The organism is Vulcanisaeta distributa JCM 11217 (assembly GCF_001316005.1).
GTDB classification, from domain to species: Archaea; Thermoproteota; Thermoprotei; order Thermoproteales; family Thermocladiaceae; genus Vulcanisaeta; species Vulcanisaeta distributa_B.
The window spans coordinates 1-57,237 of record NZ_BBBJ01000005.1 but is presented as its reverse complement, the minus strand read 5'-3'; the positions used below and the strand labels follow the sequence as shown (position 1 = coordinate 57,237).

Below are 57,237 nucleotides of genomic sequence, written 5' to 3'. Positions count from 1 at the left end.
CTTAACCCCCCCCAGCTTCTCAATGACCTCAGGTTCGAAGTCATCCATCCTAGCACTGGTCGTTGGTCCCATACTCACTATCCTCCAGGTATTGCCCTGCTTAAGGGCCACGGGCCCCCCCGCGTGGTAAATAACGCCGCCCCTGAGATCCACAGGTAATTTCTCGCCCCCCCTATGTAGTAACTCGACCATTCTCACGTGAGCCGCATCCCTAGCACTAACAAGGACACCGCTTACGTATATAGTGTCGCCAACCCTTAATTTAGTAATGTCATCGTCTGATATCGGTGTTTTGAGGTAGTACGTACCCATACCTACCAATTAAGTCAACCAGGTTGGGGGGGTATAATTAAGTATTCCCCTAAGTATTTTCCGTAAGCAAACATAGGATTAAAGCTTTAATACAAGTAAAGCGGTGCCCACTTATGCCGAGTCTCGAGGACGTGGTTAAGGAGACGGCTAAGACAATAGTAAAGATGGCTAGCGTATCCCCCGCCGAAGACGTTGTTAATGCATTAAAGAATGCACTTAAGGTTGAAATTCATGAACCGAGTAAGGTCCAGTTAAATGCCATATTAACAAATATTGAGTTAGCTCAGAAGTACACGGCCGCGGTGTGCCAGGACACTGGCGTCCCAACATTCTTCATAAGACTTGGCGATGGCTTCCCCATTAGAAGTAAATTATTCTCAATACTCACAGAGGCCGTTAGGGAAGTCACTAAGGAATTACCGCTCAGGTCTAACTCCGTAGACCCACTAACTGAGAAGAACCCAGGAGATAATACCGGGATTGGAATACCAGTCTTTGACGTTGAGCTATTCGATGGAGATTACCTAGAGATGATCTACACGCCAAAGGGCGGCGGCACAGAATTACCCAGCAAGGCGTTTGTCGTGCCACCAGGTAATGCCTGGGAGAGACTACCTGAGTTGGTGCTTAATGCCGTTATAGACGCCGGCCCAATGCCATGCCCACCGGTCATCGTTGGGATAGGCATAGGCCCTAACCTAGACGTTGCCGCAAAACTCGCAAAGAAGGCGGCAGTGCTTAGACCCGTTGGCTCAAGGAATAGTAACCCCCCCGACATTGCTAAGATAGAGGATGCACTACTGAACGCCATTAACAAACTCGGCATTGGAGCCCATGGAACTGGCGGTAGGGTAACAGCGCTTGATGTACATATTGAGTACGCCTATAGGCACCCAGCGACCTTCGCAATAGGCATAGTCTTCTCCTGCTGGGCAACTAGGAGGGCCCGGGCAATTGTTTACCCCAATGGTAAGTACGAGGTTAAACCATTGTGATGCAGCTTAGCCTCGTTGTATTTTTAACTAAAAATGAAATAGGGTGAGATATCCAAAGAAGACTTCCAGAACACTATATTAAACTCACGGTCGCCGTAATCACAGTAATGATGGGCATTTACGCCATACTGCATGTGTCAAGAATTTGAAAACCACCGCATACTGCTTTAAATTAAGGTTTATTGAGAATAACGTAATGCGTGCTGTGATCTTCGACAAGCCAGGTATGGAGAATGTACGTGTGATGGATGTCGAGATACCAAGGCCTGGACCGAACGAGGTGTTAGTGCGTGTTAAATATGCAGGTGTTAATCCAGTGGATTACTTCACAATCAATAGGGGCGGTAAACCAATGCCACACATACCAGGTGCGGAGTTGCCGGCGTGATTGAGGAGGTTGACTCAAACGTTAAGGGTGTTAACATTGGCGATGAGGTCGTGATCTACAACAGGCTATTTGATGGTACCTGCAGGTATTGCTTAATTGGGCATGAAGAATTATGCGTGAATGGTGGTTTAATAGGCGTTGTGACTAATGGTGGGTTTGCGGAATACGCAGTTGTGCCCGCAATTAACGCAATAAAGGTACCAAAGAACGTCGGTCTTGACGAAGCAGCAACACTGCCCGTTGGCGCATTAACCGCCTGGCACATGGTCTTCGACAGGGCCGGCGTAAAGCCCGGTGAATTGGTCGTTATATTTGGGGGGGCCACGGGCAACGTGGGTAGTTATGCCGTTCAGTTCGCAAAACTAGCTGGTGCCACAGTCATAGCAGTAAGCCGTAAGGCAAGCAAGGTTAAGGATGCATTAATGGGGGCTAGGCGCCGATTACGTAGTAACGCCGGAGGAGGCTCAAGCGCTAGTGAACGAGTTAAGTAATGGGCTTGGCGCTGACTTAGTGGTTGACGCCGTTGGCCAAGCAACCTGGAACCTAAGCTTCCAATTGGTTACCCGTTACGGTAGGTGGGTGACGGCCGGCGCACTTACCGGTGGCGATGTTACGCTTAGTCTACCGTCACTATACTCAAGAGAGGTCACCGTAATAGGCTCGACAGGCGGTACCAGAGCCGAACTTATTAAACTACTTGACCTAATCAGTAAGCGCAGGATCAAGGCACCAATCCACTCAAAAATGGGTCTTGACAGTGTTAAGGAAGCATTCGACACTATGTTTAAGGCTGAGGATAGGGTAGGCAAGATATTACTTATGCCGTGAAAAGACCCAGCTATAATCAGGACCAGCATCGATAAATTTTCAATAATACTATCTTGAGACTTGGCAATAATTATTCATTATATTACTCATCATGTTTAATATAATTCTCAATTGCTGAATCTATTTAATTCTAGGTCCCTGGTCCCTAGATTTAATAAGGTCTAATAATTCCTTACTTGATCATCAAGTCTCAAATATACTAACAGGATAATACACCATACAAAGCTATTAAGCATGGGAGATAGGGGATATATGCGTTAAGTAAACACTTAAAAACCGCATTTGCAGCAAGCCACTGATGGTTGACGTTAAGAAATTGGCTGCTGAGGTGCTTGGTGTTGGTGAGTCGCGGGTTAGGATTAGCCCTGAGGCTCTTGATAGGCTTGAGGAGGTTACCACTAAGGCTGATGTTAGGGCTTTGATTAAGGAGGGCTTGATATACGCTGAGTATGCCAAGGGTGTTAGCAGGGGGGGGTAGGTGGCGTGAATTGCATGAGAAGAGGAGGAAGGGTAGGAGGAGGGGGGGCGTTGGTAGTAGGAAGGGTAGTAAGTACGCTAGGCTTGATCCTAAGGAGGCTTGGGTTAATAAGGTTAGGGCATTGAGGAGGTACCTAAACTCACTTAAGAGGAGGGGGGGCTTAATTGATGCGAAGACCTGGAGGGAGCTTTATCTTCAGGTTAAGGGTGGTAGGTTCGATAGTGTGGCGTCGCTTAGGGCATACCTAATTAGCAATAACCTCCTTAAGCAACAGCGGTAAAGACATTCCTCCACCCTAGAAATACTTATTAAGTGATTATCTTCTTGGGTTTACGAACATGGCAAGGACTGGGCGCTATAAAGTAAAATTCAGAAGAAGAAGGGAGGGCAAGACTAATTATTACAAGCGTAGGGAGATGATTAAAAGCGGTTTGCCTAGACTTGTTGTTAGGAGGACGAATAAGTACGTAATTGCCCAGGTCATTGTACCTAAGGTTATGGGTGATGAGGTTGTCGTGAGTGCCACGTCTAAGGAGTTGGTGGGTTTCGGTTGGAAGGGTGGTCTAAAGAGTACACCAAGTGCTTACCTCGTGGGTTTAATAATTGGGTATAAGGCGTTGCTTAAGGGCGTTAAGAGGGCAATACTTGACATTGGGCTTCATAGGCCGACTAAGGGTGCTCGCGTCTTTGCAGTCCTTAAGGGCGCACTTGATGCAGGTCTTGAGATACCTCATGGTGAGGATGTGCTCCCTGACGAGGATAGGATAAGCGGTAAGCACATTGCTGAGTATGCGGAGAAGCTTAAGGGTGAGAATGAGGCGTTGTATAAGGCTCGATTCTCGCAGTACCTGGCCAAGGGCCTGGACCCAGTTGACTTACCAAAGCATTTCGAGGAGGTTAGGGATAAGATAAGGAATTATTACATGGGTTGGTTTAAGAAGCTGAACATAGAAATACCCCAGGAGGCCGAGGAGGAATAGGGTAAGTTTAATTGTTTCTTTCTATTTCTCATAAATACCACCTCACAATACATTCTCACCAACTTAAGTAATTAGTACTCTCGAGTAATCTTTAAAAATAAACATGTTATTGATAAATAATAACAAAGTGATTGATATGAAGGCATCCGAGAACCTGAGATTATCGGGGATTCACTATGTTATGTTTGTGAGCTACTCACTCACGTTCTTAATATGGGGATTTGTGACCACGAGTGGTGTCATGTCAATTTACTACTTCTCTAAGTACATACCCAGGTTCTTAGTGCCCATCTCCGTAGCTCTCGGACCGATATCCCTAATGATTGGTAATGTGTTTATGGGTAGGTTGGCGGATATCGTTGGTAGGAGGGGGGGTATCTACGCCTATACAATGAGTCTATATACCATTGGGTTGATAGGCATGGGGTTGTCAATCCTTCTATCAAATGTAATACCGGCGTCTGAGGCCTTCATACCGTTCATTATATCGTACATATTAGCCGAGATAGGCGTTGGTGGTGAGGAACCGCCAGCACTTGCCGCGGCTACGGAGTTAATGCCGTATAATTACAGGGGGGGTTCCATGCTCGTCTTAATAACGAATTTCGATAATATAGGCGCGGCCATAGCATCGGCAATACTATTGCTGGCGTTGATGAGGGGCACCCAGTTATCCGCTACCTGGACCATGATTGGTTCCGCGATAATCGTCTTAATAGTAGCGGTAATCATTAGGTTAATAACGCCTGAATCAGTTAGATGGCTCGTCGTTAAGGGCAGAGTTAGTGAAGCTGAAAGGATAGCCAATGAGTATGGCCTATCATACACCCTCACTGAAGGCCCTAGGCAGAGCATTAGGTTTCCACCGTTGTGGTTTAGGACACTGGTACTATCTCTCCTCGGCATATCCCAGTTAGTGACCTATGGATTAATGGCCTTCTACATTGTTTACCTACCCTCACTGCCATTCTCTAGCAATGAGATGTTAGCTACTCAGGTGCTATTGTGGGCTAACGTGGGTGCTTCAATAGCTGGGTTAATTGGGTTAGTCATTGATAGGTTGAGTAGGAAGGTCTTCACCCTCATCTCATTCCTGGGTGGGTTATTGACCATGATACCCATATTCATGATATACGGCGTAATGAGCGGGAGTAGTTTGGCGTCATCTTTAGTCGTATTTTATGTATTATTATTCCTAAACATGGTATTTAGTGAGTTTGGTTGGGCTGTCAGGGTCCTCCTAGAACCCGAACTATATCCAACCAGGAATAGGGCTACCTGGGTTGGCGTTGTTAGATTCGTTGCGTGGGTAATGTACGTACTCCTAATCTACTACCTACTCGCCTCGGCAAATACCTACGTATACCTACTCTCAAACCTAATACTCTACGTAGTAGGTTTCCTAGCCGCATTGGCTTGGTTCATATTTGGTGTTGAGACTAGGGGGGGACTACCGGTACATGCGCTTGATAAGGCGGCGGACGGTAGGTAATGAACCAATGCATTCTTTAAAGACCCAGTCGTAGTCCATTATTAAATATTCTGGTGAAACCTCATGAAATAACTTAACGAAGCACTCACAGAATTCTAAGAAATTGATTTAGAAAGATTTTTAATTATCAAGTGCAGTAAAAGTTTCGCTCTCTTCCTTAAATCCCTAAACTCACGGTGAGTCCTATGGCTAAGCGGTACTTAGCATTGGCGATGCTCGCCTCGGCTCTGTGGGGGGAGTCTCATACCCAATGACTTACTTAGCATTGAGGCTATTCCATGTAAATGAACTAATTACCTTAAGTTACCTATTCTCCACGGTGGCGCTCCTCATAGTATCGCTATTTCATGGTTATGATGAGAAATCAATAATTGATGGCTTACTGTTGTCGCCAATAAATTACGTAATTGTTTACCTCTACACTGAGCTGTCAGGTGGTGTTGGTGGATTAACAGCCCTCATGAGCTCGAGCTATATAATACCATTAATAGTCCTTGACTATGTTAATAATAGGAATGTTAATGCGAGGTACCTAGTATCAGCGATCACCCTACTCGGAGCCCTATACCTATTGTTCCAGGGTTATAACGACTCAATATATGTGGCGTTACTCCTCATGGTTATGAACCTCGTATACACAATAGTCCTTGCAAGAGTTAATGATATTGATATCACAAACTTCGTATTCGGCCAATCACTAGGTACTCTCCTAATTTCATACTTAATGATACGGAATCCCTCAGCATTAACCCTCAGTCTTGATTACCTTTATTACCCATTAATACTGGCATTGGTTGGTAACGTAATACCCTACATATTATACGTGGAATCAATTAGGCAGATAGGCCCTGTCGAGACCTCGTTAACGTCTTCTATGGAGACCATTAGTTCATTAATAGCATCATTACCAATACAGCAATTACCAACAAACCCGGTGGCCTGGGTATTACTAGCCATTTCAATACTATCGCTCAATGTTGAATTGAGTAGAAGTAATGTATTGAGGAGACCGCAATTAATGAGCTATCGCCTACCTATACAGGTAAATGAGGGAAGTACCTCATCATTAAACATGGGGGGGTTTGGAAATCATGTAATATTAATCAATCCGCACCTAATAACTAGAATTATTGGGAAGAGGAAGGTGATATAGCTAAGGCTCAAGTCTGAACCTATCCCTTGGGTAAAGCACGACCTCACGAATGTTATCCCTCCTGAGCAATACCATTAGTAATCTGTAGAGTCCCATGCCCCAGCCAGCATGTGGTGGCATTCCATAGTCATAAATCATTAGGTGACTTTCGAAACTCTCAGGGTTAAGCCCCCCTCTTTCTTAGTGCCTCTATTAACTGTTCCTTAACGTGAATTCTACTACTACCTGACGCTATCTCTAGGCCGCCCATGACTAAGTCAAATGATTCACTGATTTTTGGATCCGAGTCGAGGGGGGGCTTTGTGTAGAATGCCCTTAAGTCCGTTGGGAAGTGTATTATGAAGAAGGGCTCGCCAAACTCCTCACTTAGGATCTCCAGGCCATTTTTAGGTACGTCATCGCCCCAATTAATCTTTAAACCCCCCCTCCTACCCAGTATGTCTAAGGCTTCGTCGTACGTAACTCTTCTAAATGGTTTCTTAGGAACCTTAATCTCTACGCCGTATTTAGCCAATTCATTACTAAACACCTTATTTACCCTATCATAGACGTTTATTATCACGTCCTCGAGAATGTCCATGACATCCACATAATTGGCAAAGGCCTCCTCAATATCCACTGATATAAACTCATTGAGGTGGTAATTCGTGTTATGCTTCTCAGCCCTATAGGCAGGGGGGGCTATCTCAAATACCCTCTCAAGGCTTGCCGTTAACTCCTCCTTATACAACTGCGGGCTCTGGGCCAGGTACGCAACCCTTTCGAAGTACTGCACGGCAAATAACTCGGCACCACCCTCCGTACTCGTAACAATTATCTTTGGTGTAAATACCTCGATGAATCCACGATTATAAAGCGCCTCACGAATTGCACGAACAACCTCACTCTCAACCCTAAATATTAATGAGTTGATTGGTCTCTTAAGATCGACCGATCTATACTTTAACCTCGTATCTAAGTCGGTCTCCACCGAGCCCCCCCATATATCTATTGGTAAAGCCTTTGACTTAGACACAACGTATACCTCGCTCGGGAAGACCTCAACCCCCCCAGCCCTGGCTATCTTACTCGCCTTGACAATCCCCCCCCTAACGACTATCGCATCCTCCCTACCCAACGACTGCGTTAACGATAAAACACTCTCCGGTGTAACGCCCTTCTTTATTGTTAATTGTATTATGCCCTCCCTATCCCTTAGTAGTATGAACTTTATATTGCCGAGATCCCTAATATCCCAAACCCAGCCCGCCAAAACCACCTCCTTACCGTCTAGTTCAGGAGTTACGTCTTTAGTCCAATGGGTCTTCCTTGGAAAACTCACGACCAACTTGTAGATTTTGGGGGGGATTTAAAAATTGTGATTACTTGGTAACCTCAACCCTAATGTTTGTACCGCTAATTTGACTAAGAACCTTAGCCAACTCACTTGGTCTGAACGGTAACCTCCTAAGTTCACTCTTTGTTATTCTGACTACGGTCTCCGTGGTGCCATCAGGAAGCCAGGACGTTGATACGGTGAGTATCCTGGCAGGAGAAGCCAATTGCGTGGCGAGCTCATTCACATTAACGCCCTTCTCAACAACCTTAACCCTCTTATTTAATGCCCTTTCGAGGTCATGCTCGATCTGCTGAACTATTGCCCGGGGGATTGCCTTTATGCCTTTAAGCACCACGATTATTAAATCACCAACCTCGTAAGACTTCACATACTCAACATTCTTCAGGATCTCTTCCATCTTTCCAGTGGCTATGTTCAGCAGTGCGTCACTAACATCGACATCAAGCATGGAGTACTCTCCACTATCGAGCAAAGACTGGCACTTCGCAGAACACCCTTGTCTTAACGCAGAAGGTGCAAAACGGTATTTTCATTCGACACTCATAAAAATGTCAGGCTTAATAAACCTTATGCCTTTGGACAGTGCATGTGATTAAAGCCTCATTAATGCGGTGATCGGCAAAACCTTATTACTCGGGTTGTTACATAGGGGGGGTTGTGTGAATGATGCAATAGTAGCCTCAAACCTTAGGAAGAGGTTCATTAGCTATGAACGTATTGGCTTTATAAGGAGGAGGAAGATCATAGTTGAGGCACTAAGGGGGGGTGTTTCCTTTAGGGTTAGGTGGGGGGGTGAGGTATATGGGTTGCTAGGTCCAAATGGCGCCGGCAAGACGACTACCGTTAAGATACTCGCCACCTTACTAATTCCCGATGATGGGTACGCCCTAATTGATGGGCATGACGTGGTTAAGGAAGCAAATGTTGTTAGGGGTATTATAGGGCTTGTTCTCTACCCAGATAAGGGATTTTACTCAAGGCTCAGTGGGTATGAAAACCTAGTCTACTTTGGCAGGCTCTATGGGTTGAGTAAGTCAATGGCAGAGGCGAGGGCTAGGGAGTTAATGAACCTCGTTGGGCTTGAGAATGCGATGAATAGACCCTATGAGGAGTACTCACTTGGTATGAGGGCTAGGCTTGCCATAGCCAGGGCGTTGATTCATGACCCACCTGTGCTGTTCCTTGATGAACCAACCATTGGTTTAGACCCAATCTCGGCGAGGGAGGTAAGGGAGTTGGTAAGGAGATTGAGAAAGGAGGGTAAGGCAATACTCTTTACCAGTCATAACCTTTGGGAGGTGGAGGAGGTCTGTGATAGGGTTGGTATAATAAATAATGGTAAGATGATTATCGAGGGTCCACCAAGAGACATAAAGGATATGCTTGGGTTGAAGTACGTAATTGAGGTTGAGGTTCAACTTAATGGTCGTGTGGAGACCATACGTGAGGAGACGGTTAATCCTGCTGAGACACTTCGTAGGGTAATAAGTGATGCTGAGGCAAGGGGTTTGAGGATAAGTAGGATTAGGATTAATGAACCCTCCCTGGAAGAGGCCTTTGTTAGGGTGATTGGTGATGAGGGTAAACAGGTTAGGTAAGGTTAATGCATTGCTTGCTGTGATGATGAATGAATTGAAGATAATAAGTAGGGAGCCGGGTGGCCTTGCGTTATTGATTATTCTTCCATACTTCATTGCTGGTGGTATGGCGTTCATAGCGTCATTCTTCGTTAGGGTAACCAGTGGGGGGGTATTCATTAGGCAGTTCATTGGGTTTGAGGTCTTGATGCTATCAATGATAATGATGCAGACAGGGGGGGCTAGGTTTCTATGGGAGGAGAGGAGGGGGGGTGGTAGGCTTGAGTTCCTGCTTGCATCGCCAACTAGCATGTACGTGATCCTATTCGGCACATCCCTCGTAATGATTGTGGTGAATATCGGCGCCTTTACGATAGCCTCCCTACCACTATTTTACGCTGAGTATGGGTTGATCGGAGCTGTGAGATTAGCCGTAGCCCTTCTATTACTCTTCATTGGGTTACTACCTCTCTATGGTATTGGATTATTAATAGCGGGTTTAGTCATGAGACTCAACGACGCGGACTCTGTGACTAACGTGCTAACACCAATACTAACAATATTGTCAGGGGCTACATACCCAATATACGTACTACCCTGGTGGATTAGGGAGCTCGTCTATGCATTACCCATGTACATAACCTTCTACTCCATGTACCTGGAGAGCATCGGTCATGAAAGCCTCACCCTAATTGCTTATCTAATCGCCGCAACGATAATTTACCTACTACTTGGGATGACCTCGTATGCGAGACTCGAAAGGGAATTCAAGAATAGGGGGGGCATTTAGGGGGGGGTTGGGTATTGAAGTTTGGAGGGGGGGCTTACGCTTACTGTTTTCTAAGCCATCATCAATAATGATAAACATAATAACGGCACCACTATGGCTCGCATTCTTCATACTAACACTCAGGGGGGGTTCGGCGTATTTACACTGGGCGAATTCACTCTTCAATTATTCCTTTGGGCTGCCTATGCCTTCGCACTATACTCAAGCTGGTTGTGGGGGGGCTTTGGTAATGGAATAATTGAGGAGGGTTATGAGGGCGTTCTCGAGAATGTGATGGCCACCACAAATAGCCTGCTAACTCATGTGGTTGGTTGGGGGGGCATCGCATACTCCATATACACATTACTTGACTTGGTGGCGCTCGTGATAAGCTTCTACATCGTGTTTGGCTTAGTCATAGATGTTAAGGACCCCCCCCTACTCCTCGCAATATCGGTAATACTTGCCTCACTACAACTCCTCTTCATATCAACGATATACGCAATGCTCGTGATTAGGCTCAGGTCCAACTGGGTTATCACAGACATAATGCAGTTCCTAATGCCAGCATTAGGCGGGTTAATACCCAGCGAGGCGAGTAAGTACATAATGATGATAAACGAGTGCTCACCAATAGCCTACCCATTCGTAATAATGCGTGAAGCTGCCCTGGGCTACCTAGAACTCCCCATACCAATTACTTACCAACTGCTTTACTCGGTGACCACGGTAATATCCCTATTCCTCATTACGGTAATACTCGTGAAGATATTTGACAGGCGTTTAAGGGAGGAGGGTAAGTTAGGCCTTACGTGACCCAGCCCTAACTATCCTATAAACAGCCACTATTATTAATGCGATTATCAGTATGAAAATAACGTATATAAGAATTTCATACCTCAGTATGAAATTTACGAGGCCTATCTTATTAACATCACCATTCATAATAGCCTGCACCAATAAATACCTTGATAGCTGGGCGAGCGAGTCGTAAGGCCTTGACGATTCCTGATACTCACTAACTATTTCATTGACTAAGCCCCCAATTACCACTCGTTATTGCACTGCCAATTGTGGTGTTTAGGAATTGCGGATTACCCGACTCCTCAAGTATCTCCTCCGCCTCGAAGTATGTTGGCGGTATTACGTAGCATTTAATGAGGACTCATTGGTGACGCCGAGGTAATTAATGCTTAATGTAATTGTGATGAGCCCAGCGTCTGTGGCGTAAATGTTGATGACCCATTAATGAGGACTGTAGACGGTACCTCAGAGCCATTTAGGAATGTGGCGTATGCCCTTATTGTCTCGTTGAGTATTAATGGATAACCATTGTAGTAACCAACTGTGTTGTTGATCCATAGGTTTAGGTAATCCCAATAACTGATGGCCTCGCTCGTTAATGCGTATGTTGATGCAGTGATAAGTAATGCGCATTCTCTATCAAATCCTAAACTTAGTGATGTGTTGGCCGTGACCGTCATGGTCTCGTTAATGCAGCCCTGAAGCGTTAAGTTAACGGGTAATTCAATCGGCGGGTAATCATTAAGCGTTATATTTACTGCCTCATCATGGCCTATGATCACCAATGGCTTGGCCTGCACGTTTAAACCATATAACTCCACATTAGCCACCGTGATGTTGTTTGATGACCATACTCCAAATTCCACATTAACTACGTATATGCTTGGCATCATAGGCTTAATCAATACATTAACGAGCGTTGACTTACCCGGTGGTAAATAAACGATTGTTGATGAGTACAATGAGCCGTTTAAGAACGTACTTAACACACCCTGATAAGTGAGTGTTGAGGGCATTGTGATATTAATGACCACGTTAATTACCTGCGGGTATATGGATATCGCCGGCGATTCCAGGACTATCGATGGTGTTGGTCTCTGAATGGTTATGTTGTTAAATCCGGTATTTATGGTTAATACGGTATTATTTATGGGTAGGGAGTACTTAACCTGCAGTGTTGAGTTACTTACCTCCTTACCAAGAACCACGTACTTATACGGGCCATATATGCTTAGGTTTGCGATTACATACTCGCCATTACCCGTCATATTCCATAGGTAATAAACCAAGTTGATTGATGGGAATACAATACCTATCCTCGTGGTGATTGTTGTATTTGTAATCGATAAAGTAATGTAATAACCTGTGTAGGTCACATTTATCACGTTCCATGCAACGCCCTCACCATTACATGGAATGAGTACGCCACCTATGTATGTATTGTTTACGTAGAATTCACCGTTATAAAACACCGAGAAGCTTGGGCAGGTTTTTGGTGCTAATAAGTTGATGGTCACGTTAACTAAGGCCCAATGCGGTGCCAATACGGTGATTCTGGGCAGAAGCTTTATTGCGGGGCTTGATATATTTATGTCAAGTGTTGTTATTACGTACGTGCTATAGTTAACATATACTGTCCCAGCGAGACCCTTCAACATTGACTGCGTAATTCCCACGTTATTGACATATACATTAACTACTGTGTAATTGCCGTTTATGTAATACGTGGCGTTCAGTACGCCCACCTGCGCAGGCACTACGTTGTATCCAACGGATATTGCCGTGCTTGGGCTATTGTATAGGTAGATATCCCCCTGACCACTTGACACGGTGGCGTTCGTGAAGAAGTAAACACTGATTACTGACTCGCCCGGGCTTAGGGTTAGGGTTTCATTAGTCTTAATTGTTCCAGTTGCTTTCTTCATTAGTAATTTATAGGTGAACCTATGGCAGTGATATATACTTTAACTAATATAATATTTGTTAAACTAATATAATATTTGTTACTTTTCGGTAATGTGGTAAATATTGCTGCTTACTCCCTAGGTGTTGAGGAACTTTGTTCAGAGCTCTCCGTTGGGGTTTTGGGCTTAATATTCGTTACCTTGGCTTTGGTGCGGCTTATCATGTATGTTGCGGGTTTTACCTTTATTTTGTCTCATCACTTGTTAGAATGTGCGTGACTTCGTACTTAAGCTTGGTTGTTCTCTTTTTCAATCGTCTGCTTAAGCCAATTCAGTACTAGTTCGGCAGTAACTTATTAGTCTTGCTGGGAATTAAATCCACAGATGTCTTTATGGCTCTTGAGGTTGTTAAACCAAAAATCTGCTGGGGGAGTCAAGGTAAAAGGCTCGAGAAGACTTAAGTGCGGTGAGCCAGTCGATGACCCAAGGGTCATTAAGGAGGTAATGAAGTTAATTAATGAGTTCCTAAACCGAGTAGAGAGGCACAAAAGCTTGTTGTTAAGTGATTCAGCGACGCCATTTGACGAGTCAATAAGGGCATTAAATAATTGGCTAACTAACGCCGTTGCCATGGTTAATGATAACGAAGTGATTGCAGAACTAATGCCTGCCGAGCAAAAGACTAGCAATGAGATGATTGAGCTATTAAGCCAAGTAAGGAAGAAATGGTTAAGCGCATACAAGCCAGAGCTTAGAGAACTGATCGAGAAGCTAAGGAAAGGAGAAGCTGAAATAATCATTAATGGAGAACCGTTTAACAGTAACAAATCATTCATAGCGTATTTATATACGGAGAACTTAGCTATTGAGGTTGATAAAGTCGCTAAGTCGGAAAGTATAACGATGATTATATCACTCACCGGCCTTAGTGGCGTTTATGTGACTACGCGAGATTATTCAGCGAGAACAAGCTGAGGGCTATGCAATACGGACTACTGTTGACGGATGGGGCAATCCACGAGGAGGGCTACCCAGAAATGAACACAAACCGGCTCTGGCAAGCCATCGTTTTCACGTTAATATTTCCAGGCAGGACTTACATGAACATAAATGGCATAAACATCAATAATGATGACATAAGCATTAAGTGGAATTTAAAGGCCATGGACTATAAGGATAAGTTTGAGGATAAGACCATAATCGCTGAGGAAGCGAGTAAGCTTAGCAATGAGGAGTTCCTGCCATTCATACTCTTCTTAATTCTAGGTGATGGTTACGTAACTAATAAGAACGCGATTGGACTTACCCTAGGTAACTCAAAACATGAGCTATGGAGTGGCATAATTAAGAGATTGGAGAACCTTAGGTTTAGGATGTATGATGAAAAGCATAAAATTGTGTATATGGTTATGTCCTCGAAGGCCATTGAGTTGGCGAAGAAGATGCTTAGTGATCCAACAATTAAGGCTTTGATTGAGAACTTGAGTAAGCTACCCGATGCAGATAAGCTTAGACGATTAATTAGATTAATTAACATAACGATTAAACCGAGGGATAGGTCTTCAGTCGAGATTGCCGGCATTAAAATGAGCGTTTTTGTGAATGATGATGGTTTCGTGGAGTTAAAAGTTGGCCGTAAGGAGTATGAGGAGGCCAGGACAATCTTAGAGAGGTTGAAGGGCGCTGGTTATGAGGAGGTTGAGCTGAGTAAGTGGATTGATAGGTACGTGGTCTATATGGGCATGAATGCAATCAGGAAGTACCCTGAGCTTGTTGCTAAGGTTTGCGAGATATTAAAAAGAATGCTTGAAGAAGCAATAAATGAAGGAAACGAAAGAAGGGCAAAGAAGATAACAAAGGCGATGACAAACCTAAACTGCCCCCCCGCTCAGATTTGCTAGGTCGTATATTAGGAAGTGCGTGCTATTCACAGCAGGTGTTAATGCCCTAGCATTGATTGATGTAAAGATTAGGATTATCAATATAGTGACTACGTATCTCCTAATTACCGAGAGCGCGCGTCCATTCCAACTACTATTCACACTCATATTTAGTAAATACATTAATATTAAAGTTATTAAAACCTTTCAATTCCATGATAAAAAAATAATACTTTTTAAATCGCAATATATTAACGAAATCAGTGCATGATATAAGGAGCAGCATTTTAGGAATTGCGGATGCGTTAAGGAACTCATTCAATGACGTACTCATAACAGGCTCTTACTTAATGAATAAGGTATTCACTATAAAAGTAGGTCCTGAGGGTACGATTAACGAGGCCGAGACTCTCTCGAGCATGTTTAAGGATGTCGCAGTACTAATTGACGACCTTGGTTTCCTAAATTCCCTAGGCTCACTAAGCATTGCCAGGATTAGGGGCTCACTCGTGGTGTTTGTTTACGATATTCACGACATAAGGCCATTCTGTGAATTAACGGGTTTACCATGCCTAGAACCCTGGGATCAGGAGAGCCTTGTTAAGGCCATTAAGGAGAGCCGAGATTACAGTGAGGCCTTTGAACTACCATACATAGTGAGGTTAGGACCTTGGCTGAGCGTGGGTGAGGGTCTCAGCGGCATTGGTGTTAAGCGTAGGGAGGCTACGTTTAATAAGAATTGGGGGGGCGAGCCCATGCGTTGGGGGGGTCTTAATCGATTGTTGAGTAATATCCGTAGGAGAATTCCTGAGGAGGTTGGGGGGGTTAGGTCTCGTGATAATATTACCGTCATTGGTAAGGGTGATGGAGTTCTTGTGTCAGGCCCTGCGTGGTCATTTATTAAGGAACGCCTTGATAAAGTCAGTAATTACTCAGTGGTTCTATCATTGTATATAAATCCATTACCCAGGGATTTTATTAATGTTAAGTACGTTGTTGATCCAGGGGGATTACCTAGTGAAGGAGGTTGGCGTTGATAGGCTTATGATTGATGATATCAATAAGTGGTATAACGACTTAATTAATAATGCAGTTCAACAGCTCTTTTTTCGAGGACCAGGAGACCCATTAATGCTCATTGAGTGGCTTTTTTCAAAGTATAGGAGGCAGGGTGAGGTACCAATAATTGTGATTGACCCATCATACATGCACATAATCGGTACTGAAGGCTGACGCCAAGCTATGACATGCTTCCAACATTCTTCGAACCGAGGAATTTTGATCAAGTAGTTGATTTTGTGACAAACCCATTAATGTCAATATTGGCATTTCTAAGAGCTGGTTATGATTACGGCAGGTTAATAGCAGTGGTTAATCCATGCTCATTATTGAACCAGGAGGATATAATCCGTGAGATTATTAATACCTATCACGGTAATTATCTCATGATAATTCCATTAATTAATGATGAATGTAACGAGGCTTTAAACGGTCTATCTAAAGTCAATGCTCAATATCAAGTCGTAAATTACGACCCAAGCAACCCCCCCCTGAGCTCACTACAGGATGTTTTGGGCATTGTCAATTCACGTGGTATAATTGTAATACGTATCTCGGCGCATTCCCTAGGTAAATACGCGTTTAGTATCGTTGATGAGTATTGCGATAATTGCGGTGATTGCTTAAGGATTAATTGCCCAGCCATTAAGTTAAGTAAGAAGCCCATTATTGACGCTAAGACATGCGTTGGCTGTGGTATTTGCCAATTAGTGTGCTTGAGGGGGGGTGCGATAACTAGGGTTAAGGTATCGTGAAAAATATTTAAATACACGTACTTAATTTTACGTGAATTATATAGTATATGTAGTAATTTTTCCACTACACTTGCTATATAGCAAGTGTACCCTTCACACCATAAAGGCATTTAAACCCTCCATAGCCCCCTGAAAAATGTATGATGGGAGTGAAATCAATAATTAGGAACATTAGGAACATAAGGATATTACCAATGCAATTAAGGAGAATGACAATAGGTAATAATTACTCAATAGATAATACGGAGATCAACGCAATTTCTAATCAATACGGTGGCAGGAATATGCCCATCTAATGATTGTGCCAACACCATACTCATTACCAATAATAGTACCCATATACGCCAATGAGAGAGTCGTTAGGGAATTAATTAAGGACCATTATTACGTACTACCATAGAAGCCACGGTACCTAAGTCTTTTAAGCCTAGACAACTGTTATTTTCGTGTGATGAAACGACGGTCTCTTGAACAAGTGATGAATGGGTAAAATAACTGAACCTTAACGTTCATAGACATTTTTAAATGCTGCACATACCCTACGGACAAAAGGGTGTTATAATTGCATGACGTAAGAAGGAACATTAAGTATTACGTAACAGGTAACGTGGGAATACTGTTACTTACCTGGTTCCTTTACGCAATCGGTAATGCCATGACGATGCCCTACTTCTCGATTTACCTAAAGATGCTTGGCGCCAACGCCGTAGACATAGGCCTAACTTACTCAATATCAATGATTGTGCAGTTAATTGCGATAATCCCAGGAGGGTACTTAACGGACACCTTAGGTCGCAGGTCATCGATTGTCATAGGGACTTGGTTAATAACGGTAATGTCATTCCTAATGGTCATAGCGCCCAATTGGCAATTACTTGCGATATTCTATGCATTAAACATGGCTGCATCCTTTTACCAACCTGCGCTGCTTGCGATTTTAATGGACTCCTTACCTCAGGAAAGATACGCCAGTGGGATTCTAATCACGTCAATACTACCCCAAATACCCTGGTTAGTTTTACCACCCGTCAGTGGCTTTTTAATTGATAAGTACGGTCTCTTCGGTATTAGACTTGCGTATTTAATCTCCTCGATTATCTCCGTAGTTGTTGCAATAATTAGGCAGTTTACAATTAAGGAGACCCTGGGGAATAGGATTGGCAGAATAACCTTTAGGGAAATCTTACGTTCATATAATCAATTAATTAGCATTGCTAATTTACCTGGTGATTTATTAATGATTTATGTATCGGCATTAATGATATCAATTGCCATAATGCCCATAAACACGTTATTACCAATATACGTAATCTACAAGTTAGGACTCAACACAGTCTATTGGGGTTACTTGGTATCAATTTCATACGCCGTCTACGTCATGATAGGGATATTCCTAACCTTCTACGTTGATAGGTATAGGAGTAAGTTGTTCGCCTTAGGTACGATGATTAGTGCGGTGGGTAGTGCAATGGGATTAATCGAAAACATCTATTCAGTCGTGGGTTACTTACTCATGCTTCAGGTTGGTGTTCAGCTAGTTATTACAGCGATACAGAGTGAATTGGGTGGTAGAATTGGAGTTAATAGAAGGGGGGGCTATGGAATGAGTCTACTAATAGTATTTCAGTTAATTGGACAAACAATTGGAAGCTACCTAACTGGTGAGTTTTACAGAATTAATACGGAGTCTCTATTTCTAATACCATTAATTCTTTCGTTAGGTTTAATGATAATTTATTTAAGTGCGATTCGCCATAATATTAGTAATGAGCGATGACACCGTTGATAGGTTGAGCCTGCTCATTAAGGGTGTTGATGCAATCATGACAGGCTTCATACTATACCTAGTGGTATTCATATTCTATGCGTTCTCCGTAATCGCGCTCATGGGAATACTAATTCATTTACCGCCAATATCCATGGATATGATCAATGCCCTAGTCCCAATTCTACTACTAGTCACATACGCAACCCTAGTGAGGAGGGGTTTCGACCTAATGGTTAAGGCATACCCTAAGGATTACGATGTTGGTAAGGTCGGTGTATTTATCGTCATATTTGCCTCCTTGCTATCCCTGGCTATGGACGTGATGGTCGTGATCAGGGTTAGCCCATTAATCATTAACTTAGTAAGTGTGGTTGTGGCTATTGAGAACTTCATTGGCCAATTCATGATAATGACCGCACTCTACAGGCTTGGTTACTACAGTAATACCCTTAAGTATTCATCAGTAATAATGATGATTAGTTACGTATTGGTATACCTAGGGCTGACCATAGTATTACTTCGCAATTACTTAATTGCTGGTGGATTATTCATTACTGGAGTATTTATACTAGTGCCCAGCTATGGCTCAGTGATTTATGGGCTTAATAATGCACATAGGACTATAACAAATTTAATCATTGAACTTAGTAAGCCAGGTAGTTCAAAGCTATTTAACGGAAGAATTTAATTTTCCCGAATTACCCATAAGTCCGTGGTTACTGTAAGGGCGCCCGGTAAGGTGATACTTTATGGGGGGGAACATGCAGTTGTTTACGGCGAACCAGCCTGGCAATGGCTATTAATAAGTACGTCTATGTCACGGCAAGGGCTAGGAGTGATGGTAAAATCAATATAAATGCGAGGGATTTAAGATTGGCAGGTATCTCTGTAACGATTAATGAGAACGGTGATATAATCGCTAAGACGGATTACGGTGCGGTAATATCTGCATTGAGCTATGTTAAGAGGGCCATTGAGTTAGCCATGGAATACGTCGATAAAAAGGCTGGTATTGACCTGGAGATACGGTCTGAGATGCCGGTTGGTGCTGGGTTGGGTACATCGGCTGCCGTGGCTGTCGCAACGATATACGCATACATAAGGGAGTTGGGCTATGACATTGATAAGCGCGAACTGGCGCGTCTTGCGTGGCAGGTTGAGAAGGACGTTCAGGGTTCCGCAAGTCCCACGGATACCACGATGGCTACGTTCGGCGGTATAATGTATGTAAGGCCTGAGGGCAATAACGCTGTGATGGAACCTGTAAGGCCTGGGTTAGTATTCCGTTAATTATTGGGTATGTGCCCAGGGTGAGTACGACTAAGGACCTAGTGGCTATGGTTAGGAGGAAGTATGAGACCATGAGAGACGTAATAGAGCCAATAATAAGATCGATAGGGCTAATTACTAGGAAGGGTAGGGAGGCCCTGGAGAAGGGTGACCTGGAGCTAATGGGTACTTTAATGAACATTAATCATGGATTGCTTGATGCCCTCGGCGTATCGACTCGGCAGTTGAATGAGATGGTTTACGCGGCTAGGAATGCCGGTGCTCTCGGCTCAAAGCTAACAGGTGCTGGTGGTGGAGGGTGCATGATAGCTTTATCTGATAGGGTCGAGGTTGAGAAGGCTATCGAGCTTACTGGCGGATCGGTGCTAAGGACTGTGCTGGATACTAATGGCGTTGTTGTCGTGAGTAATGACTAATTGGTTTACTATGAGTATATGAATAAAAGTGTTTATTAAGGGTACCTAATATCGATTACTTAGCGATAAGCGAAATGCAAGTAGGCAATATTTATGTACCTGATACGTCAGTGTTCTTGGATGGAAGCCTAAAGGAGGCAATATTGAGGGGGGGCAATATTAAGGGTAGGTTATTAATACATACAGAGATAATTAGGAAATTCGAGAGCGAAGCCAGGGCTGGCGGTGCATTGGGTTGGTTAGGTATTAGGGAGTTGAATTACATCATGGACTCAATAAACAAACTTGGCCTCGAGGATGTAAGGGTTGAGTACGTATCGACGCTCCCAAAGTCAATACCAAGACCTGACCAGCACTCAGTTGATGAGATTGTTAGAGAATTGGCCAGGGAATTAGGCGCAACATTGGTGACCAGTGATGAGATGAATTTTGAGATTTCACGGGCTATGGGTATTGAAACGCTATTCATTGGTCAGCATAAGGATAAGCTAGAGATTGAGAGGTTTTTCGATAACGACACAATGTCCGTCCATCTAAAGGAGGGTTCAATACCCTACGCTAAGAAGGGTAGGCCAGGAAACTGGCAATTGGTGCCTCTCGGTAATGAACCGCTCAGTAGGGAGTACCTGGAGAAGATGGTTAGGGAGTTAATATCTGCATCGTTAATGGCCAATAGTAATACTAGGGTTGAGATTAGGAGGGAGAATTCACTCATTATTCAGCATGGTGAGTATAGGATTGTTGTTGCATTACCTCCCGTGTCCGATGGAATCGAGATAACGGCCGTTAAACCACTAATTAAGAGGAGACTTGAGGAGTATTCACTTCATCCTAAGGTTCTTGATAGATTGAGTAGGCAGGCTGAGGGAATATTGATAGCCGGCCCACCGGGTGCTGGTAAGACGACCTTCGCCCAAGCATTGGCTGAGTACTACATGAGCCTTGGTAAGGTTGTTAAGACAGTGGAGTCTCCTAGGGATATGATACTACCCAATGAGATAACGCAGATATCAAAGACCTACGCATCATCTGAGGAAATACACGACTTATTACTGCTATCTAGGCCCGACTTCACGATATTCGATGAGATGAGGGATACCGCTGACTTTCAATTATACATAGACCTTAGGTTAGCCGGCGTCGGTATGGTCGGTGTTGTGCATGCGACAAGCCCTATAGACGCGATCCAGAGGTTTATAGGTAGGACTGAGCTCGGCATGCTACCATCAATAATAGATACAGTCCTCTTTATGAAGGATGGTGAGGTTCAGAAGGTGTATAGTCTTGAGCTTACCGTTAAGGTTCCCGAGGGTATGAGCGAGGAGGACTTGGCGAGGCCCGTGGTTATCGTTAAGGACTTCATAAACGATACCGTTGAGTATGAGATTTACGTATTTGGTGAGGAGATATTCGTAACGCCAATAGGCAGGTCACGTAAGGTAAGTCAGGCTGTTAGTGATAAGAGGTTGATTAGTAGGATTGTTAGGGTTTTGAGGAAGTACGTACCACCTGAGGAGATATCAATTGTTAGGGGGGGTGAGGATGGGTCGGTGGTGATTCAGGTACCGGATGCGTACATAGGCGCCGTTATTTCTAAGGGTTTACCTAAGCTTGAGAACATTAGAAAGAAGTTTAATGTTCAACTTAAGGTAAGGCCGAAGGAACATTAACGAAACGCAACATATATAAGTACTTCTATAGCTATTGTCAGGATAGTATGAATTCCATGAGGAGGCAAACAATTTCAGATTCGGATGCTTATTCGAATTATAATAATTACTATGGGAATTATCAAACGGGTAATTATTATAATGATACAATGACTTATTATCAATACCCATATAATACGCAGACGATTCAGTATCCGCAGGATCAATACCCATATTACTATTATTACTATGAGGATAAGGCATTAACCGGAATTAATTACCTGGACACGTACATACTCAGTGGCGGATTTAAGAGGGGGGGTGAGGTTTACCTAATAGCTGGTGAGGCTGGTACTGGGAAGACCATATTCAGCCTAACATTCCTTAGGACGGGTGCTGAGCTTGGCGAGGTGGGTATGTACGTGACCGTCGATGAGCCTTCTGAGGACGTTAAGAGGGGTGTTCGCGATGCGCTTGGTTGGGATCTCGATTCATACGAGAGAAGTGGTAAGTTAATAATGGCTGATTTCAGGACTTACTTCAGGATTTATGCGCGTGATGAGAAGATAACCCTTGATCCGAGGGATTTGGCTAAGATGATCATTGAGCAGGTTAAGAAGTACGATGTTAAGAGGCTCGTCATTGACCCAATTGCGCCATTAATAATAATGAGCCATCAAGACGTTATTTGGATTAGGGAGTACCTGAGGGAGTTGGTGTTCCAGCTTAAGAGGCTTAAGGATGTGACTACGATAATGACGTCGGAAATACCCACGGGTGAGGAGAATAAGCTTAGCAGGTTTGGAGTCGAGGAGTACCTCGCAAGTGGCGTGATTATGCTATCCCTCAGGGAAATATCAATGGCAAATAGCGATTTTGGGTGCTTGGCTAGGATAATGTTCATTAGGAAGATGAGGTGGATGCCCATTAGGCCAATAAAGCTCATATACGAGATAGGGCCTGGGGGCATTTACGTGATTGGTCCCCCCCTCAATGATGAGAACACACTTAATTATTATAGGAGTTATTACTGCGGGCAGCAGTATCCGCAGGGTTATTATTACTACCCGCAGCAGTACTACACGTCTCAGTATTACGAAACGCAGCAATTCCCGCAATAAATTATTTAAGGGATCAGGGAACGAATTAAACTGCAGTGGCGCCAAACCCATTAGTTGAGGCCTTCACGAACCTGGTCAATAGAATTAGGGGATTGAATTACATAGACGAGGCAACGCTCAAGGAGGTGCTAAGGGAGATTCAGAGAATATTGTTGAGGGCCGATGTTAGTGCTGATGTTGTCTTATCAATAACGAAGACAATCGAGGAAAGATTTAGGCAGGAGAAGCCTCCACAGGGCATCACAAGTAAGGAATTCTTACTATACCTCCTCTATCAGGAATTGGTTAAGGCACTCGGTGGTGAGGAGGCACCGAATGTAAACATTGGTAAGAGACCGTATAAACTAATGCTGATTGGCGTTGAGGGTAGTGGAAAGACAACATCAGCGGCTAAGTTGGCTAGGTTCTACATTAAGAGAAACCTGAGGGTTGGCCTTATTGAGACTGACACGTATAGGCCCGGTGCTTATCACCAGCTTAAACAATTGGCGGAGAGGGTTAATGCCCTGTTTTACGGTGAGGAGGATTCTAAAGACCCCCCCATAGCCATACTTAGGCACGGCCTCGAGTACATGCAGAGGAATAGGGTTGACTTGGTGATAATTGATACGGCGGGTAGGCATAGGAATGAAGAGGAGTTACTGAAGGAGGCTAAGGCTATTTACGATGAGGCTAAGCCTGATGAGGTCATGTTAGTGATTGATGCCACGGTCGGTAGGCAAGCCGCAGCCCAAACCGAGGCCTTCATGAAGTACGTACCAATAAATAGCGTTTTCCTGACTAAGATGGATAGTACCGCAAAGGCCGGCGGCGCATTAACCTCGGTTATAAAGAGTGGGGGGGCTAGGATTAAGTTTATTGGTGTTGGTGAGGATATTGATGAGATCGAGGTCTTCGATGCTAATAAGTACGTGTCGAGACTACTGGGCATGGGCGATCTTGAGGCGTTAGTCGAGAAGATAAGGGCTATTGAGGAGGAGAGTAAAATCATGGAGGAGATCGAGGAGGGCAAAATAAACCTGCTAACCATTAAGAAGCAGATTGACTCAATAATGAAGCTTGGGCCCCCCTTAGTAAGATCCTGGAGTTATTACCAAGTAGTATGTTGCCAATGCAGTATAGGGCTGTGATGCTTGATGAGGAGAAGGTGAGTAACGCCCAGGAGATGCTCAGGAGGTGGAGGCACATACTCGATTCAATGACCAAGGAAGAGCTGTTAAACCCGGATATTATTAATGCATCTAGAATACGTAGAATAGCCAGGGGCGCTGGGGTAACTCCTAAGGACGTTAAGGAGTTATTGAATTACTATCAATTAATGAAGAGGATGGTTAATCAGTTAAAGAAGTCACGTAGGAGACTGGGCAGGTTGGTTGGTGAGTAATTATAGCTGTATTAATGGTATGTACAATTCCCTCTCGGTTAAGCCTCCATGCTGACCCCTGAGAGTTAGTAATTCCTCATTGTCCGGCTTATACAGGTAGATAAAGGCTGAGCCACTATTGGGTATGAAGATTACATCACCAACCCTATCAATTACATCGCTTGAAACCTCACCAAACAGGCCCATGTTAATCGCCTCATCCCTACTTAGGAAGCGCCCGGCCACGTTATGCTTACTAAGTAATGCCGTTAATTCATCAATACTCGACTTATCACTAAGCTTGAGGTATACGGCCCTGGCATCACCGTAGGGTGGTACATGCAAGTACCTCATTAATCCCTGAACATCATTAGCCTTAACATTACTCTTGACCTCATCATGCCCGTGATCTGCCGTTATCAAGACCGTGGCATCAGCCATGTACTTCTTAGCCATCCTAATCACGGAGTCCACGGTCTCCCTAATCACGGCATTGCATTCCTCGGAGTCCGGCCCATACTTATGCGCTGCGGAGTCCACCGTGGTTATGTATATGTGTACAAAGCTAGTCCTATACTCACTCAAGAACTTTGATGCGTTTATTATTGCGTCATATGGCGTTACGTACTCCACAATCTCAGCGCCTGCGTAGGATATTCTCGATAAGCCTCCGGATAGGCCCTTAGGAACATACACCCTACTCCTTATACCCATGTTGCCCAACTCCTCAAATATTGTAGACTTTATTGGGAAGAGTTTCTTTAGGTCATAACCCATTTTATGTAGTCCATCCCTCTCACCAATTACGGGACCCATGGATAGGGTATTGACTATTGTTCCGATCTCCTTAATGTAGACATTAGGGCCGAAGACACCGTGCTGACCAGGACTTAGGCCTGTGAATAGTGTTGTTAATACCGTGGATGTGGTTGTTGGAAAAACCGAGGTTATTCTATACAGTCTACTTACGGGTAATGAATTGCCCATGGCATTTATTAAATCTAGGTAACTAAGGCCATCAATTAGTATTAGGACTACGCGATCGTTAATGTCAAGGTCAAGCCTTAACTTAGGACCTCTAGGTACTGCGCCGAAATGCGATAGTAATGTATTAGCTAAATTCTGGATGCTCAATCCTGAATAATCAGGTATTGATAGTTCACTCATCGCCCTTATTCATAGCAATTTTAATTTTTAATGATTCCTATGAGGTAATAGCTTAGATGCTGACCTTAATCCTGTACCTAGTCCTGCCCCCCCTAACCACCGTTAAATCAAATACCCTATTACCCTCAATGAATCTCCTGGCCAGGTGCACCTTCAGCTGAACAATGCTTGATAATTCCTCATCATCTATTGCCGTAATTACGTCACCCTGCCTAATACCTGCGTCATCAGCCGGCGAACCAGGCAAGACCCCCCCAACCACCAGCACCCCCCCCTTCTCCACAGGCAATCTGAAGTACTTGGCCATAGGCTTGCTGAGATCAACTCCATATATACCCAACCTAGGCCTAACAACCCTACCAAACTTTAGTATTTCATCTATTGTTAACTTAACCAGGTTTATTGGTACGGCAAACCCAATTCCCTGGGCGCCAGCTATTATTGCCGTATTCATACCAACAACCTCACCATCGAGGTTAAGCAACGGACCGCCTGAATTCCCCCCCGGGTTAATTGCGGCATCAGTCTGTATTAAGCCCTCAAGAACACCCACTGGCGTCCTTATGCTCCTACCAATTGCCGAAACAACCCCCCCTAGGGTGACTGTTGGCTCGCCGAGCAAGCCGAGTGGATAACCAATGGCTATGACCATTTGCCCCCCCACTTTAAGCTTGTCCGAGTCTCCAAGCCTAACAGACTTAACAGAGCGGGCGCCCTCAACCCTAATTAACGCGGCATCGAACTCAGGGTCCCTACCTAATAACTCACCTTCGTACTCATCACCCTCGGGTGTAACCACCACAAGCTCCGTTGCGTCCTGGACCACGTGGTTTGCGGTGACCACGTGCTTATTATCGATGAAGAAGCCCGTGCCAAGTCCCCCCCTAACTGGCGTTGCATTTAGCCACTCATCAACCATTAGTCTCGTCGTTATTATACTAACGACTGAGGACCTCATCTCATTAACTATATCTATAATCCTTGACTCCACGTCCTTACTCACAGGTAATTAATGCAACTAGATGTATTAAGTATTATGGTGATGGAAAGGATTTATTTAACCCGCCTTAATTCGTTAATGAGAAATGCGCAAGGTATGCGCATTATGCGGTAGGGAGACTGATATATTGATTGAAGGATTATGCCCAGACTGCTATAGGAAGACCCACCCACTCGCCAGGGTGAAGAGGGATGTAGTGGGTATTGTTAGGTGTCCAAGTTGCGGCGCAATACTCTACAGGGGGGGTAGGTGGGTGAGGGATCCAAGGGTTATTGAGAAGTTAATACTCGAGTCCATAGAGTACATGGGCAGGGTCACCAATGCATCCATCGAAACCCTGAGCTTAAAGCATGGATTAAATACGGCAGTGGTTAAGGTTAGGGGTTCAGTTCACGAACTCATTAGTGAGTATGAGGAGGAGATCCAAATCAGGGTAAGGTATAGCGAGGAGTTATGCCCTAGGTGTAGGGATATGATTAACGAGAGGGAGAGGGCTGTCGTCCAGGTTAGAAGTGTAATACCAATGAATGGTCAATTAAAGAGGTTAGTGATAGACATCGTTAGAAAGGAAACCATTAAAGATGAGAGGAGTGGTTTCCTAAGGATTGATGATGTTGGGGGGGATGGACTTGATATTAAGTTGTCAGACCAGGGTTTGGCTAGGACCATAGCCTATAAGATACATAAGGCAGTGCCGAGCAAGGTAACTGAGAGCCAAAGCGTGGTTAGGGGGGGACGCGGTGATAAGGTGGTTACTAAATTAAGCATTAGCGTTGTCTTGGTTCCCCTTAGTCGTGGCTCGGTAATAATTTACTCTAACAAGCCCTACTACGTGCTTTCCTACTCACAGGGAACATTCAGACTAATGGAGTTGGGCAGTAAGGAAGTCGTTAATATTAGGCTTGGCGATATCGTTAAGGGTGGCGTGTCTATGCCGAGTTATGAAGCTAGGTGCATTGAGGGTGGGGGTTCGAAGGCTCTTGAGATTGTAATCGGTAGTGATAGGTATGTGCTTAATGATATGTGCTGACAATGAAGGTTGGGTTTATAAAGGTATGAGATTCACTATCGTGGATGCCTAAGGAAAACCAGCAGGGAGGTAAGGTGCGACTACCTGGGGAGGGCGAAATGCTTGCTAAGGTTATTGAGCTCGTCGGCGATGACAGGGCTAAGGCCGTGTGCCAAGATGGCAAGATTAGGCTCGTGAGAATACCAGGTAAGTATAGGAAAAAGATGTGGCTTAGGGTTGGCGACTACATATTAGTTGCGCCCTGGGACTTTGAACCAAACAGGGCAGATTTAATATATAAGTACGAGAAGAACGAGGTCAATGAATTAAGACAAAGCGGTTATGCAGATGTTTTAAATCAATTAGATGAATTGGCAGGATAATCATTTAAGGCCAAGTCTCTTAATGAGTTCCCTAGCTATCTCCTCAGGGCTACCCTCAATGAATTGACGCAAGCGCTCACGAGGCCTTAACTCCTTCAACTCGGTAACTGCCGTCAATGAGCCCTTGAAGCCAACCTCATCCTCAGTAAGCCCAAGGTCCTTAATACCCCCCCATACAGTTGTCTTAAACTGGCTTTGGGCCCACTGCAACCTCTCAAAGTCTGGGAACCTGGGCGTATTCACGCCAAGCTCCACAGATATTACAGCCGGCATCCTAACCTTAACAACCTCATAACCTCCCTTAATGGTCCTCTTAACGATTATTGAATCCTCAGTCACATCAATGACTTGGGAAACATACGTCACCGCGGGAATCCCCCCCAGCCACTCAGCGATGCCAGGTGGTACCTGACCTGTTGAGCCATCCTCGCTCTCCTCGCCAGTAATGATGAGCGAGTAATCGCCAATCTTCTTAATGGCGGCTGCAAGTACCTTTGACGTTACAAAGGCGTCAGAGCCCCCCCCAAGGCTCTGTCGCTTATTAGTACCGCGTCATCGGCACCCATGGCTATGCCCATCTTTATGAATTGGTCCCAGAATGGTGGTCCCATGGACAGTATTATTACCCTACCGCCGTACTTCTCCTTAAGCTGTAATGCGAGTTCGAGGGCGTTCTTATCGGCTGGGTTTATCTCATTCGTAGCTTTCGATCTATCGACAGTCTTTGTGACCGGGTCAAACCTTATCTCCTCGGGCTTTGGCGTTATCTTCATCGTGACTATTATGTTCTTGAGGGAAGCCATCACTTACCACCCCCCCTTAACTCCTTTATCAATGCCTTAAGAATGTCGAATAAATCAGCCACAATGCAGTAATCACAATTCTCAAATATTGGCGCCTCCCTATCCGTATTAACCGCGACTATTGTGCCGCAGTCCCTAATTCCATAGACAAAGTGCGGAGCACCGCTGGCGCCAAACACGAACACTGTTTTAGCCCTCAATGAGACACCCGTGGTACCTATTTGGTAGTCCCTGGGCATTATACCCATGTCTGCGAGCGGTCTTGTAACGCCGACGGCAGCGCCTATTAGGTTTGCGAATTCCTTAATCAATTCCAAATCACCCCCCCAGTCCCAAGCCCCCCCGCCACAACGACCTTCTCAGCCCTTGATAAGTCAGGCATTGGTGAGGTCTTCTTCTCCACGAGTTCGATCCTACGCTTCCTTATTAGGTCCTCAGGTACGGACTCCATGATTATTGAAGCCTCCTTATCACTTGGTCTTGCCTCGTAAGTACCTGGGCTTACGGTAGCCATCTCAGGCTTACCTCCCGTGCAGACCACCGTGGCGACTATATTACCGCCAAAGCCCGGTACTGCTGTGACTAATTTCCTATCCTTCTCGTCAATATCAACCATGATTACATGCGCGCTAAGGCATGTCCTAAATCTCACGGCCAACCTGCCGGCTAAGTCCCTAGAATTCCTGGTGGCTGGTAGTAATAAGTACCTGGGCCTATACTTATTGATTAGGTATGCCATGACCTCAGTGTAGGCATCACTATTGTAGTGCCTCAGGTCTGGGTGATCAACCACTATGAGCTTATCAGCGCCATACCTAGAGGACTCCTTAACCAGGTTACCCACTTCATGACCTAGTAATATGCCGAGAACCTCCTCACCAAACTTCCTACCTAACTCGCCAGCCCTCGTTAAAATCTCAAGCGATGCCCTCTCTAGCTCGCCATTGTCCTGCTCAATAAACACGGATATACCCCCCCTCCACTCACTCATGTCAATCACCCATAACACTATCTAGGAATTCCACTAGATCCATAACCTTTAAGCTTGTTCTCATGACCTTATTCGCATCCTCAAGCATCCTGAAGCAGTACGTACATGCCGTGAGTACTACCGAGGCGCCTGTGTCGACGGCCTCCTTCAACCTGCGTTTCGATAATTCAGTGGATACCCTGGTCTCAAGGGCTATACCCCCCCCACCACCGGCACCGCAACACAGCGACTTCTCCCTTGAGTGAGCCATCTCAACGAGCCTAACACCTGGTATTGACGTGATTACCCTCCTAGGCTCCTCAATGATCCTTTGATGCTTAGATAGGTAACACGGGTCATGATAAGTCACGGTGATATCCACCTTCTTGTCAATCTTCAATTTACCACTGCGTATAAGCTCATCAAGTAACTCAACGTAGTGAACCACCCTAACACCCTTAAGATACTTCTTAAGCGCGTATTCGCAATGCGGCGATAACGTAACTATTATTGGAGCCTTAACACTACTCATTATTGAATCCCTTAGCTTTGCGGTGTATTCCTCATAGAATGCCTTATTGCCCGTGTGAAGTATTATGTCACCGCAGCAGGACAAGCCTGTGTACATACCCACCTTAAGGCCTGCCTTGGTCAATACCCTGATCAAAGCCTTAATATGTCTCTGAAGCCTCGGGTCGCCAACCGATAGGCAGCATGGGTATATTACAACGTCTGGATTCTCATTATTAATCAAACCACTGAATTGGGCTAGGAACCTCCTCTTGTCAGTGACGGTGTAACCCCCCCATGGATTCTGATTCTCGTATATCTTCCAGAGTATTTCGTTAATCTTTGTTGGGAAGACCTTGGACTTCATTGCCATGGTCCTAATGACCTCCACAAGATTAACGATCTCAACATTATTGGGGCACAGGGCTTGGCAGGTGCCGCAGGTTACGCAGTCCCAGATGACCTTAAAGTCCTTTGGATCAACAACACCAAGTTGAGCCTTCTTAACGATGAGCCTTATGTTGTAGGACTCGTCAGTTATTGGACAATAGGTGCTGCAGGTACCACATTGGTAGCAAAGGCTTAGGGTGGGTACTAACTTAAGTAATTCTTCCCTAAGCTCGAAGTTAACCGTTACCGGCATGCCCATCACCTCAACTGCTTGATTCTTTGTTTTGTCATTTCAATCTCCTCCTTGGTCACCGACTTAACGACTCTCTCAGCCTCCTTCATAGCCTCAACAAGGTCAACAACATCGGGCGCACCAAATAACCTCAGCTGGAACCTCTCATCTCTAACGCCTATGTTTTTTAGTCTCTTTTTCCAGTTTTCGAATCTTCTGACGGTGTTGTAATTCGCCGTTATGTAGTGGCAGTCACCAAGCTACAACCAGTCACGAAGACACCAGCAGCACCAAGCTCAAAAGCACGCTTAACGTGCTTCCAAGCCAACCTAGAACTACATTGAAGCCTAATGATCCTCGCGTAGGGCGGTACTGCATCTTAAATATGCCAGCGTTATCGGCAGCCCAATACGAACAATAAGCACACGTGAACATTATCACCTTCTTCTCAGGCTCCTCAGCCAAAGCAGCCTCAATCTGAGCCATAATGGCGTCGTCGCTCATAGCATCAAGTGTTATGGCATCCTGTGGACATTCAGCCACGCACGCACCACAGCCCTGGCAGGCAGCTGGTATGTGCTCAATCCACTTACCTGGCACACCCCCCTAATGGCACCGTATGGACAAGCCTTAATGCAGAGACCGCACTTAGTGCACTTGGACCAATCGAACTTTGGTATAAATGGTTCCTTGGTGACATAGCCCTGGGCAAGCATCATTAACGCCCTTGAGGCAGCCGCATAGCCCTCGGCGATGGCCTCGGCCACATTCTTCGGACCCCCCCTAGCTGCACCGGCTATGAATATTCCTGGGGGTCATCGTGTCCACGGGGCCGAGCTTCGGGTGGGCCTCCATCAGGAAGCCCTCCTGATCCTTAGAAAGTCTCAAAATCTTGGAAACCTCGTCTGTATCCTCACTGGGCATCAGACCTATGTTGAGGATTACGTTGTCAAATGGCACCTCAACATCATCTCCTAACTCGACGTCATGGACTATTAACTTATTGGTGTCCATTCTTATGGCCTCGGTTAACTCAGCCTTCCTGGGAATCCTAATGAAGAGCACGCCAGCATCCCTAGCCTTCTTATATAGGTCCTCGACCTCGGGATCCACGCCCATTATATCCCTGTAGATTAGGACTACGTTCTTACCCTGACTCCTCAACTCAATGGCCTTACTCAAGCCCACGGCACAGCAGTACCTTGAACACCCTCTACCACTGGTTCTAGAACCGACGCAGTTTATTATCGCCACATTCCTGCCATCAACAGTTTTCCCGTTCTCAAGGTCAAGCGTTGTCAATACCCTTGGGTCCTTACCGTAGTTAAACTCCGTCGGTGCGTAGGGCTTGGCCCCCGTGGCGACTATTATTGCGCCAACGTCGAGTTCAACGCCGTTGCTTAGGACTACGTGGAAGTTACCCGTGAAGCCAGACACATCCTTAATAGTTGTTCCAAGCATGAACTTAACACCAACCTCCCTAGCCTCCTCAACCATCCTATCAAGTAGTTTCCTGGCCTCAATACCCTCAGGCTCAAGCTATTTAAGCGCCTAAGCATGCCGCCGCACTCATCAGCCTTCTCAACGAGTATAGTCTCAATGCCGGCGCCGGCTAGCCCCCCCGTGGCTGCCGCGAGCCCTGCTGGTCCGCAGCCAATGACCAGCGCCCTCTTAATTACTGGTAGCTTTATTGTCTGTAGTGGCACCATATGGTGGACCTTCGCCACCGCCATTCTTATCATGTCTTTTGCCTTTTCTGTGGCTACCTTCCTGTCGTTGTGGACCCAGGTGTCCAGGTTCCTAATGTTCGTCATCTCCACGAGGTAGGGATTAAGACCAGCCCTCCTCGCAGCATCCTGGAAAAACCTCAAGTGTGTGACTGGCGAGCACGATGCAACGACAACCCTATTCAATTTCTTCTCCTTAATCACTTGAGTTATCCTATCTAGTGATGATTTCGCGCATGCGAACTGAAGGTCTTCAGCATGAACTACGTCGGGCATTTGCTTAGCAGCCTCCACTAATGCGGGCACGTCGGCGACACCAGCTATGTTAGTGCCGCAGTGGCACACGAAGACCCCCCCAACCCTAATTGGATATGGCTCTATGGTCTCCTCATACTTCTCCTCCTCAATTACTCCAGGGCTTGCATACCTAATTGCCTGTACCGCGGCGGCTAATCCGGTAACAACGGACTCCGAAATATCCTTAGGGCCACTTGCCGAGCCTGCTACGAAAATGCCGGGTCTCGTTGTTAATGTCGGGTTAGCTGGATCTGTCTTTACGAAACCAACCCTATTTAATGAAATATTCAGTATTTTGCTTAACTTATTCATATCGCTCACGGGCTTCACGGAGGGTGCTAAAACAACCATGTCATACTCATTTACAACAACTTTCTTATTCCTCGTGTCCTCGAACTTAACGATGATCTTACCATTTCTCTCACCAAGTATTTCAGGCCTACCCCCCCAGACAATGTTTATACCCTCCTTTAGAGCCCTGTCGAAGAAGCTCTCGAAGCCTTTACCATAGGTCCTAACATCGTTCATGTACATTATGGTTACGTTCTTAATACCGTGAAGCACCTTGGCATATATACCCTGCTTAAGCAAGTATGTGCAGCAGAACCCAGAACAATAATCATTATACTTATTATTTCTTGAACCAACACAGGACACAAGAAGTATATTCTCCGGCTCCTCACCTGTGCTCGGTTTAACGACAACACCACTTGATGGCCCCGATGCGTTAACCAGTCTCTCAAACTCGAGTGATGTAACTACGTCCATGTACTTACCGTAACCATACTCCCCAAGTATATCGCCCTTCTCTAAGTCGAAGCCTGTTGACACTATTACGGCAGCAACATCACGCTCTATGACCTTAGGCATCATCGTATATATTATGGCATTCCTATCGCACGCCTTAGCACACCTATCACATGGGAAGTAATTCGGTGGCTTGTTTAGGCAGTGATCAATATCGAGCATGTATATTCCTGGCTCTGCCTGTGGGAATGGCAGGTATATCGCCTTCCTAGCACCAATACCTGCCTCAAACTCACTGGGAACAATTACAGGGCACACATCCTCGCATTGGCCACACTTGGTGCAGTCCTCAGTTACGTATCTTGGCTTAACGAGTATCCTAGCCTTAAAATCGCCTGGCGAGCCCGTTAAATCAAGCAGTTCAGCAGGGGGGGCAAGCAATTCAATGTATGGGTGTCTCGCAACATCACTTATCAATGGTCCTTCTATGCATATGCTGCAGTCGAGTGTTGGGAATGTCTTGTCGAGTAACGCCATCTTACCGCCAATGGCCGGTGACTTCTCAACAAGTGTAACCCTATAGCCATGTTAGCCAGGGCGAGGGCAGCCTCAATACCAGCAATACCACCACCTAGAATAAGGATTCTATTTGTTGGCATTGAATCACCTCAATCCCTGTAAGTACTTCCTACCGTAATCAAGGCCTGCCTGGAACGCCTTTATGTTCATTTCCTGAATTGATGCGTCCAGCTTACCAGCCTCCTGGTCATATTCCTTATGGCATTAATTATGTGCTCCTCCCTTAGCAACGGCTCGAGGATGGCCGTTATAACACCGACTAGAACCACATTCATGGTTAGTCTCCTGCCCGTCACCTTCTCAGCAATTTCCGTTGCAGGTACGGGAATTATTACATAATCATTTGTATTTTGAATGGTTGGTTTATAGATAGTACTCTCATAAATGAATACACCACCCTTACGGAGACTCTTAAATTCTAGGTTGAACGCTTGCTGTGTGGTCGCGAGAAATATGTCGGCCTCATCAATGAGTGGATAATCAACCATCTCCTTAGCTATTATGAGGTCAGCCCTGGACCAACCACCCCTCTGCTCTGGGCTATACGTTATTGTTAATATTGAGTCAAGACCGCCCATTGCAGCTGCCATACCAAGGAGCCTACCAGCGAAGACTATGCCATGGCCGCCAAGCCCCATAAGCCTGATACGTATCTGATCGAGCTGTTGTTGCATATTTTTCTATTGATAAATAATTATGAAACCTTAATAAATTTTATTCTAATTTGACAAAAATTATTTTATATTATACGTAATTATGAGAAAAAAGTTTAAGATTTATGATCACTATCCATACGATACAGGTCTCTCTCTTTTCACAAAATTTCCCAGGATAATCTTCTTCATGCTGAAGTCAATGTCTAGATCGGCTAAGTTCGCATTATGATCAATCACGGGTCTCTCCTTTAATATCTTCATTAAATCAACGGCATCACCCATGGCATTCCTATCAGTGTAGATAATGCAGGGCGATAATACCTCGATAACGGCGAAGCCCTTAACCTTAAACATCTCTAGGAGGGATTGGTAAAGCTCATTTTGGTGAAGAACTGTCCACCTGGCCACGTATGAGGCCCCCCCGCGGCATACGCAAGTAATGGCACGTTAAATGGATTCTCGTAATGACCATATGGCGATGTCGTAGTCTTAGCGCCCTTGGGCGTGGTTGGGCTATATTGTCCGCCTGTCATTCCATAGATGAAATTATTTACTATTATTACGTTGATGTCGTCATTCCTTCTAGCGGCATGTATGAAGTGATTACCACCTATGGCAAGAATATCTCCATCACCGCCGACAACCGTTACCTCAAGCTCGGGATTAGCCATCTTTAAACCCACTGCAAATGGTATGGCCCTACCGTGGGTTACATGGTACGCATCCAATTTTAGATATCCACCGAGCCTACCCGTGCAGCCTATACCCGTGACTATCACGTGCTTCTCAATTGGTATTCCTGAATTCTTTATGGCCCTAGCCAATAACTTAAGCAGGATTCCCAAGCCACAGCCAGGGCACCAAATGTGCGGCAGTCTATCAATCCTTATCAAATCCTTAATATCCTCATACGACTTAGGCAGCTCCACCTTAATTCCAGTTGTTGTTACCTCAGCCTCCATGCTCATCCTTCGATCACCTTCCTCACGTTATTTATTACATAGTCAGGATCAGGAATATAACCAGGGGCATACGGTATGTGCTCCACGGGAACCCCCCCCTTAGAGAACTCCTTAACCACGTGGTACATCTTACCCATATTGACCTCCACAGTTATGAACTTCTGAACACCTCTCAGCGCTAGATTCTCCACGACCCAGCCTGGGAATGGCCACGCGGTCTTTGGCCTGAGCATGCCGACCCTATAGCCCTGCGCCCTCAACACCTTTATTGCCCTCCTCACGGAACCCGATGTTGAGCCATAGGACACAATTACGTATTCTGCGTCATCGAGCATGTACTCCTCCCACTCAGCTATCTCCTTCTCATTCTCCCTAATCTTACGGACAAGCCTCATTACTAACTTGAATGAGGCGTCCTTATCGGTTGTTGGGTACCCCTTATCGGTGTGCGTCAATGACTCATTGTTAACCCTATAACCAGTACCTGCTATTGCCATTGGCGGCACTAAGTACCTGCTATCATAGGGTAAGTACTGATCTGGGGGGGTACCGTGGGCTTCGGCCTCTCTACAATCTCAATCTCATCGAACTCAGGAACTCTAACCTTACCATACATATGCCCAACCAATTGGTCGGAGAGTACGATAGCAACAACCCTGTACTTCTCAGCCATGTTAAATGCCTTTATCGTGAAGTCAAAGGCCTCCTGGGGATTGCAGGTAGGTAAGCCACTATCTCGTAGTCACCGTGCGAACCATACTTAGCCTGCAGTATGTCTCCCTGCCCCCCCAGTAATGTTGGTATTCCCGTTGATGGACCAGCCCTCATTACATCGACTATTACCGCCGGTATTTCAAGCATTGAGCCAAGCCCAATCTCCTCCTGCATCAGTGAAAAGCCTGGACCCGATGTTGCTGTCATTGACTTAACTCCAGCGGCTGATGCTCCGAGCACAGCCATTATGCTGCCTATCTCGTCCTCCATCTGGATGAACTTACCACCAACCTGCGGTAGCCTGTAAGACATGTACTCCGCTATCTCATTTGACGGGGTTATTGGGTAACCAGCATAGAACCTACAACCAGCGGTTATTGCACCCTCAGCAACGGCCGTATTACCATCTAGAAAGTGAATTCCAGGCCTTAACAGTTTATCCAGGTCCTTCTTATAGAGCTCAGCACTGTGGGCATGCCTACTCACCCCCCCGTAGTACTTATCGTATGTTATGTACTCCTCAGAGACAACCGTAATCGCGAAGTCTGGGCAAACCTTCTCACACATTCTGCAGGCTACACAATCAAGCTCCTTACCTGGCTTAACAACTGGGTAATGATAGCCCTTGGAATTAACGTCCTTAGACTCCTCAAGGACACCATTAGGGCAAAACTCAATGCAGAACCTGCAATCCTTGCAAAGATCGATATTAACGATAATCTTACCAATTGGTCTCTTCATCTTATGGAGGTTAACGAGCCTACGCATGAACCAAGTCTCGTCCTGCTGAACTAAAGCCATATTTCCTAAATTATTTTTCATTAGAAATACTTTTAAATCTTTTTTCTTCTTCAATCGTACAATACCTATTAACTTTAGCCTTTTGCATACATTTTAATTCATTTTCATTTATTGAATTCATTAGAATATTTTCCATGAAAGTAAGCAAAACGAATTTTACGGACCAAACTGATATATAAAGTACTGCACTATTCATTACCTCAGTGGGTAGTCACGACGTTGACAGGATTATTCGGGAGAGAGTGGAGAGTAGGAGGTTTAGGATAAAGGATATTGATCAATTAAAGACCGTCGACGATGTATTTAATCAATACACAATAGATGCCCTGAGGGAGTTAATGAATAGGCGCGTTGTTGATGAGGTTTATGGGCCGTCGCACAGGGTAAGGAGGCCAAGGTAATATGGGCTAAGGCACCTGACGGTACTGACATAGCCCTAAAGATATTCTATACATCCACAGCCCAATTCATTAGGGGGGGTAGGTACAAGTACCTGCTCGGTGATCCGCGATTTACTGGCGTTAAGATTACGAATACTAGGAAACTCATTGAGTATTGGTGTAGGAAGGAGTTCAGTAACTTGAGTGATGCCTATAATGCGGGTGTCAGGGTGCCTAAGCCAATAACCTTTAACAGGAATATCCTGGTCATGGAATTCATAAGCTACAAGGGAGTTAATGGGGGGGTACCAGCACCGTTGATTAAGGATGCACCACCCGAGGATCCTGAGACTGCTACCTAACAATAATTAAGTACGTAGAGAGAGCATTTATTTTGGGTAAGATAATCCACGCAGACCTAAGCGAGTTCAACATCGTCAATACCGGCGATGAGTTGGTAATCATTGATTGGGGGGGTAGCGCCGTGAAGGCGAACCACCCAAATGCCATTGAATTCCTACTTAGGGATATCGAGAATATTAATAGGTACTTCAGTAAGGAGTTCCATGTTAAGACCCTCGATGGTAAGGCATTACTTAACGCCTTACTACGTAGATATGAGTATAAAGGCGATGTAAGGAGTGATGAGGATGGATGGTTATTAATAAATGGTAAGAAAATAATTGAGGACTTATGAACACCTTAACGGGTTTAAACGTAATACCTAGGCACTAGCTTAATATAATACTCACTTTTAATGTAATATGGTATTGATGACACTCCCTACACCACCTGAGCCTAGGGACATTAAGGATAGGATAGTGAAGAGAAGGAGCGTATGCACCGGGCCTGGTTGTGACTCCTTCTCCGTATGGTTTGGTAATGAAGTTGCGAGGTATTTATGGGATCATTGGGGGGGCAGGGAATTAAGTAGAATAGGCATTAATTGGCAGAAATTCCTCTCGATACTAAGTAACCATACCCAGGAACTAATTGATTGGGCGATTAGGAACACGCTTGCCTGGAATGACTTGGTAAGGATATTAATTAATGACTTATCACCTGGTACGGAGGTTACAACCACGGGTAGGAAGGGTGGAATACTTGATTACCTAGGTTGAACTGCTTGGTTTCTATTACTCTTTTCACCCTGCTTCATGAATGACTCATTAATTATGCGTATTAATTCACAAATCTCCTCACAAATGCTAGATGGCTTTATGTCCGTGTATACGTACTCAATTATCATTAGGGGCGTTGCGTATGTATTGACCCAGAACTCGGCAAAGAGTCTTTCACCCTTATCCACTAGGTGTACCTCCATGTTATGATTATCACTAAATCGAATCATGTACCTAGACCCATCAATAAATGATTGCCTCTCCACAGAACTCGCGTTGCAAGTCCTCATGAGTAAATCAGCCACCAAACCAGCAACACGCATACCGTTAATTCTCCACAACACCTATTTTTAAAATCATGCCATTTCGTAACCCACGTAATACCGACCTGATTTTTACTTAATAATAATTGTATCATCGTCATCATCCGAATGAGACTTAAACATCATGATAAAGAATTTATATAGTGATGACAACTTATTATTTAATAAATCCTCAACGAGCTGCCATGAAGTAGTTAACAAACCTGCATCATAAAGCGCAAGCCCAAAGCCGAGATAGTGATCGCCAACTAACTGTGGATCTGAGATCGTAAGCCCTAGACCCGCGTAGTGAATTATTGATATGTAGGTGAAGTATATCAACGCTATCATGAAGAACGCGATGTACGTAATCATGAGGGCCTTAGCCTTAGACGATAATCTACCGAAGCTACCCCCCCTTAATTGCTTAATCATAGTTATTGATGAGATAACAAGCATCGAAAGCATAAACATAAACACAGGTGTTATCACGAGTATTGTTAAGTCCGCAGAACCGTAAATCCACAACTCAGTGAGTACGTAATCCACAGCAATAGCCATGGCTAAGGCAGACACCAGTGACATTATGTATACGTATCGCACATAGTCCTGAATGCCTCCCGTATTAACCGACATACTACTCAAGCAATATCAATGTAATATCAATATTTAATACTAACAATTAAGATTGCGTATTGGCGACGAATATTTATTAAGGGGGGGTTTTAATTAATGTGATGAAGAATTAAATGGAGAAACAACCATTAGTAATATACCGAAGAGCATGCCCAAACTGTGGAGGAGACATAACATCGGATAGGCTAGCCTCCGGGTTACCATGCCATAGATGCTTACCAGACGTGCCAAGGAAGGTCGCAAGTACCATTGAGGTGCTAAACATGCTAGAAAAGCTTGGCACCATAAATAGGTTAAGGTCGTTGGCAAACCTGATTAATGAGTATAACGAGTTCGCCAACATGTTTAGGAAGATAATTGGAACTAATATGTGGGGCGCCCAAAGATTATGGGCTAGGAGGATCATTAAGGGTAAGAGCTTTGCGATAGTCGCGCCGACAGGAAGTGGTAAGACTACCTTCGGAATGATCGCATCATTATATATCGTTCTCAAGAGGAATGGAAAGGTATTAATCGTCGTCCCAACATCGACTCTAGCCTATGACGTTCATAGGAGATTAAGCGACTACGCAACTAAGGTTGGTGCGAACGTTAGGATTGTCATGGCATCCTCAATACTTTCCAAGCAGGAGTTGGCTGAGGCTATGAAGACAATTGAGATGGTAACTTCGACATATTAATAGTAACCAATGCCTTCCTGCCAAGACATATGGACCTACTTAGTAAGTATAGGTTTTCGTTGATTTTCGTTGATGATGTTGATAGTGTCCTGAAGGCATCAAGCAAGAATATTGATAGGTTATTACTACTGCTTGGTATTAATGAGGAGGCTCTCCGTAAGGCTCTAACGGTAGTTGATTTAATGAAGAAGCTTAGGAAGGCCATTAGATTTAGGGCGAGTGAGGAGGAGATTAATAAGCTTAGGGAGGATATTAAGAAGTTGAATGCTGAACTGACCAATTACGTAAAGAGCAATAACATTGGCATACTAATAGCCTCGGGTGCACTAACGAGGATGAGGAGGACGGCCAGGCTATTTCTATTCAGGGAGTTCCTTGGCTTCGAGACCGGTGGTAGGGCCGAGGGATTAAGAAACGTGGTTGATGTCTACGTAAGGCCCAGGGATTCCCTGGTAAGTACGGCGGTTGACATAGTAAAGAGGTTGGGCGGTGGTGGGATAATCTATGTACCGCCAGACCTTAAGGACATCGTTGATGAGTTGCTCGAGGCATTAAATAATAATGGCGTTAAGGCAGCATCTTACCTAAAGCCAAGTAAGTCGTTACTTAATGACTTTGTGGAGGGTAAGGTTGACGTATTAATTGGGCTTGCCACATCAAGGTCATCCCTTGTTAGGGGGGGTATCGACTTGCCGCAGAGGATTGCATACGTAGTCTTTGTGGGTGTTCCACGCATGAGGTTTAGGTTGAGGCTTGAGGAATTTACGCCAATAAGGTACTTAATGTTTTTGTTCACCATTAGGAATGTAGTACCTCAATACCTGAGGAATGACATTGATAGAGTCGTTGCAAGGCTCAGGAACTTAACGGCACTTAATCAGGAGCAAATCAATAATTTGTTGAGGGCTATTGAGGAGAATAAGGAATTGAGTGGATTTGATAAGTACGCAGCCGACGTAATTAAGGATGCCGTGGACTTAGTAAATAAGTTATTGAGTGATTCCAATGTTAGGAAGGCCATAGAGCAGTCTAATGAGGTTGGCCTTGAATATAGGGGGGGTGGTGAGCTTTATGTGATTATTCCCGATGTGACGACGTATATTCAGGGTAGTGGTAGAACATCGAGGCTCTATGTTGGTGGTGTATCCCAGGGCTTATCAGTACTGATAGTGGATAATGAAAAGGTGTTTAATGGCTTGGTTAGGAATCTGAGGTATAGGCTTGAGGATGTGAAGATACAGGATATCAACGAGGTTAATATTGATGATTTAATGAAAAGGATTAGAGATGAGAGGGAATTAATAAGGAATATAATGCTTGGGAAGATACCCAATCAATTCCTCGAGAAAGATCCATTGAGGACTGCGTTCGTAATCGTCGAATCACCGACGAAGGCTAGGACAATCGCAGGCTTCTTCGGCGTACCCACCAGGAGGGAGGTTGGTCCTTTAATAATCTATGAAGCTACCCTGGGCAACCTGTACCTATTAATAACGGCCACCAAGGGCCACATGTGGACTTAATACCGGCGGGCCCAGCCGATGTTAAGGAACTTGCACCTGCCTTAAAGGTGGGAAAGATCATTGATTACTATGGGATACTTAAAACCGGTAATAATTTCGTACCGATCTACGGAACAATAAAGAGATGCCCGGTTGGTGGGGGGGAAACGTATACTGAGGATGTCGATGTCTGTAAAATCCATGGCGTCAAGCTTATCGATGCCATGGATATAGTAAATGCAATAAGAGACATAGCTACTGAGGTTGACCAGGTGATGATTGGTACGGATCCGGATGCCGAGGGTGAGAAGATCGCTTGGGATGTTTACATGATGTTAAGGCCCTACGTTAGTAATATCGTTAGGATTGAGTTCCATGAGGTTACTAAGAAGGCCATCATTGACGCAATCACCAATCCGAGGGCGATAAGTCTCAGCATGGTTGGTGCTCAATTGGTGAGGAGGATTGAGGATAGGTGGATTGGGTTTGGGCTTAGTCAGATTGTTCAGGAGAAGTTTGGTAGGAAGACTCTATCGGCAGGCAGGGTTCAAACCCCCCCAGTCCTTGGTTGGATAATAGATAGGTATGACGAGAGTAGGAGGGATAAGGTATACTCAGTAACCATGACTTTAAGTAACGGTGTAAAGTTGAGGTTGAATATACCGCCGGATAAGGAGGAATTAATAAAGGCCCTTAAGGCAATGCATAGGAATAAGTCAACGGATGTTGAGGTTAAGGTTAAGGTAACTAGGGTGGGTGAGGAAGAGGAGGAGTTGAACCCAGCACCACCGTACACTACGGACGCCTTACTTAGGGACTCAGCAAACATACTTGGTCTAAGCGTTGAGCAGACAATGGCCATCGCCCAGGAATTGTTTGAGTCAGGGCTCATAACGTATCATAGGACGGATAGTACCAGGGTATCAACGGTGGGCATTGGCATTGCCAAGGAGTACATAAGTGAGAGGGTTGGAGCTGATTATTTTGTGGGTAGGGCCTGGGGGGGTGGCAAGGAGATTGGGGCTCATGAATGCATAAGGCCGACGAGACCCATCGATAGTGATGACTTAAGGAATCTGCTCAATACGGGCCTGCTTCAGCTGGCTATTAGGGTTACGGCAAATCATCTTAAAGTTTACGACTTAATATTTAGGAGATTCATGGCAAGCCAAATGAGGAGTGCCAGGGTTTTGAAGGAGAGGCTGAAGATAAGCGTTTACCTTAATGGTACGAGTGCCCACGAGGAGGAGGTGGAGAGGGTTTCCAAGATATTGGAGCCTGGATTCACAAAGGTTTGGGGCTACATTGAGGGTAGGGAGTACCAGGAGCTCGCACCTGGTGAGTATGATATAACTAGCATCGATTATATTAAGAAGGTGAGTAGGACACCACCGCTTAGGGAGGGCGATATAATCGCTATGATGAAGGAGAGGGGGCATTGGTAGGCCAAGTACTTATGCGAAGATCGTCGATGTGATACTGAAGAGGCGCTATGCCCTAGTTGTTGGTAGGAGGACTAGGTACGTAGTGCCCACGAACCTTGGCCGCCAGGTTTATAGGTTCCTAACTGAGGAGAATAAGGAGTTTAGTGACTTAGTTAGTGAGGAGAGGACTAGGATCGTTGAGAAGCACATGGATGATGTTGAGGTTGGTGAGAGGGATTACATGGATGTGCTTAATGAGTTATTTAATGAGGCGATAAGTAAGGGTATACTTAAGGAAAACGTTATTAGTTAAACTTAACCACATGAACCAGTCTTGCAGTATGGGTCATCAGTCTCCCCCCCAAGCTCCTCCTGCATCTCCTCCTCAATACTCTCACCACCATTGCCCTTAATCCTAACTAGCTTATCCTTAAGTGCTGACAATGATGTGTAGCTAGCCTTGGTTTCCACCTTGGGCTTGGTCTCAACCTTAACCTCCTTAACCTCAACGGTTGGCTTAACCTCAGCACCCTTAACGCCGGTGTATATTACCTGAACAGACTTACTCTTATCCCTATACACGGTTATTCCAAAGGCATTAAGCAACCAGGCCAGCCTATAGGCCTGCTCAACATCCTCCATGGGGGTATTGCTCGGCATGTTAATAGTCTTACTAACGCCTGAGTCATTCCACCTGGCCCAGGTCACCTGCATGTATACGTGCCACTTCCAGTGAATCTCATGAGCCGTCCTAAGCAGGTCAGCCAGTGGGTGATCCCTTGGCAGTATTCCGTACTCCTCGACAAACTTCCTCGTTGATTCATCCAGCGTCTTCGTCTGCATTAACAGCTTAAGTGCAGTGTAGTTATACTCAATGAGCCTCCCAATTGATAGGTTCCTGATGTAGGCAATCGCGAAGAGGGGGGGCTCAATGCTTGAGTTCACGCCGGCGATTAGGCTCCTGGAGCCCTCAGGCGCTATACTCATTATGGATCCATTCCTAATACCTATCGTACTAACATCTATCGACAAATCACTGTCTAATGCCCTATATCCCTTAAGTACCGTTGATGAGCCGTCAATAATAGCCTTAACCTTCGGATCGTTATAGCCCACATCAAGGGTCTTCATGTACTCATCAACGGCCTCCTTATCAATGGTGCTGGAGAACTTCTCAAGCCTCTCCCTGTGCTTTGTCCACGGTAATACGCCCTCAGCCCAATCACTATGCTTATATGCCGGGTAAACACCCTTCTCCTTAGCCAACTCAATACTAGCCCTAACAGCCATCCTAGCTATGAAACTAGCCAATTCATTAGAGACTGCCAATGCCTGCGGTGAGTCGTACCTAAGGCCAAGGGCTATTAGGGTATCGGCAAGGCCGTTGGCACCAAGCCCAATTCTCCTAGTCTCGAGCACCCTCTTCCTAAGCCTCTCATGTGGTAACTTATTAACATCAATGACATCATCAAGGAACCTAACCGCCAACTGAACATCCCTAGCTAAATCCTCCCACTCAATCTTACCATCCTTAACATACTTAACAAGATTAATACTACCTAGGTTACAACTCTCAAAATCGTAAAGACTCTCTTCACTGCATGGGTTAGTTGCGTTTATGACCTCGCCCGGTAATTTCTCATTATTTATGTAATTGGCTAAGTCTCTGTTCCATAGTCCTGGATCTCCGCTGTCCCATGCGGACTTGACTATCTTGTCCCAGAGTTCTTTTGCGTTTATTTTCCTCCAAATCCTTATCTTGCCGGCTTTTATGGCCTCGACACACCCCCCTCATAGCACTTAACGAACTCCTCACCCCCCCAGGTCTTGTATAGGCATGGGCACTCCCTCGGGTTTATCAGGTATATGTCCTCGCTCCTGAGTGCCCTCTGCATGAAGTAGTCGTCTATTGTGACGCTTATGTTGAAGTTCTGGAGCTGAATGTCCTTAAGCTCACCGCTCTTCGAGGTTATGAACTTCTCAATGTCTGGGTGCCACCAGAAGAGCATGCCCATCTGAGCGCCGCGCCTCTTACCGCCCTGCTTAATCGTGTCCACCAACGTATCAAAGAGCTTCATGAAGCTAAGCGGGCCAGAGGCTATCCCTGTCGTACTCCTGACGATGTCACCCTCAGGCCTTAACTTACCGAAGTTATAACCAACACCACCACCTGACTGGAATATTAATGCCGCGAGTCTCAGGGCATCCATTATGCCGAAGTTGCACTCGGGGGGGTCTTCCTTATTCGTGTCACTCTCCCTGGATAAGCAGTCATCAATGGGTACTACAAAGCACGCAGAGAGTTGTCCAAGCCTAGTCATAGCGTTATAAAGTGTTGGTGAGTTGGGCATGAACTTGAGTTGGCTCATCATGTCGTAGAACCTCCTGGCCCACGTTATTGGGTCACCACCGTACTTAAGCTCTGCGTAGGCAACGCCCATTGCAGTCCTCATCCACAGGTATTGAGGCGCCTCAAAGAATGTACCATCAAGCCTCTTCAGTAGATACCTACTCATTAATGTCCTAACGCCATTGTAAGTAAGCAGTAAGTCCCTGCTGGGGGGGTCGAGGTATCTAGCTAACTCATCGATGTATTGAGCATACCAAGCACTCATCTCTGAATCCCAAATCCTAAGCTCAAGCCCGGTCCTAAACCATGTCTTAAAGCCCTCCCTATACGCATCCTCAAACTTAGTCCTGCCCTCATTAATCGCCTTAACGACGTCCTTACCCCCCCAGACCTGCTTATACACGCTCCATATCAGGTAGTTCCTAGCCGCATCGTGCCACCTCAAGTCGTCAGTCACCATATTAAGCATGATTAATTGAATCCTATCCGATAACTCGCTACTTGGTACTGTGCCTTTAATGTCAAGGGCGTTAATTACTAAGTCAGGATCTGGAACGCCTGCGAGTTTTAGAGAGCGGACTAACTTATCCCTTGAGAAGTCCTCTGTATTTCCATTCCTCTTTAAGATCTTTATCCCAACCACCTTGCTTATTGCTTCAGTACTTAATTGCACACAGGAAATTTAAATTACTTTTATTAGGGGGCAGCGGACAAAATAAGTTAACACGAACTTAAGTGAAGAGAATATATATTGCTTTCACCCACCTCAGCTGTAAAATCCTAAAGCCCAAAAACAATTTATTCTTGCAATTCATGATGCAATTAATAGTATGTACCTAATCGTCGCATGCCCAAAATGTGGGAATTACTCCATAGCCCGTGACACGGTTAAGACACACCAATGCCCATACTGTGGTTACGTAATGCGCATTGAGGAGACGTCAATAATTGCGAGGGCCAAAAATGGTAAGGAAGCCAGGGAGATCATTTTAAGGTTAAAGACGCCCGGGGAATTAAGGAGAAGACTTTAACGTACTAGGTCTGGTGTAATGAACCAATTAATGACCCAATTACCTTCAGCCTTACTAAGCCTTAATACGCCAGAATACCTAAACTCAACGACCTTAATGTCGGGGGGTTACCTGTAATTAACAGCGAGACCAGACGGCTGAGGTGCGGTAGGTGACCCACGATCATTAAATCGTGGTCAAGCCCTGACAACCTTTCAAACCATATCCTAGGATCATCACTTGGATTTAAACCATCAACCTCCCTAACATTACTAACGCCCAGATATTTAGCGAAGATCTCCGCCGTCTGCCTAGCCCTAGCCTTACCACTATGAACGATCTCAGCAACGGTAACGCCAACACCGTTGAGGTACCTGGCGATCCTCTCCGTCTCGAAAACACCCTCTGGAGTTAATCTTCTCTCTGGATCAACCCTTTCATCGAAAGCCTTACCATGCTGAACAAGGTATAGACTAACCATATAGTAGGGTAAGCATAGCCCGGGCTTATAATCCTAAATGCTCATTCGGCATTAATTAATTTATTTATTAATAAATATTTATAAAGTTTAGTGGTGCGGCCGCCGGGATTCGAACCCGGGTTCTGCGGCTTTCTACGTTCATTGCTCGGAAGGCCGCCATCCTAGACCAGGCTAGACTACGGCCGCGGGTAAACAATGGTGATTGGAAATTTAAGTTTTTACTAACGGTAAGTATTATTGATTATCTTTGATCTCTGGTTGTTGGTCTTGGTGCTATTGGGTGTGGTAAATACTCAATGCCAGGTCTATTCGTTCTAGCTTGTGGGTATAGCGTCATTAATTCGTATATTTCAGGTGGTACGTCGGTTGATACTTTAAGCCCCCCCATTTCCCTTAATTGCTCTACGGTTATTGGATAGTCATGAGTGTAATAACCGCTCACAAGCCTATCAGCTATGTACCTAGCTCTTTCTTCACCAACTTTATCCTTAACTAACTCAATAACTAACTCCTTAACTTGATTAATGGCTTTTTCAGCCATGTCCGCAAGAATTAGCGTTTGATCATCGACTTTATCCTTACCTTTAATCTCAACTGCCCTTAGAATAGACGGTGCCGGTAAGTAAATTCCTCCAGGACCGCTCAGCTGGAGATCAAGAGGACCGAGTACGGCGTTTGGATCCATTATTATTTCATCGGCTGCCAATGCTATTAATGTACCCCCCCCGCTCATGGCATAGTGAGGTATCACTACGACCTTCCTAGCCGGGTGTGCCTTGAGTGCCTTAGCTATTTGTGAGGCAGCCAATACCAAACCTCCTGGTGTATGTAAAATAAGCATTATCGGCATATTAGGTGGTGTAGTCCTGATAGCCCTTATAATGGCCTCCGAATCCTCAATATCGATATACCTATATATAGGCACACCTAATAGCCCTATTTTCTCCTGCCTATGTATCATGGTTATGACCCTAGCACCATACTTACGCTCCATAAACGCAATAAGCCTTAATCGTGCATGCTGTAGTGACCTCATTGATAGCCATGGTGAAAGCATCGCTATGAAGAGAAGTATCCAGAAGAGATACCCTAGTACATCAGTATAGATATCAAGAAAAACATTGCTAATTCATTAATTAATTTATTTATAAGTATTATTTATTAACCATATTTACGAAAAGTTTTAAAGTAGAAATTATGACTTGCTATTTTAATGACTGTCCCTAGGGTTAGGACTTACGTGCCTGGACTTGATGAGATACTGTATGGTGGCATTCCAGAAAGGAGTGTGGTCTTAATTTCTGGTGGACCGGGCACTGGGAAGTCAATACTGGGTAAGCAATTCCTCTATAATGGGCTTGTGAGGGATGAGGCTGGAGTCTTCGTGGCACTCGAGGAACATCCAGTCGCTGTTAGGAGAAGTTTTAGGCACTTTAATTGGGATATAACGAAATTCGAGAAGGAGGGTAAGTTCGCAATTGTTGATGCGTTCACGGCGGGCATCGGCTCTGCTTCCCAGAGGGAGAAGTACGTTGTTAAGGATATTGATAATGTACATGAGCTTGTCGATGTACTTAGGCAGGCAATTAAGGATACCGGCGCTAGGAGGGTTACGATCGACTCCGTGAGTACGTTATACCTGACCAAGCCATCAATTGCCAGGTCAACGGTGATGCTCCTTAAGAGGGTGATTGCTGGCTTAGGCACAACGGCGCTCTTCATAAGCCAGGTATCAGTTGGCGAGCGAGGCTTTGGCGGGCCTGGTGTTGAGCATGCCGTCGATGGAATTATTAGGCTTGATCTTGATGAGATAGATGGTAAACTGTATAGGTCAATAATTGTCTGGAAGATGAGGGATACTAAGATCTCGATGGTTAGGCATCCAATGGATATAACGGATGAGGGAGTCGTTATTTACTGGGACAAGTACCTAAAGTTAACCGCGACCTCCGCATCAATACAACCATTGCCTAAGGAGGAGGTTGATGAGATGAGAAAGGCCGTCGAGGAAACGGAGAAGGCTGCTAAAGAAGTTAGGGCTACGGTCCGCGAAACTGAGGAGGAGGAAGAAGAGGAATAGAGAAATCCCATCATTAAACTTACCCAGCATAAATGCGATTTACAATCACGAACTCAACTCCCTCAGTGCATCATTAAGTAGTTTCTTAACTCTCTCTATCTTCTCCCTTAACTTACTCACGTCCTCCGTAGGTATGGCCCCCCCAGCCAATTCACTCGGCAATTCAATCTTGAAACCCTCCTTAGAAAGCCTCTCATAAGCCTTCAACACAAGTTGACCGGCCTTCGTCTCACCCCCCCTGAGGTGCTTACGTATCGTGGCTTCGGTAACCCCAATCTCATCAGCTATCTGTGAAATGGGCATTCCCGCCTTATCCCTGGCAAACGCTGCAGCCGCCGTGTATAGGCTATCGACCCAGGTAAGTCTTTCATGTGGATTCCTAAGCGCCTCCAGGGTTTCCTGTGAGAATAGGGACATGGCGAGTAAGGCGCTTTCGAGCTTTCTAATATCCTCCTTACCCAGAGGCTTAAGCGGTATCTCAGACATACAATACCTTAGTTTTGTGCGTAATTTTAAGTTTTCAGTTTAAATTGAATGTAAATAACTTAAGCCCTTTGAATAATTATCGCGTAGCCCTGCCCACCACCAACGCATGCAGTCGCAAGTCCATACTCCTTACCAGTCAACTGCAACTGCCTAGCCAAGGTACCAACTAATCTCGCTCCGGTCGCACCGAGTGGGTGGCCAATCGCTATGGCTCCTCCCTTAAGGTTTACCTTATTCTCATCAATACCTAATTCCTTAATTGCGTTTAAGGTAACTACGGCAAAGGCCTCATTAATCTCCCAAAGATCTATATCCTCAACCCTAAGCCCAGCCTTAGCCAACGCCTTCTTTGATGCTGGTACCGGGCCCTCGCCCATTATTGATGGATCAACGGCGGCCCAACCTAGCGACACAACCCTAGCCAGTGGCTTTAGGCCGAGTTCCTTAACCATCTTACCCGACATTAAGACTACTAACGATGCGCCTGAGTTAAGGGGGGGCGCGGAGTTACCCGCGGTTATTACACCACCTGGTTTGAAGGCAGGTGGTAACTTGGCTAAGGCTTCCAATGACGTGTTTGGCCTAACACTAAGATCTCTATCAACCACTATCTTCTGTCCATCTTTAACGACCTCTATCGGGAGTATCTCATCCTTGAAGTAACCCTCCTCGTAGGCCTTCGTGGCGAGCATGTGGCTTCTGTAAGACCACCTATCCATCTCCTCCCTACTTATCTTCTTGAGAGCCGCCAATTTCTCGGCGGTTAACCCCCCCATCACGTAACCAGTGGCCATGTCATACATCGCGTACTCGGGATTAGTCGCCAACTCAAGATGCGGGACTATATACGGATTGTTGTACATGGGAACCCTGGACATGTGCTCATAACCACCGGCAAAGACTATGTCGGCTTGCCCAGTCCATATCTCCATTGTGCCAATACCAATTGCGTCAAATGATGAGGCACACTGCATGTCAACAGCCATGGCGGGTATGGTAACCGGAAACTTTGCAAGAAACACCGGTATCCTACCACCCATACTCCAGTTATCACCACCCTGCAATGCATTACCGACTATCACGTGGTCAATCTGTTCAGGCTTTATACCAAGGTCCTGAACAGCCTTAACAAGCAATCTTGAGAATAGGGTTGGACCACTTATATCATAGAACACGTCGAACTTCGGATCCTCCCTCTTAACCCTTGAGAAGGCAGTCCTCTTGAAATAAACTACGTATACCTCCCTATCCTCACCCATTCCTGATCATGCTTTAAGCGCCCAACGAATTAATATTGCTTATTTGCATATAGATTATATAGTGAGAAAATACTGAGTACACCGCATCACGGCGTTTATGCTACCTTATCTTTTTGGGAATTCTTTAAGTACTCATCTATCGCTCTCATTATATCGCTTGGGTCGGCCTTACCCCTTAACTCCTTCATAAGCGCATTCATGAGCTTGTTCTTATCGTTTATGCCGAGCTTGGGCGCCCTCTCCATTACGTATTTCCTAACCTCTTCAGGATTCATCCTTCTCAACCCTAGTCTATTGATTACGTCGTCAATAGGTTTATCGGGTTCCTTACTCCATGCCGCTATTATGTCGGGTATTGCCTCCTTGGTTATTACGCCCTGGGCATACTCATTGAATATCGCCTTAAGGTGGTCCTCAGTTATCACAGACACATCAACACCATCCCTCTGGAGCGACTTCATGGTATTCACGACCGTGTTCGCTATTAACGTGGCTGGTACCCTACCCTGAAACTCACCTATTAAGTAATCAATTAGGTCATAGAACGGGGGGGACTTAATTACCTGCATCGCCAATTCCCTACTCATGCCGTAGCCGACATACCTACTCACCCTAGACTCGATAGGTTCTGGTATTAATGCCCTAGCCCTCGCTAACATTTCCTCGGTAATCCTTATGGGTCTAAGGTCAGTCTCTGGGTACATCCTCGCGGCGCCTGGCCTGGGCCTCATGAACCTCGTCGTGCCGTCAGGATTGGCCGCCCTGGTCTCCTCAGGAACGCCATGCAACGCCTCCCTGATCCTATCAATGATCACATCCACGGCATCCACCAAGTCCCTATCCGAAGTACCTGCCAGGAGTATGAATGAGTCCACGCCAAGCCTCGAGGACACCTTGGAAACCTCCTCAGCGGTTATTCCATAGCCGGGTAATTCATCGCTGTGAATTAGGCCTGACAAACTCGTCCAAACCTTAACCCTATCCGCCAACTCTGTGCCAAACCTCCTATTCGGCTGAACCTCCTTACCCAGTATGCCCTTTAGGCCAGGCGTCTTTATGGCCACCACCTTACCACCACCCTCAAGGACCTTCCTGATCAGGTTGGATTTGGTGGATGAGAATATGTCGGTGACGTCCACGAAGTCCTTAACAAACCAATCCTCCCTCACGCCCCCCCTCCTGATCAACTCGTCACGAATGGCCAATAGGTTTAATTGACGCTGAACCTCATACTCAATGACCTTAGGTATCAGGCTGAGGTCAGGCACGCCCTTAATCTCCGTCTTAGCGCCACCCTCGATAGATACGTTCACGTCCTGCCTAACCGTGCCAAGCCCCCTCTTGGCCTTACCAGTCATCTTAATGCTATGACCGATGTAATAAGCTACCTCCATGACCTCCTGAGGATTATAGGTGAGTATTCCCGTGGATATCTCAATAAGCGGTATACCGAGCCTATCAAGCCTATAAACAACGGTATCGCCCCCCCTCTCCTCAATTTTTCTAGCCGCATCCTCCTCAAGGGCTATCGTCTGTATTGGAACCTTATAATCAAAGAACTTGGCTAAACCATCATGAGCAATCAACATGGTCCTCTGGAAACCCGAGGTATTGGACCCGTCAATCACGGTCTTCCTCATCACGTAAACCTCATCAAATATCTTGGCATTAAACATCATAGCAACGGCCAACGCAACCTCGAGAGACTCAGGGTCCGGATCATGTGGTGGCTCCTCATCAAGTTCCACAAGGCATGTGGTGTCGTAATAACCCTCATAAACGAAGGTCCTATGCTTCCTAAACTCCCAAATGGCCGCCGGATCAACCTCGCCAAGCTCACTCATGCTGGGCCTCAACCTCCTAACGACCCTGAAGTGGGGGGGCTCATCATTCCTAACGATTGGCAGGCAATTACAGAACAGCTTCCTGCCAGTATTCAATTGAACATGTATCTCCAGGCCAACCTTAAGCCCAACAGCCCTATAATCAATAGGCATATATCCATGACTAAAGACCATACCTATTTAATTACTTAACGCTCCTAACATTATTCCTATGATTATAAACTCTAACGATCATTCTAAAGTCCAGGTCTAAGTTATGGGGGGCATTAATTACGTTGTTTTATACTATGTCAAATGTCAGCAAATTTTACTTAATTACCAATATGGCAGTATTATGGTCTTAATGTTCTTAAGATAATTTTTAACTTTTAATTGGGAATTAGCAAACAATTTTTAACTTGAGCTATGATTTATATTTATAATGAAGATTCATATTATTAAGGACCATACACTAAATACGTGCTATTAACCTAACTGGATATAGAGTGAAGTTTTATTAACCCAATTAATGATTATGACTTAATCATGGTACCACCACTGAAGAAAGTAAGCGATTATGTGTGGGAGATACCGAAGGGGGGGTATAAACCGTGCATGAAGGTGCCAGCTAGGATATTTGCTGATGAGACACTGCTTGAGAAGATGAAGACGGACATGACGTTGGAGCAGGCAGCCAACGTCGCGTGCTTGCCAGGCATTTACAAGTATAGCATTGCATTGCCAGATGCTCATCAGGGCTATGGATTCCCAGTGGGTGGTGTAGCGGCAATGGACATGGAACAAGGTGTAGTAAGCCCAGGAGGAATTGGTTATGACATTAATTGTGGTGTAAGACTTCTTAGGACAAATCTAACGGAGAAGGACGTTAGGCCTAAATTAAGGGAGCTCGTTGACACTATATTCAAGTTAGTCCCCGCTGGTGTTGGTGAGACTGGGCTTCTTAAGCTGTCCTTTGGTGACTTGGATAAGGTGCTTGATGAGGGTGTTGATTGGGCATTGTCTAAGGGCTATGGTTGGGGGGGTGATGATAAGAATTTCATTGAGGAGTTTGGGCATTACGAGGGTGCGGACTCGAGTAAGGTTAGCCAGAGGGCTAAGGAGAGGGGGGGCAAGGATGAGCTTGGCACGACTGGCAGTGGCAACCACTTCATTGAGATTCAAGTCGTTAATAAGATATTCGATGCCAACTTAGCCAAGAGACTTGGTATTGAGCAGGAGGGTCAGGTAATGGTCCTAATACACACTGGCAGTAGGGGGGGTCTTGGGCACCAAGTCGCCACTGACTACATAAGGGTTGCGGAGAATAAGATGAAGCAGTGGGGGGGCTTGTTCCTGCCGGATAGGGAGTTGGCGTCAATGCCCCCCCTTACCACTAGGGAGGCCCAGGATTACCTGGCTGCGATGAAGGCTGCGGCTAACTATGCATGGACGAATAGGCAGATAATAACGCATTGGGTTAGGGAGGCCTTCAGGAGGGTCTTTGGTAAGGACCCTGACAAGCTTGGCCTCGAGATCGTCTATGACGTTGCTCACAACATCGCTAAGATCGAGGATCACGTAATCGATGATGAGGGCCATGTTAGGAGGGTTCTCGTGCATAGGAAGGGAGCCACTAGGTCGTTCCCAGCAGGTAGGCCTGAGATACCGCCTAAGTATAGAGATATTGGGCAGCCCGTCTTAATACCCGGTAGCATGGGTACGGCATCCTACGTATTGATTGGTTTACCAACGTCGTTCCAGGTGACCTTCGGCACGGCACCACATGGAGCAGGTAGGACGTTGAGTAGGTCCGCCGCCGTTAGGATGCTGCCGCCTAACAAGGTTAGGGGGGGCGCCCTGGAGAGTAAGGGTATCATTGTTAGGTCCGCGGAGAGTGAGATAATATCTGAGGAGGCGCCTGAGGCGTATAAGAACGTTGATAAGGTTGCCGAAGTTGCCGAGCTGACTGGAATGGCGAAGAGAATTTCAAGGCATGTACCCATTGGCGTCGTTAAGGGATAAGTAAAAACCATGTATTATCCTACCCACGTTTGGGCCGGGTCGTGCGGCAAATCTTTAAAAAGGCACTTGCTTCTTATCCTGCGTAATGAGTAGCGATCAAGGAATTACACTGTCTAAGGAGACCGTTACTTATCAAGTTGGTGGTGTAACAATAATTGAGGAGTGCCCAAGGGATTTAAGAACTCTCGATGGCGAACCAATCAAGTTATTTGGTAAGTGGGCTTTCGATAACGTCATTGTTAAGGACCCAGGCCTCAGGAGGTACCTGTGCCTAAAGCCCATGTACCTTCCACACACAAGCGGTAGGCATCAGAAGAGGAAGTTTGGTAAGGCTAGGATACCGGCCATCGAGAGATTAATGAACCAGCTAATGCACCCAGGTAGGAATGCAGGTAAGAAGCATAAGGCCTACAATATCGTTAAGAGAGCCTTCGAGATGATACACCTAAAGACTGGGCAGAACCCAATACAGGTCTTTGTAGATGCCATAGTGAATGCGGCACCCAGGGAGGAGATTACGAGGGTCGTCTATGGTGGTATTGCATACCCAGTATCGGTCGACGTCTCACCACTAAGGAGACTTGACCTAGCCATTAGGTGGATAACCGAGGGTGCCAGGCAGTGCTCCTTCAATAATCCCAAGCCAATCGAGGAGTGCTTGGCCGATGAGATAATAGCCGCGGCACAGAATGACCAGAAGTCATACGCGATTAGGAAGAAGGATGAGATGGAGAGGATAGCCGCGAGCGCGAGGTAAGGCTCAAGCCTTGCTATTACTTATTTATACCTAGTGCATGCCCTTATTACTTCATTTTTCCTAGGTACGATATTAGCAATGAGCAGGTTAAGGAACTATCTATAGCATTTATGAAGCACCATGATAGCCCATCTTTTATTATTCACTTACCTTTCCAAGCTAACCACCAGTTAACCTACACATACTCTCTATCAATAATACCCACTAATCATCCTAATTACCCAGGAGGAATACTTATTTAACCAATTTAATTCATTTATATCGTAATGTCAATCGCAGAATTAATATGGGTTGAGAAGTACCGTCCTTCGAGGATTGATGACATTATTGACCAGGAGGAGGTTAAGGAGAGGATTAAGCAGTTTCTGAAGAGCGGTAACATGCCGCACATGCTGTTTTATGGTCCCCCCCTGGTACTGGTAAGACTACGATGGCTCTTGCCATTGCCCATGAGCTTTATGGTGATGCCTGGCGTGAGAATGTTCTTGAGCTTAACGCTAGTGACGAGAGGGGTATAACCACCATTAGGGAGAGGGTTAAGGAGTTTGCAAGGACAGCGCCGATGGGTAAGGCACCGTATAAATTAGTCATACTTGACGAGGCTGATAATATGACCTCTGACGCCCAGCAGGCCCTTAGGAGGATGATGGAGATGTACGCTAACGTGACCAGGTTCATACTAATTGCTAATTACGTGTCCAGGATTATTGATCCAATACAGTCCCGCTGCGCCATGTTCAGATTCTCACCACTTCCTAGGGATGCTGTTCTTGGTAGGCTTAGGGAGATTGCTTCGAGGGAGGGTGTTAAGGTTACTGATGAGGCCCTCGAGGCCATATGGGACATAAGCCAGGGAGACATGAGAAAAGCAATAAACACACTACAGGCCGCTGCTGCTACGGCTAAGGAAATAACGCCTGAGGTCATTTATAAGACCGTTGGTTACATAGAGCCTAAGGATATAATTGACCTGGTAAATACGGTGTTTGGCGGAGACTTTGTTAGGGCTAGGGATAGATTGAGGACCTTAATGTATGAGCATGGTGTGTCTGGTACGGAGATACTGAGGGCAATACAGAGGCAGATAATGAGTGGGGCCATTAACGTGCCTGATGAGGCGAAGGTTGAGATTGCGGAGCCGCGGCCGACATTGATTATAGGCTTACTGAGGGTTCTGATGAGGAGATACAGCTCTCGGCTTTCCTAGCCAAGTTAATGCTGATTGGTAAGAAGTATGGTTTAGGGGGGGCTGGTAAGGAGGTTGGTAAGGAGACCAAAGCACCTGCAAAGAGGAGGTGATTTTGATTGTCAAGGAGGATTCCCTGGGTTGAGAAGTATCGCCCAAGGAGGCTTTCTGAGGTCGTTAATCAGGAGGAGGCTAAGAAGGCTTTGCTCGATTGGATAAATGGTTGGGAGAAGGGTAAGCCCAGTAAGAAGGCGGTAATGCTCGTGGGACCGCCGGGAATTGGAAAAACAACACTCGCCTATGCACTAGCTAATGAGAGGGGTTATGAGGTTCTTGAGTTAAATGCAAGCGATGTTAGGACCGGTGAGAGGATTAGGCAAGTGATCGGTAGTTCAATGAGGATGGGCTCGCTCTTCGGCTTTAAAGGTAGGATTATACTCTTCGATGAGGTTGATGGGCTAAACGTTAGGG

At 45.4% G+C, this 57,237-nt stretch carries 59 protein-coding genes, 1 tRNA gene and 10 pseudogenes (1 of these 70 only partly in view); 39 read left to right on the top strand and 31 right to left on the bottom strand.

Annotated features, from left to right (window positions below; all coding sequences use genetic code 11):
• A pseudogene (locus JCM11217_RS06225) lies at positions 1 to 312 on the bottom strand (FumA C-terminus/TtdB family hydratase beta subunit) (it extends 323 nt beyond the left edge of the window).
• A gap of 113 nt (positions 313 to 425) precedes the next feature.
• On the opposite strand from JCM11217_RS06225, the gene JCM11217_RS06220 reads away from it, so the two are divergent.
• The 8 genes and pseudogenes from JCM11217_RS06220 (at position 426) to JCM11217_RS06195 (ending at position 6,626) form a co-directional block, all read left to right on the top strand.
• Positions 426 to 1,307, top strand: coding sequence for a fumarate hydratase (locus JCM11217_RS06220; protein ID WP_054842398.1), 882 nt, complete (start codon positions 426 to 428; stop codon positions 1,305 to 1,307).
• Positions 1,308 to 1,503: 196 nt separating this feature from the next.
• The gene (locus JCM11217_RS14465; protein ID WP_243678549.1) at positions 1,504 to 1,695 is read left to right on the top strand and encodes a hypothetical protein; all 192 of its coding nucleotides are present in this window, start codon (positions 1,504 to 1,506) and stop codon (positions 1,693 to 1,695) included.
• Positions 1,692 to 2,186: an alcohol dehydrogenase catalytic domain-containing protein gene (locus JCM11217_RS14460; protein ID WP_243678548.1), complete on the top strand. Its 495-nt coding sequence runs from the start codon at positions 1,692 to 1,694 to the stop codon at positions 2,184 to 2,186. Before JCM11217_RS14465 ends, JCM11217_RS14460 begins: the two co-directional genes overlap by 4 nt.
• Positions 2,170 to 2,523, top strand: a complete 354-nt coding sequence (locus tag JCM11217_RS14455) for a zinc-binding dehydrogenase (protein WP_243678547.1) — start codon at positions 2,170 to 2,172, stop codon at positions 2,521 to 2,523. Before JCM11217_RS14460 ends, JCM11217_RS14455 begins: the two co-directional genes overlap by 17 nt.
• 298 nt (positions 2,524 to 2,821) lie before the next feature.
• Positions 2,822 to 3,281 (top strand): annotated as a pseudogene (locus JCM11217_RS06210) (50S ribosomal protein L19e).
• Positions 3,282 to 3,339: 58 nt separating this feature from the next.
• On the top strand, positions 3,340 to 3,981 hold the full coding sequence (locus JCM11217_RS06205; protein ID WP_054842397.1) for a 50S ribosomal protein L18: 642 nt from the start codon (positions 3,340 to 3,342) through the stop codon (positions 3,979 to 3,981).
• A gap of 103 nt (positions 3,982 to 4,084) precedes the next feature.
• Entirely contained in the window at positions 4,085 to 5,473 is a 1,389-nt protein-coding gene (locus JCM11217_RS06200) for an MFS transporter (protein ID WP_054842396.1), read from the top strand.
• 250 nt (positions 5,474 to 5,723) lie between these two features.
• Positions 5,724 to 6,626 (top strand): EamA family transporter, encoded by a 903-nt coding sequence (locus JCM11217_RS06195; protein ID WP_243678546.1) that lies wholly within the window; start codon positions 5,724 to 5,726, stop codon positions 6,624 to 6,626.
• Here the strand turns inward: JCM11217_RS06195 and aspS are convergent.
• Together aspS and JCM11217_RS06185 are read right to left on the bottom strand one after the other, a co-directional pair.
• A pseudogene (gene aspS / locus JCM11217_RS06190) lies at positions 6,627 to 7,947 on the bottom strand (aspartate--tRNA(Asn) ligase).
• A gap of 40 nt (positions 7,948 to 7,987) precedes the next feature.
• Positions 7,988 to 8,437 carry a transcription elongation factor NusA gene (locus JCM11217_RS06185; RefSeq protein ID WP_243678545.1) on the bottom strand — a complete coding sequence of 150 codons (450 nt, stop codon included), beginning with the start codon at positions 8,435 to 8,437 and terminating at the stop codon, positions 7,988 to 7,990.
• 187 nt (positions 8,438 to 8,624) lie between these two features.
• Between JCM11217_RS06185 and JCM11217_RS06180 the strand changes: the two genes are divergently transcribed.
• The 3 genes from JCM11217_RS06180 to JCM11217_RS06170 all read left to right on the top strand — a co-directional run bounded on the left by JCM11217_RS06180 (position 8,625) and on the right by JCM11217_RS06170 (position 11,127).
• Positions 8,625 to 9,563 carry an ABC transporter ATP-binding protein gene (locus JCM11217_RS06180; protein WP_054842473.1) on the top strand — a complete coding sequence of 313 codons (939 nt, stop codon included), beginning with the start codon at positions 8,625 to 8,627 and terminating at the stop codon, positions 9,561 to 9,563.
• The gene (locus JCM11217_RS06175) at positions 9,541 to 10,332 is read left to right on the top strand and encodes an ABC transporter permease (protein WP_054842472.1); all 792 of its coding nucleotides are present in this window, start codon (positions 9,541 to 9,543) and stop codon (positions 10,330 to 10,332) included. Before JCM11217_RS06180 ends, JCM11217_RS06175 begins: the two co-directional genes overlap by 23 nt.
• 93 nt (positions 10,333 to 10,425) lie before the next feature.
• Positions 10,426 to 11,127 carry a hypothetical protein gene (locus JCM11217_RS06170; RefSeq protein ID WP_243678544.1) on the top strand — a complete coding sequence of 234 codons (702 nt, stop codon included), beginning with the start codon at positions 10,426 to 10,428 and terminating at the stop codon, positions 11,125 to 11,127.
• Here the strand turns inward: JCM11217_RS06170 and JCM11217_RS06165 are convergent.
• Both JCM11217_RS06165 and JCM11217_RS06160 read right to left on the bottom strand, forming a co-directional pair.
• Complete coding sequence (locus JCM11217_RS06165; protein ID WP_054842395.1) at positions 11,113 to 11,364, bottom strand: hypothetical protein; 252 nt, start codon at positions 11,362 to 11,364, stop codon at positions 11,113 to 11,115. The genes JCM11217_RS06170 and JCM11217_RS06165 overlap by 15 nt on opposite strands.
• 140 nt (positions 11,365 to 11,504) lie before the next feature.
• Positions 11,505 to 13,040 carry a hypothetical protein gene (locus JCM11217_RS06160; protein WP_054842394.1) on the bottom strand — a complete coding sequence of 512 codons (1,536 nt, stop codon included), beginning with the start codon at positions 13,038 to 13,040 and terminating at the stop codon, positions 11,505 to 11,507.
• Positions 13,041 to 13,403: 363 nt separating this feature from the next.
• On the opposite strand from JCM11217_RS06160, the gene JCM11217_RS06155 reads away from it, so the two are divergent.
• Together JCM11217_RS06155 and JCM11217_RS06150 are read left to right on the top strand one after the other, a co-directional pair.
• Positions 13,404 to 13,994 (top strand): hypothetical protein, encoded by a 591-nt coding sequence (locus tag JCM11217_RS06155; protein WP_243678543.1) that lies wholly within the window; start codon positions 13,404 to 13,406, stop codon positions 13,992 to 13,994.
• Between the two features lie 23 nt (positions 13,995 to 14,017).
• Complete coding sequence (locus tag JCM11217_RS06150) at positions 14,018 to 14,920, top strand: hypothetical protein (RefSeq protein WP_243678542.1); 903 nt, start codon at positions 14,018 to 14,020, stop codon at positions 14,918 to 14,920.
• Here JCM11217_RS06150 and JCM11217_RS14450 read toward each other — a convergent pair.
• Entirely contained in the window at positions 14,891 to 15,067 is a 177-nt protein-coding gene (locus JCM11217_RS14450) for a hypothetical protein (RefSeq protein WP_243678541.1), read from the bottom strand. The two genes, JCM11217_RS06150 and JCM11217_RS14450, sit on opposite strands and share 30 nt — an antisense overlap.
• A 95-nt stretch (positions 15,068 to 15,162) precedes the next feature.
• Here JCM11217_RS14450 and JCM11217_RS06140 point away from each other — a divergent pair, with 95 nt between their 5' ends.
• From JCM11217_RS06140 to JCM11217_RS06095, 11 genes and pseudogenes are all read left to right on the top strand, one after another.
• Positions 15,163 to 15,936 (top strand): hypothetical protein, encoded by a 774-nt coding sequence (locus JCM11217_RS06140; RefSeq protein ID WP_054842390.1) that lies wholly within the window; start codon positions 15,163 to 15,165, stop codon positions 15,934 to 15,936.
• The gene (locus tag JCM11217_RS06135) at positions 15,917 to 16,132 is read left to right on the top strand and encodes a hypothetical protein (protein WP_054842389.1); all 216 of its coding nucleotides are present in this window, start codon (positions 15,917 to 15,919) and stop codon (positions 16,130 to 16,132) included. Before JCM11217_RS06140 ends, JCM11217_RS06135 begins: the two co-directional genes overlap by 20 nt.
• A gap of 14 nt (positions 16,133 to 16,146) precedes the next feature.
• Positions 16,147 to 16,713 carry a hypothetical protein gene (locus JCM11217_RS06130; protein WP_054842388.1) on the top strand — a complete coding sequence of 189 codons (567 nt, stop codon included), beginning with the start codon at positions 16,147 to 16,149 and terminating at the stop codon, positions 16,711 to 16,713.
• A gap of 140 nt (positions 16,714 to 16,853) precedes the next feature.
• Complete coding sequence (locus JCM11217_RS14445) at positions 16,854 to 17,009, top strand: hypothetical protein (protein ID WP_243678540.1); 156 nt, start codon at positions 16,854 to 16,856, stop codon at positions 17,007 to 17,009.
• A gap of 266 nt (positions 17,010 to 17,275) precedes the next feature.
• Positions 17,276 to 18,490 (top strand): MFS transporter, encoded by a 1,215-nt coding sequence (locus JCM11217_RS06120; RefSeq protein ID WP_054842387.1) that lies wholly within the window; start codon positions 17,276 to 17,278, stop codon positions 18,488 to 18,490.
• Entirely contained in the window at positions 18,480 to 19,169 is a 690-nt protein-coding gene (locus JCM11217_RS06115) for a hypothetical protein (protein WP_243678539.1), read from the top strand. Before JCM11217_RS06120 ends, JCM11217_RS06115 begins: the two co-directional genes overlap by 11 nt.
• Positions 19,170 to 19,273: 104 nt before the next feature.
• Entirely contained in the window at positions 19,274 to 19,771 is a 498-nt protein-coding gene (locus JCM11217_RS14440; protein ID WP_243678538.1) for a hypothetical protein, read from the top strand.
• A gap of 11 nt (positions 19,772 to 19,782) precedes the next feature.
• The gene (locus JCM11217_RS14435; protein WP_243678537.1) at positions 19,783 to 20,187 is read left to right on the top strand and encodes a hypothetical protein; all 405 of its coding nucleotides are present in this window, start codon (positions 19,783 to 19,785) and stop codon (positions 20,185 to 20,187) included.
• Positions 20,188 to 20,261: 74 nt separating this feature from the next.
• The gene (locus JCM11217_RS06105; protein ID WP_054842385.1) at positions 20,262 to 21,857 is read left to right on the top strand and encodes a PINc/VapC family ATPase; all 1,596 of its coding nucleotides are present in this window, start codon (positions 20,262 to 20,264) and stop codon (positions 21,855 to 21,857) included.
• A gap of 149 nt (positions 21,858 to 22,006) precedes the next feature.
• Positions 22,007 to 22,957, top strand: a complete 951-nt coding sequence (locus tag JCM11217_RS06100; protein WP_243678536.1) for an ATPase domain-containing protein — start codon at positions 22,007 to 22,009, stop codon at positions 22,955 to 22,957.
• Positions 22,958 to 22,992: 35 nt separating this feature from the next.
• Positions 22,993 to 24,341 (top strand): annotated as a pseudogene (locus tag JCM11217_RS06095) (signal recognition particle protein Srp54).
• Here the strand turns inward: JCM11217_RS06095 and JCM11217_RS06090 are convergent.
• Positions 24,342 to 25,487, bottom strand: a complete 1,146-nt coding sequence (locus tag JCM11217_RS06090) for an alkaline phosphatase family protein (protein WP_054842383.1) — start codon at positions 25,485 to 25,487, stop codon at positions 24,342 to 24,344.
• A 52-nt stretch (positions 25,488 to 25,539) separates the two neighbouring features.
• Positions 25,540 to 26,490, bottom strand: a complete 951-nt coding sequence (locus JCM11217_RS06085; protein WP_054842382.1) for a trypsin-like peptidase domain-containing protein — start codon at positions 26,488 to 26,490, stop codon at positions 25,540 to 25,542.
• 82 nt (positions 26,491 to 26,572) lie between these two features.
• Here JCM11217_RS06085 and JCM11217_RS06080 point away from each other — a divergent pair, with 82 nt between their 5' ends.
• On the top strand, positions 26,573 to 27,517 hold the full coding sequence (locus JCM11217_RS06080) for a 60S ribosomal export protein NMD3 (protein ID WP_054842381.1): 945 nt from the start codon (positions 26,573 to 26,575) through the stop codon (positions 27,515 to 27,517).
• A 44-nt stretch (positions 27,518 to 27,561) separates the two neighbouring features.
• Positions 27,562 to 27,879: a translation initiation factor aIF-1A gene (locus JCM11217_RS06075; RefSeq protein WP_054842380.1), complete on the top strand. Its 318-nt coding sequence runs from the start codon at positions 27,562 to 27,564 to the stop codon at positions 27,877 to 27,879.
• Here the strand turns inward: JCM11217_RS06075 and JCM11217_RS06070 are convergent.
• The 14 genes and pseudogenes from JCM11217_RS06070 to JCM11217_RS14390 form a co-directional block, all read right to left on the bottom strand.
• A pseudogene (locus tag JCM11217_RS06070) lies at positions 27,880 to 28,652 on the bottom strand (electron transfer flavoprotein subunit beta/FixA family protein).
• 29 nt (positions 28,653 to 28,681) lie between these two features.
• Positions 28,682 to 28,999 carry an FAD-binding protein gene (locus JCM11217_RS14430; protein WP_243678535.1) on the bottom strand — a complete coding sequence of 106 codons (318 nt, stop codon included), beginning with the start codon at positions 28,997 to 28,999 and terminating at the stop codon, positions 28,682 to 28,684.
• Entirely contained in the window at positions 28,990 to 29,673 is a 684-nt protein-coding gene (locus JCM11217_RS06065; RefSeq protein ID WP_243678534.1) for an electron transfer flavoprotein subunit alpha/FixB family protein, read from the bottom strand. Before JCM11217_RS06065 ends, JCM11217_RS14430 begins: the two co-directional genes overlap by 10 nt.
• 1 nt (position 29,674) lies before the next feature.
• The gene (locus tag JCM11217_RS06060; RefSeq protein ID WP_054842471.1) at positions 29,675 to 30,805 is read right to left on the bottom strand and encodes a (Fe-S)-binding protein; all 1,131 of its coding nucleotides are present in this window, start codon (positions 30,803 to 30,805) and stop codon (positions 29,675 to 29,677) included.
• A gap of 5 nt (positions 30,806 to 30,810) precedes the next feature.
• Positions 30,811 to 31,112, bottom strand: a pseudogene (locus tag JCM11217_RS14425) (hydrogenase iron-sulfur subunit).
• The gene (locus tag JCM11217_RS14420) at positions 31,055 to 31,384 is read right to left on the bottom strand and encodes a 4Fe-4S binding protein (protein WP_243678533.1); all 330 of its coding nucleotides are present in this window, start codon (positions 31,382 to 31,384) and stop codon (positions 31,055 to 31,057) included. Before JCM11217_RS14420 ends, JCM11217_RS14425 begins: the two are co-directional and overlap by 58 nt.
• Positions 31,300 to 31,551, bottom strand: coding sequence for a 4Fe-4S binding protein (locus JCM11217_RS14415; protein WP_243678532.1), 252 nt, complete (start codon positions 31,549 to 31,551; stop codon positions 31,300 to 31,302). The genes JCM11217_RS14420 and JCM11217_RS14415 overlap by 85 nt, the downstream gene beginning before the upstream one ends.
• A 16-nt stretch (positions 31,552 to 31,567) precedes the next feature.
• The gene (locus JCM11217_RS14410) at positions 31,568 to 32,281 is read right to left on the bottom strand and encodes a hypothetical protein (protein WP_243678531.1); all 714 of its coding nucleotides are present in this window, start codon (positions 32,279 to 32,281) and stop codon (positions 31,568 to 31,570) included.
• A complete protein-coding gene (locus tag JCM11217_RS14405) occupies positions 32,191 to 34,092 on the bottom strand; it encodes an FAD-dependent oxidoreductase (RefSeq protein WP_243678530.1) in 1,902 nt (633 codons plus the stop codon). The genes JCM11217_RS14410 and JCM11217_RS14405 overlap by 91 nt, the downstream gene beginning before the upstream one ends.
• Before the next feature lie 188 nt (positions 34,093 to 34,280).
• A complete protein-coding gene (locus JCM11217_RS06050; protein WP_243678529.1) occupies positions 34,281 to 34,808 on the bottom strand; it encodes a 2-oxoacid:acceptor oxidoreductase family protein in 528 nt (175 codons plus the stop codon).
• Between the two features lie 111 nt (positions 34,809 to 34,919).
• Entirely contained in the window at positions 34,920 to 35,198 is a 279-nt protein-coding gene (locus JCM11217_RS14400) for a hypothetical protein (RefSeq protein WP_243678528.1), read from the bottom strand.
• Entirely contained in the window at positions 35,147 to 35,758 is a 612-nt protein-coding gene (locus JCM11217_RS06045; RefSeq protein WP_243678527.1) for a thiamine pyrophosphate-dependent enzyme, read from the bottom strand. Before JCM11217_RS06045 ends, JCM11217_RS14400 begins: the two co-directional genes overlap by 52 nt.
• Entirely contained in the window at positions 35,755 to 36,249 is a 495-nt protein-coding gene (locus JCM11217_RS14395) for a hypothetical protein (RefSeq protein WP_243678648.1), read from the bottom strand. The genes JCM11217_RS06045 and JCM11217_RS14395 overlap by 4 nt, the downstream gene beginning before the upstream one ends.
• A gap of 8 nt (positions 36,250 to 36,257) precedes the next feature.
• A pseudogene (locus tag JCM11217_RS14390) lies at positions 36,258 to 37,207 on the bottom strand (4Fe-4S dicluster domain-containing protein).
• Positions 37,208 to 37,470: 263 nt separating this feature from the next.
• Between JCM11217_RS14390 and JCM11217_RS14385 the strand changes: the two are divergent.
• From JCM11217_RS14385 to JCM11217_RS06025, 3 genes and pseudogenes are all read left to right on the top strand, one after another.
• A complete protein-coding gene (locus JCM11217_RS14385) occupies positions 37,471 to 37,668 on the top strand; it encodes a hypothetical protein (RefSeq protein WP_243678526.1) in 198 nt (65 codons plus the stop codon).
• Positions 37,669 to 37,709: 41 nt separating this feature from the next.
• Positions 37,710 to 38,344: pseudogene (locus JCM11217_RS06030) on the top strand (serine protein kinase RIO).
• Positions 38,345 to 38,420: 76 nt separating this feature from the next.
• Positions 38,421 to 38,768, top strand: a complete 348-nt coding sequence (locus JCM11217_RS06025; protein ID WP_054842470.1) for a hypothetical protein — start codon at positions 38,421 to 38,423, stop codon at positions 38,766 to 38,768.
• Here JCM11217_RS06025 and JCM11217_RS06020 read toward each other — a convergent pair.
• Together JCM11217_RS06020 and JCM11217_RS06015 are read right to left on the bottom strand one after the other, a co-directional pair.
• Positions 38,756 to 39,091: a hypothetical protein gene (locus JCM11217_RS06020; protein WP_054842378.1), complete on the bottom strand. Its 336-nt coding sequence runs from the start codon at positions 39,089 to 39,091 to the stop codon at positions 38,756 to 38,758. The genes JCM11217_RS06025 and JCM11217_RS06020 overlap by 13 nt on opposite strands.
• Before the next feature lie 72 nt (positions 39,092 to 39,163).
• Positions 39,164 to 39,706: a hypothetical protein gene (locus tag JCM11217_RS06015; protein WP_054842377.1), complete on the bottom strand. Its 543-nt coding sequence runs from the start codon at positions 39,704 to 39,706 to the stop codon at positions 39,164 to 39,166.
• A gap of 113 nt (positions 39,707 to 39,819) precedes the next feature.
• Between JCM11217_RS06015 and JCM11217_RS06010 the strand changes: the two genes are divergently transcribed.
• From JCM11217_RS06010 to JCM11217_RS05995, 4 genes are read left to right on the top strand one after another with little or no spacing between them, the layout of a single operon-like run.
• Positions 39,820 to 40,386: a DEAD/DEAH box helicase gene (locus tag JCM11217_RS06010; protein ID WP_054842376.1), complete on the top strand. Its 567-nt coding sequence runs from the start codon at positions 39,820 to 39,822 to the stop codon at positions 40,384 to 40,386.
• A 29-nt stretch (positions 40,387 to 40,415) separates the two neighbouring features.
• Positions 40,416 to 41,909 carry a hypothetical protein gene (locus JCM11217_RS06005; protein WP_054842375.1) on the top strand — a complete coding sequence of 498 codons (1,494 nt, stop codon included), beginning with the start codon at positions 40,416 to 40,418 and terminating at the stop codon, positions 41,907 to 41,909.
• Positions 41,900 to 43,333 (top strand): reverse gyrase, encoded by a 1,434-nt coding sequence (gene rgy / locus JCM11217_RS06000; protein WP_054842374.1) that lies wholly within the window; start codon positions 41,900 to 41,902, stop codon positions 43,331 to 43,333. Before JCM11217_RS06005 ends, rgy begins: the two co-directional genes overlap by 10 nt.
• 28 nt (positions 43,334 to 43,361) lie before the next feature.
• A complete protein-coding gene (locus JCM11217_RS05995; protein ID WP_054842373.1) occupies positions 43,362 to 43,625 on the top strand; it encodes a hypothetical protein in 264 nt (87 codons plus the stop codon).
• A 2-nt stretch (positions 43,626 to 43,627) separates the two neighbouring features.
• Here the strand turns inward: JCM11217_RS05995 and JCM11217_RS05990 are convergent.
• A pseudogene (locus tag JCM11217_RS05990) lies at positions 43,628 to 45,828 on the bottom strand (adenosylcobalamin-dependent ribonucleoside-diphosphate reductase).
• 664 nt (positions 45,829 to 46,492) lie between these two features.
• Here JCM11217_RS05990 and JCM11217_RS05985 point away from each other — a divergent pair.
• Positions 46,493 to 46,693 (top strand): DUF1922 domain-containing protein, encoded by a 201-nt coding sequence (locus JCM11217_RS05985; protein ID WP_054842372.1) that lies wholly within the window; start codon positions 46,493 to 46,495, stop codon positions 46,691 to 46,693.
• Positions 46,694 to 46,754: 61 nt separating this feature from the next.
• Here the strand turns inward: JCM11217_RS05985 and sixA are convergent, their stop codons facing one another.
• From sixA to JCM11217_RS05970, 3 genes are all read right to left on the bottom strand, one after another.
• Positions 46,755 to 47,153 carry a phosphohistidine phosphatase SixA gene (sixA, locus tag JCM11217_RS05980; RefSeq protein ID WP_243678525.1) on the bottom strand — a complete coding sequence of 133 codons (399 nt, stop codon included), beginning with the start codon at positions 47,151 to 47,153 and terminating at the stop codon, positions 46,755 to 46,757.
• A 91-nt stretch (positions 47,154 to 47,244) separates the two neighbouring features.
• A tRNA-Gly gene (locus tag JCM11217_RS05975) sits at positions 47,245 to 47,339 on the bottom strand.
• Between the two features lie 55 nt (positions 47,340 to 47,394).
• The gene (locus JCM11217_RS05970; RefSeq protein WP_054842371.1) at positions 47,395 to 48,210 is read right to left on the bottom strand and encodes a hypothetical protein; all 816 of its coding nucleotides are present in this window, start codon (positions 48,208 to 48,210) and stop codon (positions 47,395 to 47,397) included.
• A 156-nt stretch (positions 48,211 to 48,366) separates the two neighbouring features.
• Between JCM11217_RS05970 and JCM11217_RS05965 the strand changes: the two genes are divergently transcribed.
• Positions 48,367 to 49,233: a KaiC domain-containing protein gene (locus JCM11217_RS05965; protein WP_054842370.1), complete on the top strand. Its 867-nt coding sequence runs from the start codon at positions 48,367 to 48,369 to the stop codon at positions 49,231 to 49,233.
• A gap of 45 nt (positions 49,234 to 49,278) precedes the next feature.
• Here the strand turns inward: JCM11217_RS05965 and JCM11217_RS05960 are convergent, their stop codons facing one another.
• The 3 genes from JCM11217_RS05960 to gatE all read right to left on the bottom strand — a co-directional run bounded on the left by JCM11217_RS05960 (position 49,279) and on the right by gatE (position 52,969).
• Positions 49,279 to 49,719: a hypothetical protein gene (locus JCM11217_RS05960; protein ID WP_054842369.1), complete on the bottom strand. Its 441-nt coding sequence runs from the start codon at positions 49,717 to 49,719 to the stop codon at positions 49,279 to 49,281.
• A 59-nt stretch (positions 49,720 to 49,778) separates the two neighbouring features.
• Positions 49,779 to 50,978: an acetyl-CoA C-acetyltransferase gene (locus tag JCM11217_RS05955; protein ID WP_054842368.1), complete on the bottom strand. Its 1,200-nt coding sequence runs from the start codon at positions 50,976 to 50,978 to the stop codon at positions 49,779 to 49,781.
• Positions 50,979 to 51,073: 95 nt separating this feature from the next.
• Positions 51,074 to 52,969 carry a Glu-tRNA(Gln) amidotransferase subunit GatE gene (gene gatE, locus JCM11217_RS05950; protein ID WP_054842469.1) on the bottom strand — a complete coding sequence of 632 codons (1,896 nt, stop codon included), beginning with the start codon at positions 52,967 to 52,969 and terminating at the stop codon, positions 51,074 to 51,076.
• A gap of 378 nt (positions 52,970 to 53,347) precedes the next feature.
• Between gatE and JCM11217_RS05945 the strand changes: the two genes are divergently transcribed.
• From JCM11217_RS05945 to JCM11217_RS05930, 4 genes and pseudogenes are all read left to right on the top strand, one after another.
• Positions 53,348 to 54,823 carry an RtcB family protein gene (locus JCM11217_RS05945; RefSeq protein WP_054842367.1) on the top strand — a complete coding sequence of 492 codons (1,476 nt, stop codon included), beginning with the start codon at positions 53,348 to 53,350 and terminating at the stop codon, positions 54,821 to 54,823.
• Between the two features lie 85 nt (positions 54,824 to 54,908).
• Positions 54,909 to 55,580 (top strand): 30S ribosomal protein S7, encoded by a 672-nt coding sequence (locus JCM11217_RS05940; protein WP_054842366.1) that lies wholly within the window; start codon positions 54,909 to 54,911, stop codon positions 55,578 to 55,580.
• A 272-nt stretch (positions 55,581 to 55,852) separates the two neighbouring features.
• Positions 55,853 to 56,879: pseudogene (locus JCM11217_RS05935) on the top strand (replication factor C small subunit).
• 6 nt (positions 56,880 to 56,885) lie between these two features.
• Positions 56,886 to 57,237: AAA family ATPase (locus tag JCM11217_RS05930; protein ID WP_243678524.1), on the top strand; the 352-nt coding region annotated here is incomplete at its 3' end.

What these genes read in the sequence shown, in the direction of transcription:
- JCM11217_RS06195 (WP_243678546.1), top strand. Translation starts at nt 5,724, where the DNA reads ATGACTTACTTAGCATTGAGGCTATTCCATGTAAATGAACTAATTACC.
- JCM11217_RS06015 (WP_054842377.1), bottom strand. Translation starts at nt 39,706, where the DNA reads ATGTCGGTTAATACGGGAGGCATTCAGGACTATGTGCGATACGTATAC.
- JCM11217_RS05985 (WP_054842372.1), top strand. Translation starts at nt 46,493, where the DNA reads ATGTACCTAATCGTCGCATGCCCAAAATGTGGGAATTACTCCATAGCC.
- JCM11217_RS14450 (WP_243678541.1), bottom strand. Translation starts at nt 15,067, where the DNA reads ATGAGTGTGAATAGTAGTTGGAATGGACGCGCGCTCTCGGTAATTAGG.
- JCM11217_RS06100 (WP_243678536.1), top strand. Translation starts at nt 22,007, where the DNA reads ATGACTTATTATCAATACCCATATAATACGCAGACGATTCAGTATCCG.
- JCM11217_RS06090 (WP_054842383.1), bottom strand. Translation starts at nt 25,487, where the DNA reads ATGAGTGAACTATCAATACCTGATTATTCAGGATTGAGCATCCAGAAT.
- JCM11217_RS14445 (WP_243678540.1), top strand. Translation starts at nt 16,854, where the DNA reads ATGATGGGAGTGAAATCAATAATTAGGAACATTAGGAACATAAGGATA.
- JCM11217_RS06200 (WP_054842396.1), top strand. Translation starts at nt 4,085, where the DNA reads ATGTTATTGATAAATAATAACAAAGTGATTGATATGAAGGCATCCGAG.
- JCM11217_RS14405 (WP_243678530.1), bottom strand. Translation starts at nt 34,092, where the DNA reads ATGGCGTTACTCGACAAGACATTCCCAACACTCGACTGCAGCATATGC.
- JCM11217_RS06050 (WP_243678529.1), bottom strand. Translation starts at nt 34,808, where the DNA reads ATGCAACAACAGCTCGATCAGATACGTATCAGGCTTATGGGGCTTGGC.
- JCM11217_RS05945 (WP_054842367.1), top strand. Translation starts at nt 53,348, where the DNA reads ATGGTACCACCACTGAAGAAAGTAAGCGATTATGTGTGGGAGATACCG.
- JCM11217_RS06105 (WP_054842385.1), top strand. Translation starts at nt 20,262, where the DNA reads ATGCAAGTAGGCAATATTTATGTACCTGATACGTCAGTGTTCTTGGAT.
- JCM11217_RS05955 (WP_054842368.1), bottom strand. Translation starts at nt 50,978, where the DNA reads ATGGGTGAGGATAGGGAGGTATACGTAGTTTATTTCAAGAGGACTGCC.
- JCM11217_RS14465 (WP_243678549.1), top strand. Translation starts at nt 1,504, where the DNA reads ATGCGTGCTGTGATCTTCGACAAGCCAGGTATGGAGAATGTACGTGTG.
- JCM11217_RS06080 (WP_054842381.1), top strand. Translation starts at nt 26,573, where the DNA reads ATGCGCAAGGTATGCGCATTATGCGGTAGGGAGACTGATATATTGATT.
- JCM11217_RS06065 (WP_243678534.1), bottom strand. Translation starts at nt 29,673, where the DNA reads ATGAGTGAGTGGAGGGGGGGTATATCCGTGTTTATTGAGCAGGACAAT.
- sixA (WP_243678525.1), bottom strand. Translation starts at nt 47,153, where the DNA reads ATGGTTAGTCTATACCTTGTTCAGCATGGTAAGGCTTTCGATGAAAGG.
- JCM11217_RS06205 (WP_054842397.1), top strand. Translation starts at nt 3,340, where the DNA reads ATGGCAAGGACTGGGCGCTATAAAGTAAAATTCAGAAGAAGAAGGGAG.
- JCM11217_RS06060 (WP_054842471.1), bottom strand. Translation starts at nt 30,805, where the DNA reads ATGCCGGTAACGGTTAACTTCGAGCTTAGGGAAGAATTACTTAAGTTA.
- JCM11217_RS14395 (WP_243678648.1), bottom strand. Translation starts at nt 36,249, where the DNA reads ATGGCAATAGCAGGTACTGGTTATAGGGTTAACAATGAGTCATTGACG.
- JCM11217_RS14410 (WP_243678531.1), bottom strand. Translation starts at nt 32,281, where the DNA reads ATGGTTGAGGAGGCTAGGGAGGTTGGTGTTAAGTTCATGCTTGGAACA.
- JCM11217_RS06175 (WP_054842472.1), top strand. Translation starts at nt 9,541, where the DNA reads ATGAGGGTAAACAGGTTAGGTAAGGTTAATGCATTGCTTGCTGTGATG.
- JCM11217_RS06155 (WP_243678543.1), top strand. Translation starts at nt 13,404, where the DNA reads ATGTCTTTATGGCTCTTGAGGTTGTTAAACCAAAAATCTGCTGGGGGA.
- JCM11217_RS05970 (WP_054842371.1), bottom strand. Translation starts at nt 48,210, where the DNA reads ATGCTTTCACCATGGCTATCAATGAGGTCACTACAGCATGCACGATTA.
- JCM11217_RS06020 (WP_054842378.1), bottom strand. Translation starts at nt 39,091, where the DNA reads ATGCGTGTTGCTGGTTTGGTGGCTGATTTACTCATGAGGACTTGCAAC.
- JCM11217_RS06075 (WP_054842380.1), top strand. Translation starts at nt 27,562, where the DNA reads ATGCCTAAGGAAAACCAGCAGGGAGGTAAGGTGCGACTACCTGGGGAG.
- JCM11217_RS06170 (WP_243678544.1), top strand. Translation starts at nt 10,426, where the DNA reads ATGGCTCGCATTCTTCATACTAACACTCAGGGGGGGTTCGGCGTATTT.
- JCM11217_RS06160 (WP_054842394.1), bottom strand. Translation starts at nt 13,040, where the DNA reads ATGAAGAAAGCAACTGGAACAATTAAGACTAATGAAACCCTAACCCTA.
- JCM11217_RS06220 (WP_054842398.1), top strand. Translation starts at nt 426, where the DNA reads ATGCCGAGTCTCGAGGACGTGGTTAAGGAGACGGCTAAGACAATAGTA.
- JCM11217_RS05960 (WP_054842369.1), bottom strand. Translation starts at nt 49,719, where the DNA reads ATGTCTGAGATACCGCTTAAGCCTCTGGGTAAGGAGGATATTAGAAAG.
- JCM11217_RS05965 (WP_054842370.1), top strand. Translation starts at nt 48,367, where the DNA reads ATGACTGTCCCTAGGGTTAGGACTTACGTGCCTGGACTTGATGAGATA.
- JCM11217_RS06005 (WP_054842375.1), top strand. Translation starts at nt 40,416, where the DNA reads ATGGACCTACTTAGTAAGTATAGGTTTTCGTTGATTTTCGTTGATGAT.
- JCM11217_RS14440 (WP_243678538.1), top strand. Translation starts at nt 19,274, where the DNA reads ATGGCTATTAATAAGTACGTCTATGTCACGGCAAGGGCTAGGAGTGAT.
- JCM11217_RS06130 (WP_054842388.1), top strand. Translation starts at nt 16,147, where the DNA reads ATGCTTCCAACATTCTTCGAACCGAGGAATTTTGATCAAGTAGTTGAT.
- JCM11217_RS06010 (WP_054842376.1), top strand. Translation starts at nt 39,820, where the DNA reads ATGGAGAAACAACCATTAGTAATATACCGAAGAGCATGCCCAAACTGT.
- JCM11217_RS05940 (WP_054842366.1), top strand. Translation starts at nt 54,909, where the DNA reads ATGAGTAGCGATCAAGGAATTACACTGTCTAAGGAGACCGTTACTTAT.
- JCM11217_RS06115 (WP_243678539.1), top strand. Translation starts at nt 18,480, where the DNA reads ATGAGCGATGACACCGTTGATAGGTTGAGCCTGCTCATTAAGGGTGTT.
- JCM11217_RS06045 (WP_243678527.1), bottom strand. Translation starts at nt 35,758, where the DNA reads ATGAGCATGGAGGCTGAGGTAACAACAACTGGAATTAAGGTGGAGCTG.
- JCM11217_RS06025 (WP_054842470.1), top strand. Translation starts at nt 38,421, where the DNA reads ATGACACTCCCTACACCACCTGAGCCTAGGGACATTAAGGATAGGATA.